56 protein-coding genes and 1 tRNA gene (2 of these 57 cut by a window edge) are annotated in these 57,671 nt (G+C 53.3%); 13 read left to right on the top strand and 44 right to left on the bottom strand.

The features are described 5' to 3' along the window. The 12 genes from J1784_RS14500 to J1784_RS14445 all read right to left on the bottom strand — a co-directional run. On the bottom strand, positions 1-680 hold the 5' portion of the coding sequence (locus J1784_RS14500; protein WP_217149818.1) for a lysine/arginine/ornithine ABC transporter substrate-binding protein. 103 nt of this gene lie to the left of the window's left edge; the window shows 680 of its 783 coding nt (coding positions 1-680); its start codon is at positions 678-680; its stop codon lies beyond the left edge, outside the window. A 322-nt stretch (positions 681-1,002) separates the two neighbouring features. Then, the gene (locus tag J1784_RS14495; RefSeq protein ID WP_217149817.1) at positions 1,003-1,575 is read right to left on the bottom strand and encodes a UbiX family flavin prenyltransferase; all 573 of its coding nucleotides are present in this window, start codon (positions 1,573-1,575) and stop codon (positions 1,003-1,005) included. 127 nt (positions 1,576-1,702) lie between these two features. Beyond that, positions 1,703-3,220 (bottom strand): amidophosphoribosyltransferase, encoded by a 1,518-nt coding sequence (purF, locus tag J1784_RS14490; protein WP_217149816.1) that lies wholly within the window; start codon positions 3,218-3,220, stop codon positions 1,703-1,705. Positions 3,221-3,250: 30 nt separating this feature from the next. Then, positions 3,251-3,742 (bottom strand): colicin V production protein, encoded by a 492-nt coding sequence (cvpA, locus tag J1784_RS14485; RefSeq protein WP_112288114.1) that lies wholly within the window; start codon positions 3,740-3,742, stop codon positions 3,251-3,253. Between the two features lie 263 nt (positions 3,743-4,005). Next, positions 4,006-4,797 (bottom strand): cell division protein DedD, encoded by a 792-nt coding sequence (gene dedD / locus J1784_RS14480; RefSeq protein WP_217149815.1) that lies wholly within the window; start codon positions 4,795-4,797, stop codon positions 4,006-4,008. Beyond that, positions 4,787-6,073 (bottom strand): bifunctional tetrahydrofolate synthase/dihydrofolate synthase, encoded by a 1,287-nt coding sequence (gene folC, locus J1784_RS14475; RefSeq protein WP_217149814.1) that lies wholly within the window; start codon positions 6,071-6,073, stop codon positions 4,787-4,789. Before folC ends, dedD begins: the two co-directional genes overlap by 11 nt. A 183-nt stretch (positions 6,074-6,256) precedes the next feature. After that, entirely contained in the window at positions 6,257-7,171 is a 915-nt protein-coding gene (gene accD / locus J1784_RS14470; RefSeq protein WP_112287107.1) for an acetyl-CoA carboxylase, carboxyltransferase subunit beta, read from the bottom strand. A 263-nt stretch (positions 7,172-7,434) separates the two neighbouring features. After that, positions 7,435-8,103 (bottom strand): DedA family protein, encoded by a 669-nt coding sequence (locus J1784_RS14465; protein WP_217149861.1) that lies wholly within the window; start codon positions 8,101-8,103, stop codon positions 7,435-7,437. Between the two features lie 60 nt (positions 8,104-8,163). Beyond that, on the bottom strand, positions 8,164-8,994 hold the full coding sequence (gene truA / locus J1784_RS14460; protein WP_217149813.1) for a tRNA pseudouridine(38-40) synthase TruA: 831 nt from the start codon (positions 8,992-8,994) through the stop codon (positions 8,164-8,166). A gap of 2 nt (positions 8,995-8,996) precedes the next feature. Further along, positions 8,997-10,007 (bottom strand): aspartate-semialdehyde dehydrogenase, encoded by a 1,011-nt coding sequence (locus J1784_RS14455; RefSeq protein ID WP_217149812.1) that lies wholly within the window; start codon positions 10,005-10,007, stop codon positions 8,997-8,999. Positions 10,008-10,121: 114 nt separating this feature from the next. Further along, positions 10,122-11,249: a 4-phosphoerythronate dehydrogenase PdxB gene (gene pdxB / locus J1784_RS14450; protein WP_217149811.1), complete on the bottom strand. Its 1,128-nt coding sequence runs from the start codon at positions 11,247-11,249 to the stop codon at positions 10,122-10,124. 100 nt (positions 11,250-11,349) lie between these two features. Beyond that, positions 11,350-12,087: an AraC family transcriptional regulator gene (locus tag J1784_RS14445; RefSeq protein ID WP_238485525.1), complete on the bottom strand. Its 738-nt coding sequence runs from the start codon at positions 12,085-12,087 to the stop codon at positions 11,350-11,352. Between the two features lie 182 nt (positions 12,088-12,269). Here J1784_RS14445 and J1784_RS14440 point away from each other — a divergent pair, with 182 nt between their 5' ends. Further along, positions 12,270-13,175: a DMT family transporter gene (locus J1784_RS14440; protein WP_217149809.1), complete on the top strand. Its 906-nt coding sequence runs from the start codon at positions 12,270-12,272 to the stop codon at positions 13,173-13,175. Positions 13,176-13,433: 258 nt separating this feature from the next. Further along, the gene (gene flk, locus J1784_RS14435) at positions 13,434-14,483 is read left to right on the top strand and encodes a flagella biosynthesis regulator Flk (protein WP_217149808.1); all 1,050 of its coding nucleotides are present in this window, start codon (positions 13,434-13,436) and stop codon (positions 14,481-14,483) included. 16 nt (positions 14,484-14,499) lie between these two features. Here the strand turns inward: flk and J1784_RS14430 are convergent, their stop codons facing one another. Next, positions 14,500-14,955 (bottom strand): rhodanese-like domain-containing protein, encoded by a 456-nt coding sequence (locus J1784_RS14430; protein WP_217149807.1) that lies wholly within the window; start codon positions 14,953-14,955, stop codon positions 14,500-14,502. Positions 14,956-15,055: 100 nt separating this feature from the next. On the opposite strand from J1784_RS14430, the gene pdxR reads away from it, so the two are divergent. Continuing rightward, entirely contained in the window at positions 15,056-16,534 is a 1,479-nt protein-coding gene (gene pdxR / locus J1784_RS14425) for a MocR-like pyridoxine biosynthesis transcription factor PdxR (protein ID WP_238485524.1), read from the top strand. Here pdxR and J1784_RS14420 read toward each other — a convergent pair. The 4 genes from J1784_RS14420 to fabB all read right to left on the bottom strand — a co-directional run bounded on the left by J1784_RS14420 (position 16,527) and on the right by fabB (position 21,224). Beyond that, a complete protein-coding gene (locus J1784_RS14420; RefSeq protein ID WP_217149805.1) occupies positions 16,527-17,654 on the bottom strand; it encodes an SLC13 family permease in 1,128 nt (375 codons plus the stop codon). The two genes, pdxR and J1784_RS14420, sit on opposite strands and share 8 nt — an antisense overlap. Positions 17,655-17,828: 174 nt before the next feature. Then, positions 17,829-19,304 carry a PepSY-associated TM helix domain-containing protein gene (locus J1784_RS14415; RefSeq protein ID WP_217149804.1) on the bottom strand — a complete coding sequence of 492 codons (1,476 nt, stop codon included), beginning with the start codon at positions 19,302-19,304 and terminating at the stop codon, positions 17,829-17,831. 85 nt (positions 19,305-19,389) lie between these two features. Then, positions 19,390-19,869 carry a DUF2946 domain-containing protein gene (locus J1784_RS14410; protein WP_217149803.1) on the bottom strand — a complete coding sequence of 160 codons (480 nt, stop codon included), beginning with the start codon at positions 19,867-19,869 and terminating at the stop codon, positions 19,390-19,392. A gap of 134 nt (positions 19,870-20,003) precedes the next feature. Further along, complete coding sequence (gene fabB, locus J1784_RS14405; protein ID WP_217149802.1) at positions 20,004-21,224, bottom strand: beta-ketoacyl-ACP synthase I; 1,221 nt, start codon at positions 21,222-21,224, stop codon at positions 20,004-20,006. 169 nt (positions 21,225-21,393) lie between these two features. On the opposite strand from fabB, the gene mnmC reads away from it, so the two are divergent. Beyond that, on the top strand, positions 21,394-23,436 hold the full coding sequence (mnmC, locus tag J1784_RS14400; RefSeq protein ID WP_217149801.1) for a bifunctional tRNA (5-methylaminomethyl-2-thiouridine)(34)-methyltransferase MnmC2/FAD-dependent 5-carboxymethylaminomethyl-2-thiouridine(34) oxidoreductase MnmC1: 2,043 nt from the start codon (positions 21,394-21,396) through the stop codon (positions 23,434-23,436). 74 nt (positions 23,437-23,510) lie between these two features. Here mnmC and J1784_RS14395 read toward each other — a convergent pair whose 3' ends face one another. The 6 genes from J1784_RS14395 to prmB all read right to left on the bottom strand — a co-directional run bounded on the left by J1784_RS14395 (position 23,511) and on the right by prmB (position 28,289). Continuing rightward, positions 23,511-23,789 (bottom strand): YfcL family protein, encoded by a 279-nt coding sequence (locus J1784_RS14395; RefSeq protein WP_120507167.1) that lies wholly within the window; start codon positions 23,787-23,789, stop codon positions 23,511-23,513. 24 nt (positions 23,790-23,813) lie between these two features. Then, positions 23,814-24,371 (bottom strand): elongation factor P hydroxylase, encoded by a 558-nt coding sequence (locus J1784_RS14390; RefSeq protein WP_217149800.1) that lies wholly within the window; start codon positions 24,369-24,371, stop codon positions 23,814-23,816. Between the two features lie 99 nt (positions 24,372-24,470). Continuing rightward, the gene (locus tag J1784_RS14385) at positions 24,471-25,271 is read right to left on the bottom strand and encodes a sulfite exporter TauE/SafE family protein (RefSeq protein ID WP_217149799.1); all 801 of its coding nucleotides are present in this window, start codon (positions 25,269-25,271) and stop codon (positions 24,471-24,473) included. A 46-nt stretch (positions 25,272-25,317) separates the two neighbouring features. Further along, on the bottom strand, positions 25,318-26,091 hold the full coding sequence (gene mepA / locus J1784_RS14380; protein ID WP_420803975.1) for a penicillin-insensitive murein endopeptidase: 774 nt from the start codon (positions 26,089-26,091) through the stop codon (positions 25,318-25,320). 85 nt (positions 26,092-26,176) lie between these two features. After that, the gene (gene aroC, locus J1784_RS14375) at positions 26,177-27,262 is read right to left on the bottom strand and encodes a chorismate synthase (protein WP_217149797.1); all 1,086 of its coding nucleotides are present in this window, start codon (positions 27,260-27,262) and stop codon (positions 26,177-26,179) included. A 94-nt stretch (positions 27,263-27,356) separates the two neighbouring features. Next, positions 27,357-28,289 (bottom strand): 50S ribosomal protein L3 N(5)-glutamine methyltransferase, encoded by a 933-nt coding sequence (gene prmB, locus J1784_RS14370; RefSeq protein ID WP_217149796.1) that lies wholly within the window; start codon positions 28,287-28,289, stop codon positions 27,357-27,359. 203 nt (positions 28,290-28,492) lie between these two features. On the opposite strand from prmB, the gene smrB reads away from it, so the two are divergent. Continuing rightward, entirely contained in the window at positions 28,493-29,032 is a 540-nt protein-coding gene (gene smrB, locus J1784_RS14365; protein ID WP_217149860.1) for an endonuclease SmrB, read from the top strand. Between the two features lie 211 nt (positions 29,033-29,243). On the opposite strand, the gene sixA is transcribed toward smrB, so the two are convergent. From sixA to J1784_RS14345, 4 genes are all read right to left on the bottom strand, one after another. Beyond that, the gene (sixA, locus tag J1784_RS14360; RefSeq protein ID WP_217149795.1) at positions 29,244-29,732 is read right to left on the bottom strand and encodes a phosphohistidine phosphatase SixA; all 489 of its coding nucleotides are present in this window, start codon (positions 29,730-29,732) and stop codon (positions 29,244-29,246) included. A 416-nt stretch (positions 29,733-30,148) separates the two neighbouring features. Continuing rightward, positions 30,149-32,350: a fatty acid oxidation complex subunit alpha FadJ gene (gene fadJ, locus J1784_RS14355; RefSeq protein ID WP_217149794.1), complete on the bottom strand. Its 2,202-nt coding sequence runs from the start codon at positions 32,348-32,350 to the stop codon at positions 30,149-30,151. Further along, positions 32,347-33,660, bottom strand: a complete 1,314-nt coding sequence (gene fadI / locus J1784_RS14350; RefSeq protein WP_217149793.1) for an acetyl-CoA C-acyltransferase FadI — start codon at positions 33,658-33,660, stop codon at positions 32,347-32,349. The genes fadJ and fadI overlap by 4 nt, the downstream gene beginning before the upstream one ends. Positions 33,661-33,868: 208 nt before the next feature. Beyond that, a complete protein-coding gene (locus tag J1784_RS14345; RefSeq protein WP_217149792.1) occupies positions 33,869-34,201 on the bottom strand; it encodes a YfcZ/YiiS family protein in 333 nt (110 codons plus the stop codon). Positions 34,202-34,618: 417 nt separating this feature from the next. Between J1784_RS14345 and fadL the strand changes: the two genes are divergently transcribed. Further along, positions 34,619-35,896, top strand: a complete 1,278-nt coding sequence (gene fadL, locus J1784_RS14340; RefSeq protein ID WP_120507175.1) for a long-chain fatty acid transporter FadL — start codon at positions 34,619-34,621, stop codon at positions 35,894-35,896. Positions 35,897-36,005: 109 nt separating this feature from the next. Here the strand turns inward: fadL and mlaA are convergent, their stop codons facing one another. From mlaA to ccmA, 10 genes are all read right to left on the bottom strand, one after another. Continuing rightward, positions 36,006-36,773, bottom strand: a complete 768-nt coding sequence (gene mlaA, locus J1784_RS14335; RefSeq protein ID WP_217149791.1) for a phospholipid-binding lipoprotein MlaA — start codon at positions 36,771-36,773, stop codon at positions 36,006-36,008. 34 nt (positions 36,774-36,807) lie between these two features. Beyond that, entirely contained in the window at positions 36,808-38,022 is a 1,215-nt protein-coding gene (ccmI, locus tag J1784_RS14330) for a c-type cytochrome biogenesis protein CcmI (RefSeq protein ID WP_217149790.1), read from the bottom strand. Further along, positions 38,019-38,504 carry a cytochrome c-type biogenesis protein gene (locus J1784_RS14325; protein WP_217149789.1) on the bottom strand — a complete coding sequence of 162 codons (486 nt, stop codon included), beginning with the start codon at positions 38,502-38,504 and terminating at the stop codon, positions 38,019-38,021. The genes ccmI and J1784_RS14325 overlap by 4 nt, the downstream gene beginning before the upstream one ends. After that, positions 38,501-39,052 (bottom strand): DsbE family thiol:disulfide interchange protein, encoded by a 552-nt coding sequence (locus J1784_RS14320; RefSeq protein ID WP_217149788.1) that lies wholly within the window; start codon positions 39,050-39,052, stop codon positions 38,501-38,503. Before J1784_RS14320 ends, J1784_RS14325 begins: the two co-directional genes overlap by 4 nt. Further along, on the bottom strand, positions 39,049-41,022 hold the full coding sequence (locus J1784_RS14315) for a heme lyase CcmF/NrfE family subunit (protein ID WP_217149787.1): 1,974 nt from the start codon (positions 41,020-41,022) through the stop codon (positions 39,049-39,051). The genes J1784_RS14320 and J1784_RS14315 overlap by 4 nt, the downstream gene beginning before the upstream one ends. Then, positions 41,019-41,513 carry a cytochrome c maturation protein CcmE gene (gene ccmE, locus J1784_RS14310; protein ID WP_112287137.1) on the bottom strand — a complete coding sequence of 165 codons (495 nt, stop codon included), beginning with the start codon at positions 41,511-41,513 and terminating at the stop codon, positions 41,019-41,021. Before ccmE ends, J1784_RS14315 begins: the two co-directional genes overlap by 4 nt. Next, the gene (ccmD, locus tag J1784_RS14305) at positions 41,510-41,770 is read right to left on the bottom strand and encodes a heme exporter protein CcmD (protein WP_112287138.1); all 261 of its coding nucleotides are present in this window, start codon (positions 41,768-41,770) and stop codon (positions 41,510-41,512) included. Before ccmD ends, ccmE begins: the two co-directional genes overlap by 4 nt. Beyond that, on the bottom strand, positions 41,767-42,504 hold the full coding sequence (locus tag J1784_RS14300) for a heme ABC transporter permease (RefSeq protein WP_113877006.1): 738 nt from the start codon (positions 42,502-42,504) through the stop codon (positions 41,767-41,769). The genes ccmD and J1784_RS14300 overlap by 4 nt, the downstream gene beginning before the upstream one ends. A gap of 213 nt (positions 42,505-42,717) precedes the next feature. Next, the gene (gene ccmB / locus J1784_RS14295; protein WP_217149786.1) at positions 42,718-43,377 is read right to left on the bottom strand and encodes a heme exporter protein CcmB; all 660 of its coding nucleotides are present in this window, start codon (positions 43,375-43,377) and stop codon (positions 42,718-42,720) included. Positions 43,378-43,398: 21 nt separating this feature from the next. Then, on the bottom strand, positions 43,399-44,040 hold the full coding sequence (gene ccmA / locus J1784_RS14290) for a cytochrome c biogenesis heme-transporting ATPase CcmA (RefSeq protein WP_217149785.1): 642 nt from the start codon (positions 44,038-44,040) through the stop codon (positions 43,399-43,401). A gap of 248 nt (positions 44,041-44,288) precedes the next feature. Here ccmA and J1784_RS14285 point away from each other — a divergent pair, with 248 nt between their 5' ends. Both J1784_RS14285 and J1784_RS14280 read left to right on the top strand, forming a co-directional pair. Further along, entirely contained in the window at positions 44,289-45,206 is a 918-nt protein-coding gene (locus tag J1784_RS14285; RefSeq protein WP_217149784.1) for a formate/nitrite transporter family protein, read from the top strand. Positions 45,207-45,296: 90 nt separating this feature from the next. After that, positions 45,297-45,371: transfer RNA gene (locus tag J1784_RS14280), tRNA-Arg, on the top strand. A gap of 32 nt (positions 45,372-45,403) precedes the next feature. On the opposite strand, the gene nlpA is transcribed toward J1784_RS14280, so the two are convergent. Beyond that, positions 45,404-46,222, bottom strand: a complete 819-nt coding sequence (gene nlpA / locus J1784_RS14275) for a lipoprotein NlpA (RefSeq protein WP_217149783.1) — start codon at positions 46,220-46,222, stop codon at positions 45,404-45,406. A gap of 231 nt (positions 46,223-46,453) precedes the next feature. Between nlpA and J1784_RS14270 the strand changes: the two genes are divergently transcribed. Next, the gene (locus J1784_RS14270) at positions 46,454-46,972 is read left to right on the top strand and encodes a GNAT family N-acetyltransferase (protein WP_217149782.1); all 519 of its coding nucleotides are present in this window, start codon (positions 46,454-46,456) and stop codon (positions 46,970-46,972) included. Between the two features lie 35 nt (positions 46,973-47,007). On the opposite strand, the gene J1784_RS14265 is transcribed toward J1784_RS14270, so the two are convergent. The 4 genes from J1784_RS14265 to J1784_RS14250 are packed head-to-tail and all read right to left on the bottom strand — an operon-like array spanning position 47,008 to position 51,889. Next, positions 47,008-48,567, bottom strand: a complete 1,560-nt coding sequence (locus J1784_RS14265) for an MFS transporter (protein ID WP_217149781.1) — start codon at positions 48,565-48,567, stop codon at positions 47,008-47,010. Between the two features lie 40 nt (positions 48,568-48,607). Then, a complete protein-coding gene (locus J1784_RS14260) occupies positions 48,608-49,630 on the bottom strand; it encodes a Gfo/Idh/MocA family protein (protein WP_217149780.1) in 1,023 nt (340 codons plus the stop codon). A gap of 13 nt (positions 49,631-49,643) precedes the next feature. Further along, positions 49,644-50,711 (bottom strand): Gfo/Idh/MocA family protein, encoded by a 1,068-nt coding sequence (locus J1784_RS14255; RefSeq protein WP_217149779.1) that lies wholly within the window; start codon positions 50,709-50,711, stop codon positions 49,644-49,646. Positions 50,712-50,713: 2 nt separating this feature from the next. Further along, positions 50,714-51,889: a Gfo/Idh/MocA family protein gene (locus J1784_RS14250; RefSeq protein ID WP_217149778.1), complete on the bottom strand. Its 1,176-nt coding sequence runs from the start codon at positions 51,887-51,889 to the stop codon at positions 50,714-50,716. 284 nt (positions 51,890-52,173) lie between these two features. Here J1784_RS14250 and J1784_RS14245 point away from each other — a divergent pair, with 284 nt between their 5' ends. Beyond that, entirely contained in the window at positions 52,174-53,241 is a 1,068-nt protein-coding gene (locus tag J1784_RS14245; RefSeq protein WP_217149777.1) for a LacI family DNA-binding transcriptional regulator, read from the top strand. A 14-nt stretch (positions 53,242-53,255) separates the two neighbouring features. Here the strand turns inward: J1784_RS14245 and J1784_RS14240 are convergent, their stop codons facing one another. Beyond that, the gene (locus J1784_RS14240; protein ID WP_217149859.1) at positions 53,256-54,029 is read right to left on the bottom strand and encodes an SDR family NAD(P)-dependent oxidoreductase; all 774 of its coding nucleotides are present in this window, start codon (positions 54,027-54,029) and stop codon (positions 53,256-53,258) included. 190 nt (positions 54,030-54,219) lie between these two features. On the opposite strand from J1784_RS14240, the gene J1784_RS14235 reads away from it, so the two are divergent. Together J1784_RS14235 and yghU are read left to right on the top strand one after the other, a co-directional pair. After that, on the top strand, positions 54,220-55,122 hold the full coding sequence (locus tag J1784_RS14235) for a LysR substrate-binding domain-containing protein (protein ID WP_217149776.1): 903 nt from the start codon (positions 54,220-54,222) through the stop codon (positions 55,120-55,122). Positions 55,123-55,211: 89 nt separating this feature from the next. After that, positions 55,212-56,057: a glutathione-dependent disulfide-bond oxidoreductase gene (gene yghU / locus J1784_RS14230; protein ID WP_217149775.1), complete on the top strand. Its 846-nt coding sequence runs from the start codon at positions 55,212-55,214 to the stop codon at positions 56,055-56,057. 66 nt (positions 56,058-56,123) lie between these two features. Here the strand turns inward: yghU and yghX are convergent, their stop codons facing one another. Next, a complete protein-coding gene (gene yghX / locus J1784_RS14225; RefSeq protein ID WP_217149774.1) occupies positions 56,124-57,041 on the bottom strand; it encodes a YghX family hydrolase in 918 nt (305 codons plus the stop codon). A 151-nt stretch (positions 57,042-57,192) separates the two neighbouring features. Between yghX and J1784_RS14220 the strand changes: the two genes are divergently transcribed. Further along, positions 57,193-57,671, top strand: partial view of a WaaS/CpsH family glycosyltransferase gene (locus tag J1784_RS14220; RefSeq protein ID WP_217149773.1) — the 5' end (the start) only. It continues 502 nt past the right edge of the window; 479 of the gene's 981 nt are visible here — the first part of the coding sequence; it begins with the start codon at positions 57,193-57,195; its stop codon lies beyond the right edge, outside the window.

Here is a 57,671-nt window from a genome sequence, read left to right as displayed (position 1 = left end):
TCAGTTTCATTCTTACGCAGACCCATGCCGGTGCCTACGCCGAAGAATTTATCATCCTTCACAGACGGGCCCGCGAACGCATACTCTTTGCCCGCAGCCTGTTTCAGGAAGCCTTCGCTGCCTGCCACTTCATCCTGGAATGCGGCGTCCAGACGACCGGAAGCCAGATCCGCATAAATCAGATCCTGGTTCTGGTAAGCCACCACGTTGATGCCTTTTGGCTGCCACTGTGCGTTGGCATAGGCTTCCTGAGTGGAACCCTGCAACACGCCGACGTTTTTGCCTTTCAGTGCATCCAGAGTTGGCAGAATTTTAGAGCCTTTCGGTGCAATCAGACGGGCGTTAGCGGCATAGAGTTTTTCAGTAAAATCGATTTCCAGCTGACGTTTTTCAGTGATGGATAATGAGGAAATAATCGCATCAATTTTCTTGGCTTTCAGGGATGGGATCAGTGCATCGAAATCACTTTCAACATAAGTACATTTGATGGCTGCACGTTTACACATCTCGTTAGCCAGGTCGATATCAAAGCCAACCAGCTTACCGCTGGAGTCTTTTGATTCAAATGGGGCGTAAGTCGGATCAGTACCGATATTAATTGCTTTAGGCGCGGCAGCAAATGCACTACCTGCACTGGCTAAGACCAGAACCAGCGGAAGAACCTTGAACAACTTTTTCATACATTAGCCTCAGTGATTATTCATCTGTTGTGGTTGTGTGTGCGTGAATGAACGTCTTTTTATAGTTTGCTGAACAATGCAAATGGCTTTTTGCCAGATTTTCTCATGCACTTTTCGTGCCGTTTCTCTGCACAGCGATTTTCTGCTGTGCGAGACCGAAAACCGGTCAAAAAAGCATCGGGATAATGAAAGTTTTCAAAGGTCTGAAGGAAGAATAGCTGAAGGGGCGGCGAACACTGCACCTTAATGAATCAAATTGTGATCATTGTTGGTGCAATGTAACTGAACTGCGCGAAATGAGTGCGGATTGGGAGAAGAAAGATCAGCGACTGCCCTGCCATCGAACAAATAAGTCCTCAGGGAGCTCAATATCAAACTGATCAATCACCCGGTTTACGGTCTGATCGATAATATCTTCCACGGTCTGCGGGCGATGATAAAACGCCGGAACCGGCGGCATAATGATGGCTCCAAGCTCGGCGGCCTGCGTCATGAGGCGCAGATGCCCAAGATGCAGCGGCGTTTCACGCACGCACAGGACCAGACGACGGCGTTCTTTCAGCACCACGTCAGCAGCGCGGGTCAGCAGACCGTCGGTATAACTGTTCACGATGCCGGAAAGCGTTTTTATCGAACAGGGTAAAATCACCATCCCCGCCGTTTTAAAAGAGCCGGAAGAAATGCTGGCAGCAATATCGCGGGAATCATGTACCACATCTGCCAGTGCCTGAACGTCACGCAGCGTCAGATCCGTTTCCAGAGTCAGCGTCTGGCGGGCTGCATTGCTCATCACCAGATGGGTTTCGATGTCAGGCACGCTCTGCAAAACCTGCAAAAGTCTGACACCATAAATTGCGCCGCTGGCGCCTGAAATACCGACGATAAGCCGTTTCATGAACACTGCCTTAAAATGTTACCGGACCTGATGCTGCCAATACTGACATAAATCCGGACATAAAAAAACGCGCCCGCCCGGAGTTCACCGGAGGGGCGCGCTTTAGCGGATGTCAGCAACCGGCTAATCAGCCTTCGTTGTGCATCTCGAGGTTTTCCGCTTCCTGCTGGCCACGCAACGCCTGAGCGTCGTCGTTACGCAGGGCTTCGAGGTATTCCAGATAGTTCTGGTCAACGTCTTTGGTGACGTAAACACCGTCGAAAACTGAACATTCGAATTTCTCGATATCGGTATTGTCTTCTTTCACTGCGGCGATAAGGTCGCTCAGATCCTGGAAGATTAACGCATCAGCACCAATCATCTGATTGATTTCGCTGACTTCACGGCCATGTGCAATCAGTTCATTGGCACTTGGCATATCGATACCGTACACGTTAGGGAAACGAATTTCCGGCGCAGCAGACGCCAGGTAAACACGTCTCGCACCCGCTTCACGCGCCATCTCAACAATCTGCTGAGAGGTGGTACCGCGCACGATGGAGTCATCCACCAGCAGCACGTTTTTATCGCGGAATTCAGCACGGTTGGCATTCAGTTTACGGCGTACCGATTTACGACGTTCCTGCTGGCCCGGCATGATAAAGGTACGGCCCACGTAACGGTTTTTCACAAAACCCTGACGGTACGGTTTATTCAGAATACGGGCGATTTCCAGCGCGATATCGCAGGAGGTTTCCGGGATAGGGATCACCACGTCGATATCCAGATCTTCCCATTCACGGGCAATTTTCGCGCCCAGCTTTTCACCCATACGAACACGGGCGCTGTAGACGGAAATTTTGTCGATGAAGGAGTCAGGACGCGCGAAATACACGTACTCGAACAGGCACGGATTGTACTGAGGATTCTCAGCACACATGCGGGTATAGAGCTGGCCTTTTTCGGTGATATACACCGCTTCGCCCGGCGCGACGTCACGCAGGAACTCAAAACCTAAGGTATCGAGTGCCACACTTTCAGACGCCACCATGTACTCATTGCGGCCATCTTCCAGCGTGCGCTTACCAATAACCAGCGGACGGATACCGTGCGGGTCACGGAACGCCAGCATGCCGTGGCCGATAATCATCGCCACACACGCATATGCGCCACGGATTTTCAGGTTCACCGCGGCAACCGCAGCGAAAATGTTATCGGCTTCCAGCGGATAATGCTGAAAACGATCCAGTTCACTCGCCAGGATATTCAGCAGGATCTCAGAATCGGAAGTGGTATTCACATGGCGACGCTGGCCTTCGAACAGGTTGCTTCGTAATTCGTGAGCATTCGTCAGGTTACCGTTATGGGCAAGGGTGATGCCGAACGGAGAGTTGACGTAAAAAGGTTGAGCTTCTGAAGCGCTGGAACTGCCAGCCGTTGGGTAGCGCACATGGCCAATACCCATGTTGCCCTGTAAGCGTTGCATATGGCGGGCTTCGAAAACATCCTTCACCAGGCCATTCGCTTTCCGTAAACGGAAGTTATTATTGGCATCAATGGTGACGATGCCTGCGGCATCCTGCCCACGGTGTTGTAACACCGTTAACGCGTCATAAATCGACTGGTTTACCGGCATGAAACCGGCGATACCGACAATACCGCACATGTTGTCTTTTCCTCTTCAGCGCTGCCAGAACTAAATATGTTTTGGCAAGAAACTCGACGTGCTCTGCAGGTAGTCAAAGAACCACCTGATGATATAACTGAATTGTGGGATCAACTGGGATTGTTTCCAGTCTTCACTTTGTGAAAAACTGGTGAAGGTATCCAGGAAGAACAGCATCGCAGAGACAATTAGCACCCCGCGCAGTGCGCCGAAGCACACACCTAACACCCTGTCAGTGCCGGACAACCCGGTTTTTTCCACCAGCGAACTGATCACATAGTTGACAATTGCACCTACGATCAACGTCGCGATGAACAAGATGGCAATTGCGATCCCGTTTCGAACTAACTCATCTTCGAAACGCGTGAAGTAGATGGCGAGATAAGGGTAATAATGGCTGGCAACAAAGAAGGCACAAGCCCAGGTTACCAGCGATAAAGCCTCGCGAACAAAACCACGGATCAAACTGACTAAAGCAGAAAATCCGATAACCGCAATGATGACGTAATCAATCCAGACCATTAACTATTCCAGTGTCTAATCTAGTCGCGTCTACCCCGGCATCCAGTTCGCGGCGAATTCTAACAGAAAAAGAAAACGTTTGCGTAGGGGAAATCTGCCGGTCAGACAAATTAATAATAGCGATTAAAAAAACCTCAATCGCAGCATAAACCTATAAAAACCCAACCCGTGGATCTTATAGAAAAAGGGCACAAATCGCTTGTGCCCTCCTTGGTATTTTTATGTTTTATCAGCGCCCTCCCCTGCGAAAGGGAGGAATAAAATCAGTGAGCAGAATACGCCCGAACCTGACCGCCCAATCCGCTCAGCTGTTGCAACTGCGGGAGCGACGCTTCGAGTTTCTGCTTCGACGCATCAGGTCCGACGTACAGACGCGTAATCTGCCCCTGAACCGGCGTTGCTGGCACGGTATAGGCGCGGAAACCAGACAAACGCAGATTGGCCACAATCTCATTGGCTTTCGCCGCGTTTTTCAGCGCACCCAGTTGCACGACATACGACTGCCCTGCCGGTGCTTTTTCTTCCGCTGCCGGTTTAGGTTGCTCAACCGGTTTAGGCTGTTCAGCGACAGCTTTAGGTTGTTCAACGGGCTTCGGCTGCTCGACCGGTTTAGGTTTCACCGTCGGTTTGGCTTCCACCATCGGCTTAGGTTCAATCGTTTTAGGCTTCTGCTGCACAGGTTTGGCCGGAGCGGTCTGCACCGGTTTCTTCTGCTCAGGCATCGTCGTGACCGGTGGCGGTGATTCCACCGTGGTATTGCCCGGTGCCACGTTGCCATGTGTCGCGGCGTTGGTGTTGTTGGCAGAACTGTCAGTATTCTGGCCGCCGGTCATGGACTGATCTGCACCTTCCGGTGGCTGAGCAGGCAGCGATTGCGTGACCGGAGGCACCGAATCCTGTTCCTCTACATCACCCGGTTTTGGCACCAATGGGATCGACGCAAATTCGTCTTCGTAATGCTTTTTCTTGCCGTCGAGCAAACCGGGCAAAATGATGACGCCCAGCGCCACCAGAATGATGGTCCCGACCAGACGATTTTGAAACTTACTTGCCACTGGTTTTCCCCGTGTCTAGAGCATCCATTACGTGAGCTACGGTATGGAACGAACCGCAGACAATCACAATATCCTGAGGAGCCGCCTCCTGCATAGCCTGTTTCCAGGCAGACTCCACATCATCAAATGGGCGTGCCTGCGGTAAATGTACCGTCAGTTCGGCAACGCTGGCACCGCGCGGACCTTCCAGCGGCGCGCAATACCATTCATCGACCTGAGGCGACAGACAAGCCAGCGTACCGGCAATATCTTTGTCTTTCAACATTCCGACAACGGCGCGCACTTTGCCGCCATTACGCGGCTGTTCAGCCAGACGTCCGGCCAGATAAGCGGCGGCATGCGGGTTGTGCGCTACATCAAGTATAAGACGTGGCGATTCACACACCGTCTGGAAACGCCCCGGCAAAGCTGCGCGCTGTAACCCGCTACGCAGCGCGGCTTCAGGCACATTCAGACCGGAATAATGCAGGGCTGCCAGCGCGGTGGCTGCATTGGCCAGCGGCACATTAGGCAATGGCAATGCTTCAAGAACATTCACCTCTTTGCCCGCATCGAGCGCTGCCCAGCGCCAGTATCCTGCATCAGCAGAAAAATGCCAGTTCGCATCGCGGCGGTACAAATCAGACTGTTTTTCCTGTGCGACGTCGGCAATGGATTGCGGCATATCCGGCTCACCAACCACCGCAGGTTTGCCCGCACGGAAAATACCGGCCTTTTCACGGCCAATGCTTTCGCGGTCAGAACCCAGCCAGTCAGTGTGATCGAGGGCAATACTGGTGACAACAGACACGCTGGCATCAACAATATTAGTCGCATCCAGACGCCCGCCCAGCCCGACTTCGAGGATAACGACATCCAGCTTAGCGTGTTTAAACAGGTGCAGAGCCGACAACGTGCCGTATTCGAAATAGGTCAGCGAAATATCGCCCCGCCCGGCTTCGAGTACCGCAAAAGATTCGCAATGGGCAGATTCGGGCAACTCTTCGCCCTGAATACGCACGCGCTCGGTATAACGCACCAGATGCGGGGAACTGTAAACACCCACACGGTATCCGGCGGCCATCAGGACAGATTCCAGCGTCGCGCAGGTCGTACCTTTACCGTTGGTTCCGGCTACGGTGAAAATACGTGGCGCAGGGGTCAGTAAGTCGAGTTTTTCACCCACCGCTCTGACCCGGTCAAGGCCAAGCTCTATGGCCTGAGAATGGAGATGTTCGAGATAATAAAGCCACGTGGCCAAAGGCGACGTGGCTTGGGGAATAAGTTGATTTTGCATGAGTCCCGTTCAACCTTATCAGGTTCACTTCGACACTACATCACCAGACTGTGACAGCAGGCAATGCCCTCTTTGTCAGAATTCACCGACAGAGTAAAAGCACGGGCTGCCTGTTTTGCAGAAAACAGCGGGCGGCACAACATCAGAGGCCGCCCGACTAACTGACCGGCTTTTACCCTTCGATCAGGCGTCCTGGTTGTCAGCGGCAGAACCGTTGACAGGAACATGGACGTCAACCACGTTCGGCTCCGGTTGCCCGGTCAGTTTCGCCAGAACGCTGCCCAGTTTGGCGCGCATATCCGGACGACGTACGATCATATCAATCGCACCTTTTTCGATCAGGAACTCACTGCGCTGGAAGCCCGGCGGCAGTTTTTCACGTACGGTTTGCTCGATAACACGTGGACCGGCGAAACCGATCAGCGCTTTCGGCTCAGCGACGTTGATGTCGCCCAACATTGCCAGACTGGCAGAAACACCGCCCATAGTCGGGTCAGTCAGTACAGAAATGTACGGCAAGCCGCGTTCCTGTAATTTCGCCAATGCTGCACTGGTTTTCGCCATCTGCATCAGCGACATCAGCGCTTCCTGCATACGTGCGCCGCCACTGGCAGAGAAACAGACCAGCGGGCAGTTATCTTCCAGCGCCTGTTCGACGGCACGTACGAAACGCGCGCCCACAACAGAAGCCATTGAACCGCCCATGAAAGCAAATTCAAAAGACGCCACCACAATCGGCATACCGTAGAGGGTGCCTTTCATGACGATCAGTGCATCTTTTTCGTTGGTTTCTTTCTGAGCAGCCACCAGACGGTCTTTGTATTTCTTGGAATCTTTAAACTTCAGAACATCTTTAGGCTCAAGCTCGCTGCCTAATTCAACCTCACTACCCTCGTCCATGAAAGTGGACAGACGCATACGCGCGGTAAGACGCATATGGTGGTCGCACTTAGGGCACACCATGAGGTTGCGCTCAAGCTCGGCGCGGTAAAGAACCTGCCCGCAGCTGTCACATTTAGTCCAGACGCCCTCAGGAATGCTTGCCTTACGGGTTTGCGAGTCAGTGCTCTTACTAAGAATTCGTTCAATCCAGCTCATCGATAACCTTTCTGTTTGAACCCGGCCAAAGCCAGTCCGCTGTTCATGCTGTAACAAGTCCCCTGAAACCTACCCAAAATCGCCTGTGCGCAGGGTGATTAAAAACCTCACACATCGCGCCACAGAAGGGTTGTTCGCAGGAACAGACCATAAATTGTCGCTCATTAAACCATAACGGCCAGACACTGTGGATAAAAAACTGGTCTTACCCTCTGGTTTAATGTCTTAAATTTTAAAGCGCACGTACAAAAAAACGTCGGGAATTAATCCTGCTGACGCCTTTCTTTCGCCGCTGCGCGTTTGTGCCGCCAGATTTCAACCACACCAGGCAGGACTGAAACTACGATGATCGCGACGATCAGTAATTTCAGATTTTCCTGAACAATCGGCAGATCGCCGAAAATGTAGCCAGCATAGGTAAATAACAGAACCCAAACCAGCGCACCAATCACGTTATACGCAGCAAAATGGCGGTAGGACATATGCCCCATACCGGCCACGAATGGCGCAAACGTGCGGACGATCGGCACGAAGCGCGCAAGAATAATCGTTTTGCCGCCATGTTTCTCGTAAAACTTGTGCGTCTTATCTAAATAACTGCGACGGAAAATCTTAGAGTCCGGATTACTGAACAGACGTTCACCAAATACCCGTCCGATAGTGTAATTCACGGCGTCACCCACAATTGCCGCAACGGCCATCAGTGCGACCATCACGTGAACATTGAGATCATTGCTGGGTAATGCCGCCAGCGCCCCCGCCACAAACAACAGCGAATCCCCTGGCAGGAACGGCGTGACCACCAGACCCGTTTCGCAGAATAAAATCAGGAATAAAATCCCGTATACCCAGATGCCGTACTGCGCAACCAGTTCCGCTAAATGCACATCGATATGCAGAATGAAATCAATGACAAAGTGAATAAAGCCCATTAGATCCTCCACCTCTTCCTGGTCAAAAACGCTGTGTTAAGCAATCGTTAAAAATGTTCCCTAATCTTCCAGGAACAGTGGCCCCATATTCACCTGAGGTAATGCAAATTTCTCAGGATAATCAACAGACACCAGATACAAACCTTCAGGCTTGCCGGTCGCTGCGGCGAGATTACGGTCTTTCGCCGCCAGCAACTCTGCCATCCAGCCTACTGGCTGATTGCCTGCACCGATCTCAACCAGGCTGCCGACAATATTGCGCACCATATGATGGACAAAGGCGTTAGCTTTGATGTCCACCACCACATAATGACCATGACGGCTCACGTTGAGATGCATGACGTAACGCCACGGGGTCCGCGACTGACACTGCGATGCGCGAAAAGATGTGAAATCGTTTTCGCCCAGCAACGCCTGTCCGGCCAGCTGCATTTTTTCCACGTCCAGCGGCATATGCACATGGGTCACGCCGGTGTGCAAAATCGCTGAACGGTAGCGGTTATTGTAAATAACGTAACGATACCGGCGGGCCGTCGCGCTGAAACGTGCGTGAAAATCTTCACCCACGTTCGCACACCAGCGCACCGCAATATCTTTAGGCAGATGGGTATTTACGCCCATTGTCCACGCCGCATCTTTACGCAGAACCGGTGTATCAAAATGCACCACCTGTCCGGTGGCACTGACACCGGCGTCAGTCCGCCCGGCACACAGCACCACAATTGGCGAATTAGCTACGCGGCTCAGCGCTTTTTCCAGACATTCCTGCACACTGGCGGTGTCATTCTGACGCTGCCAGCCAGAATACGCGCTGCCATTATATTCAACGCCTAACGCCACACGTCCGGCGAGCGGAGCCGCACTGACGTCAGCGAACACTTCTTCGGACATAATCAGTACCAGTACTCGTTAATCAGCTTCTCTGCGGTTTCTACTGCCATCAGCGCGCCGCCGAAACGAACGTTGTCAGCCACTGACCAGAATTGCAGCAACTCAGGAATTCCGTAATCATTACGGATACAACCAATGCTCAGATTCGCGTTACCGGAAGCGTCGCTGACCTGAGTCGGGAAATCATCTTCATCGCTGAGACTGATGTCATCAATGCGCTCAAGTTCAGCGCGTGCTTCTTCCGCAGAAAGCGGGCGTAAACCTTCGAGGTGCACCACCTGTGCGTGACCGTAGAATACCGGCGACTGCACACAGCTGACGGAAATCGGCAGACCCTCGTCCTGCAGCACTTTGCGAACCTGATCAACCAGACGGCGTTCCTGTCGCACACTGCCCTCTTCATCACTGACCAGCGGTAAAAGGTTAAAGGCAAGCTGTTTGCTGAAGATGCCTTCTTCTGCCGGAATACCGTTCAGCAGACGGGCACTCTGACCGGCAAGATCGTCAACCGCGGCTTTGCCAAGCGCAGAAACTGACAGTAAAGAGGTGACGTGCAGACGGGACAAACCGGCTTGTTCGGTCAGCGGTTTGATGGCAGTCAGCAGCTGGCTGGTCAGGCTGTCAGCCACGGCCACGATGTTACGGTTGCGATAATGCGACAGCGCGTCCGGGTTAACGCCCGGCACCACCAGAGGAATATCGTGTTCAAGCGAGAACAGACCGCTGCTGTCGATCACCAGACAGCCCTGATTTGCCGCTTCTTCAGCGTAAAGCGCAGAGGCTTCAGAACCGGCGACAAAAAATGCCAGCTGAACCTGTGACCAGTCGAATTCAGACGCCTGCTGCACGCGCAGGCTTTTGCCGTTAAAACGCACAGTCTGACCGGCGCTGCGCTCACTGGCCAGCGGGAAGAGCTCACCAACCGGGAACTGACGATCAGCCAATAATTCCAGTAACGCATCACCGACTGCGCCCGTTGCGCCAAGCAGCGCAATATTCCAGCCATCAGACATGTTGGTATTCTCCAGAAATAAAAGTACAAAATACAAAGGGCGATGAACATCACCGCCCGGCTTTCAAATAGTTATCGCACCACTGTAGGCGAAAAAGCTTAAGTCAGGCTTAACTCAATCTAACTGGCTGTTGAAACCCAGCTTTTTCAGCACATCAGCGGTTGCTGCATCGTCACAGATCACCCGTAAAGATGACCACTCACGACGTTCCTCATAGAACTTACGCAGCTTGTCGAATTCGCCCGGTTTCCCGGCAACACGGCGCAAAGGCCGGTCATCGCGGCGCACATCATACACTAAGTGAATAAGACGCAGCAGTTTGGCTTCACTCAGCGCGCCACTCAGCGTCACTTCGGCAAATTCAGGCGCAGGAAGTAAAGATTCCAGCGGCACCGTTTGTGGCTGACCGATAAACTGGCTGAAGGCTTCAAACACCTGCGTCGTACCGCGCGCTTTGCCTTCCAGACTGTAACCGGCGATATGCGCGGTGCCGATGGCGACTTTATCCAGAAGCGCCAGCGACAAATCAGGTTCCGGTTCCCAGACATCAAGTACGGCAGTCAGTTTTTTACTGCCGTTCAGCGCATCCAGCAGCGCGGCGTTATCCACCACTTCACCGCGACAGGCGTTGATCAGAATACGATCGGCGGGCAGACGTGCCAGCAAATCCGCATCCACCAGATGATGCGTCGCGTAAGGGCCGGACATATTCAGCGGGGTATGAAACGTGAGAATATCGGCTTCTGCGACCAGCTTTTCCAGCGGAAAGAATTCGCCGGCATCGCCACGGTCAGCTCGCGGCGGATCACACAATAACGTGCGCACACCCAGCGCTTCGAGGCGGGCGTTCAGGCGCGAGCCCACATTCCCGACGCCGATAATCCCGACCGTTTTGTCGCGCAGCTGGAAACCATCGCGCTGGGCAAGGATCAGCAAGGATGAGAAAACATATTCCACGACGGCAATCGCATTACAGCCAGGCGCCGCAGAGAAACCGATCCCCGTGCTGGTCAGCCATGCATCATCAACGTGATCAGTGCCCGCGGTCGCGGTTCCCACAAATTTCACCGGTTTTCCCGCCAGTAAACTTTCGTTCACTTTAGTCACAGAACGCACCATCAGCGCATCGGCATCATTCAGGGCGTCTTGCGGGATTGGACGGCCAGGCACGGCCTGCACGTTCCCCAGCCGGCTAAAAAGCTCGACGGCATACGGCATATTTTCATCAACCAGGATTTTCACGTTTGTCTCCGGCAGCATGGCCTAAAGAAAGAATAGAAAATAAAGAGGGCATTGATTTTGCCACGATACCGGGTCAGATCCCAACTTTCAGGGCACAGCTTTACCTGTCGTTACGAAAACGCTGCGGCGTCGTGCCGGAAATTTGCTGGAACATGGCGATAAATGCCGAAGACGAGCTGTAGCCCAGATCGAGCGCGACATCATGCACCGTTTTCCCCTGCTCGAGCAGGGAAATGGAGTGCAGAAAACGCAACCGCTGTCGCCACTGCGCAAAACTCATCCCCAGCTCCTGCTGACAGCGCCGCGAGAGGGTCCGCTCGGTGGTATAAACTTGCTTTGCCCAATGTGCCAGCGACGTATTATCCGCCGGATTTTTTTCCAGCGCATTCAGAACCGGCGCCAGCAGTTTATTCTCAGACGTTGGCAGATAAGTATTCTGTCTCGGTGCAAGGCTTATCTGATCCAGCAAAACACGGCACATGCGCAGATCTGCTTCGTTCTGCGGTTCTGTCATGTTTCGCGAGAAACAGTCATCGGCTATGGCATTAAAAATGGCCGTCGGCGTCAGCAGGCATGGCTCGGCGGGCAAATCGGTATCAAGCTCAGGCGCGATATCGATGGCGCAAAAACGCGTTGTCTTGCGGTTATAGCTTGAATGCTCAACCCCGGCGGGCACCCAGATAGCGAATTCACGCGGAGCCAGATAACGCTGGCCGTTCAACAGCATGGCGAGAACGCCTGATTTCACGCAGATAATCTGACTCCACGGATGTGAATGACGCACATACTCGGAATTGCCTTCCACAATCTCGCCGCGAAAAAGCAGCGTAACCGGCATCTTCTCTGGGACGGGTGGATAATAACGGGGAGGCGCTGAGCGAGGAGGAAGCATAAAAACCTTTTGTCTGTGAGCTACGCGAGGGTTGTCTGAATTGCGCGATGTATTGTCTGATTATCGTTATATATAAGAAATAAGACAACCGTACACTACCGTAACGATTTACTCAGGGATAATAATCAATGAATGCGCTGTTTCCTCTCTTTGCTGTACTCATCTGGTCGCTGAATGCGGTGGTGAGTAAAGCCTCGGCTTCCGCTATCGATCCGGCGGCCATTTCGTTCTACCGCTGGCTGCTGGCTTTATTAACGCTGACCCCTTTTGTGCTGCCAGGCCTGCTGCGTAACCTGAAAGCGGTAAAACAATACTGGTGGAAACTGCTGATCCTCGGTCTGCTGGGTATGGTGCTGTACCAGAGCCTGGCGTATTACGCCGCCCACAGCGTCAGCGCGCTGTTTATGGGGATCCTCAATTCTCTGATCCCCTTGCTCACTGTTCTGATTGGTCTGGTGGTGCTGCGCATCGTCCCTACCGTAGGCGTCGCGCTGGGCAGTATTATTTCACTCGGCGGCTTAGTATGGCTGGTGAGTGCGGGCAATCCGGCGCAGCTGTTGCAGCACGGCATCGGCAAGGGAGAACTGATGATGTTTGCCGCGTCCGCGTCCTATGCGTTATACGGCGTGTTAACCAAACGTTGGGCGATACCGCTGCCAAACTGGCAGTCTCTGTATGTGCAGATCATTTTCGGCGTGCTGTTACTGCTGCCAAACTTCCTGCTGGCGAACGATGTCAGCCTGAACGCGCATAATATTCCGCTGGTGCTGTTCGCCGGGATCCCGGCGTCGATTAATGCGCCCTTCATGTGGATCCAGGGCGTTATTCGCCTCGGGGCCAATAAAGCGTCTATTTTCATGAACCTGTCGCCGATTTTCACTGCGGTGATCGCCGTCCTGTTCCTGCATGAACAGCTACACAGCTATCATCTGATCGGCGGCGGTATCACGCTTGCCGGTGTAATCCTCGCACAGCGTTTACGCAAACCGTTGTATTCCTGCAAGTCGCCTGCGGCACAAAAAGAAATCAGCTAAACCCCTGCGCCATCCGGAAAAAGGATGGCGCTTCTTCCTGCTTTTCGCTTTCGCGCCCCGCATTCCATTTTCACCCGCCGTTTTAAGCAACAATATCTTCAGGAATCTCCGCCAGCCTGCTTTTCACGGTGTCGGTCAAAACACTTTGCAGGTATGATGAGGCGCTTCCGCGCTCTGCGCCGTACTGGTTACTTTTAACCTGAGTTTATTAACCTTAGGTTTAAGTGACGTTTTTAATTTCCAGCGAAGGACGGTGATATGCAACCTTTGAGCGGCCCGGGTATGCCGGTTGGCGATAACAGAACACAACCACAGGGCCAAACCGTTCCTGCAAAAACAGGCGCTGAGCTGCCATTAACGCCGGTACAGCGCACCACGCTGGAAAAACTGATCGTCAAACTGATGGCGCTGACACCGGTCAAATCTGCTGAAATCTGGGCCAGCCTGCGCCACGAGCTTTCGCTGCCGCATGGCGCGGAAATCACCTCGCAGCAGTTCCCGCAGGCGGAAACCCTGTTACAGGGAAAACTGACTCAGGCACAGGACAGCCACGCGTCGCGCCAGCTGATGGTGCAACTGACCGAACTGTTGCCGCAGGGCAATAACCGTCAGGCGGTCAGTGATTTTATCCGCCAGAATTTCGGGCACACCGTACTCAGCCAGCTGACGCATCCGCAGCTGCAACAGGTGCTGGATCTTATCCAGACCCGTCAGATGAATATCCCGCTACCGCAGCAAACGCCGGTTACCGATCGCCCTTTACTGCCTGCCGAACACAACAGTTTGCAGCAACTGGTAACACGTCTGAGTGCCGCGACCGGCGAAGCACCGGTTAAAGTCTGGCAGACGCTGTTTACACTGGTGGGCGTCAAAGCCGGTGAACCAATCCCGGCAAAACATTTCCAGTTGCTCAGCCAGTTCTTGCAGGTGAAAGCCTCGCTCAGCCAGCAGACCACGGCACCAACGCTGACTACCCTGCTCAGCGTGCTCAAGCAACCGGCCAGTACGCATGAAATTCATCAGCTGACCGAATATGCCGATAACCGCTTCAGTGCGACGTTATCCACACCGCTGAATCAGGCACAGGTCAGTGACCTGATCGGCGTACTGTTCAACCAGCGGGTAGATCGCTCACCGCGTGCGGATGAAACCGATGATACATTCACGACCGTATCGCGCACCGATCCTCAACCAATCATGAATCCGCTGATTGCCATACTGCCGCCTTCCATGCAGGCCATTGGCGGCAAACCTCTGCTGGTTATTGCGTTCGTGGTCGTCGTAATTCTGCTGTGGATGTTGTTTTAAACACCGCAACAAAACATCAGGCACAGCCACAATCATCAGGGGCCAGAGCCTTTGAATAGTTTCCGCGTTCTTCACCCGCAGCCAGCGGGTGCTGATCGCGGATCCAAAAATCCAGCCCGCCAATCATCTCTTTCACCCTGAACCCCAGCTTCGCCAGTTTGTATGCGCCCTGCGTCGAACCGTTGCATCCGATCCCGTCGCAGTAAGTTACATAAATCCTCTCTTTGCTGAGTTCGCGGGTGCTGTCTGCTGTCATCAGTTTGTGCGGAAAACTGACTGCGCCCGGCACATGACCGCGTGCATAATGTTCAGCAGAACGGGTATCAACAACCACAATCCCGCTGACGCCATTTTGCAAATCCGCCGCGACATCCGCCGCATCAGTATAAAAGCTCAGTTTCGACAACAGGTAAGCTGCGCTGATTTCCGGTGATGGTGGAGCAAATCCCAAAACATATGACTCTTGTTGCATACACGCTTCCTCATTAAGTGATGTGGCTGAAAACAGTTCCATCATCGCTGTTTTTGGTCTTATGATTAATGCCAATTTTCCGCCAACTATAAGACCCATCATGTCAGCGCAACTTCGGCCATCAGCACTGATTACGCTTTTCGAAAACACCGCAACTACTGCGGGAGGATCCTCCACAGGCTTACGCGACAGGCTGTGTGCGGCGTTGCGACAGGCAATGATTACCGGTGCCCTTGCGGGCGGTGAAAGGCTACCCTCCTCCCGGATTCTGGCAGCCGATCTCAGACTGTCACGTGTCACCGTGGAAGCCGCATATGCGCAGGTTGAAGCCGAGGGATATTTACAGCGGCAGACCGGCCGGGGCACATTTGTCAACGCATCGCTGCCGCACAGCACCGTATCGCGCAACAATAAAACCGCCTCCGTGGGGCTTTCAAGACTGTCCGCGCGGGGACACAAAATGGTCGCCACCGGCGGATGCCGCGACCCTCTGTTACCCGTTCCTTTTGCCGCCGGCTCTCCAGACCTTAGCGCCTTCCCGCTGAAAATCTGGAAGCAAATCACCGCCAGACAGCTGCGGACTCAGGGCGAAAAATTGCTGGGATACGGCGACCCGCAGGGCTACCAGCCTTTGCGAGAGGCGGTCGCCAGCTATTTGCAGCAATCCCGAGGCGTGCTGTGCAACCCGGAACAAATCCTGATCACCACCAGTTCGCAGCAGGCGCTTCAGCTGCTGGCAATGTTGCTTATCGACCCTGCCGATACCGTCTGGCTGGAGCAACCGGGATACTCAGGCGCACGAAACGCTTTTGCCAGTGCGGGAGCCGACATTTGCCCTGTTCCGGTGGATGGGGAAGGAATGGCACCGGAGCCCGATTTACCCGTGCCACGTCTGATATATCTGACGCCTTCGCATCATTATCCGACCGGTGCCAGCCTGAGTTTGCCGCGCCGCCTGCATCTGCTCGATTATGCAAAGCGCCACGGAAGCTGGATAGTCGAAGACGATTATGACAGCGAACTGCATTATGACGGACGACCGCTTCCGGCCATGCAGGGGCTGGATAAACATCAGCAGGTCATTTATCTCGGCACTTTTTCGAAAGTGTTATTCCCATCTTTACGGCTGGCCTACGTGGTATTACCGCCCGCCCTCGTCGCGCCGATGGTGACACTGCGCACTGTCAGTGATGGCCATTCCTCACAACTGATGCAGGCAGTCACCGCCGAATTTATGCAGGCCGGACATTTTGCCTCACACCTGCGTTTCTCCCGTCAGCTTTACCACAGCCGCCGTGATCATCTGCTGGAGCAAATCAGGAAGAAAATTGAGTGGCTCACTCCGCAGGTAGCAGCGGGTGGGTTACAGCTTGCTGCTCACCTTCCTGCCGGACAGGAGCAATATCTCAGCCTGCTCGCCGCGCAGGCCGGGGTTGAGACCCCGCGCCTTTCACCACTATTTCTCGGCGACTCCGGCCAGCACCAGGACGGCTGGCTGCTGGGGTTCTCGGCATTAACACCTGCTGAAATCACCGGTGCCATAAACCGTCTGGCGTCGCTGAAGGTGTCGGCTAGTTAGCGAACAGCGCCAGCAGCAGCCAGCCCGCCACGCCACTGAAGAGCAGAAACGGGAAGGAGTAAAAGTGAAATCTGAGCCAGATTTTTTTATCATTCGCCATGCGTAGGGCGATCAGATTAGCCAGCGATCCAATCGCCAGCCCGAAACCACCGGCATTCACAGCATAAGCCAGCAATGGGCCGGAAGGCAGATAGTTGATCATCAGGATCGTCGCCGGTACGTTGCTGATCACCTGAGAAAGTCCGATGCTGAGCAGATAATGCCCGTAATCCGGCAAGCGGTGGATCTGCGCAAACGCGTGGTGTAAAACCTGTAAGCCCACAATCAGGCGCACATCGATAAACATCACGATGAAAACCAGGATCAGCGGCCAGTCAATACGCAGTAAAACATTCCGCGCCAGCATCAGGAAACACAAAATTACGACCAGTAAGCCATACAGCGCCAGCCCCAGATCCACACAGGCAATAAACACCGCATACAGCGTCACGCAGCAAATCAGTAAACGTTTCTGAAACGGATACCCCTGATTGCTTTCCAGTTTTTTCAGGCTGTGCGAAGGAAAACAACACCAGGTAACGACCAGCAGCGCGACCAGCGTGATTAACGCCAGCGGTGCCATCTGCCCGGTGAAATGTAAAAACGACAAACCAGACTTATTCCACAGCAAAATGTTCTGCGGATTGCCTATCGGCGTAAGCAGCGAACCGGCATTCACCGCCAGCGCTTCAAATATGATCAGGCGCGTTACCGGCAGCGATGTCAGTTTTTTCAGGGTGATCGTCAGCGGAATAACGATAAACAGCGCCACGTCGTTCGTCATAAACGTGGAAAGCACCGCCGCCGCCATCACCAGAAACAGCGCCAGTCTGCGTTCATTATCAATGGCGTTAATCATCTTGCGGCCAACAAAATCAAAATAGCCGCTGACTTCAACACCTTTGGTCAGCATCAATAATCCCAGCAGCGTAACGATGGTGTCCCAGTCAACAAACTGCGGAAATTGCGCTATTTTTGCAGGCTGAAACAGCGCCAGAATGACGCCCAGCAGCACTAAAAGATGCAAAAACCTGTCACGTAAAAACGGCTTAAAAACGGTGCCAAACGCTGCTATCAACATAGTTTTTCTTCATTGAAAACGATGCGCTGACGTTACCCGAAGAATCAAACCTCTGCCACTGCAAAAGTGTTTTCCCCGGGGCATCACGCAATAAAAACGGGACTCATACAGAGTCCCGTCATACCGTTGCGGGACGTCCCGCAAATTGTCATTTGATGTCACTTCCGGCCAGCGTTAACCGGCCGCAGAAAGCACTTTCGCTGTACGTCTGTTTTTCTGCCAGCGGAAAACATCAATCAGCAGGAAAATCACCAGGCTCGCGCCCATCACCGGCAATGAAATCGCCAGACCGAGGGTGATGAGAAATATCGGGCATTGCAGGCTGAACGGCACTGTTTTCCAGGTTTGCAGCAGCGTGACAGCCGGATTACTGCCGTCATTGCTGACCGTTCTGCGCAACCACCACAGACGATATCCCCAGGCAATCAACACGCAAAGCCCGACGCCAAAAATCACCAGAATGGCCTGATTCCATACACCGAAAAGGATCCCCATATGCGCATCCACCCCCCAGCGGGTCAGTTTGGCGAGCAAAGGGAAATCAGCAAACCGCACGTGATCAACAATCTGCAAAGAGCCGGGATCGACAGAAACCGCATCTACCTGCGTTGGCCAGCTGCGGTCGACTTCCGTTACCGTCCAGGCTTTACCAGCCGTATAAGCCGGACGAATTTCGATTTTATTCGCCTCAATCTCAGATGCACGCGCGGCCTGAACCACCGCATCAAAAGTCACAGCAGAAACCGTGACAGCCTGCGGCGCAGCTGGCATTGCATGTCCGGACATGTCCATTCCCGGCATATCTGGCATGTCGGCCATAGGCGCATGATGTTCCGCATGTTCATCTGCCGGTGCCGCCTCTGCCAGCGGGTCTAAACTGGTTTTCACCGCGGGAGTCATCCAGCCCATATAAGCGCGTAATACGCCTATATTGTCGCCCGCCCATTGTGACCAGGTGAGGCCGGTGGCAGAAAAGAACAGCAATCCGGCCAGTAATATCAGGCCGAGCGAGCTGTGCCAGCGACAGCTGTGCTGCTGTTTCACTATTTTCTCACTCCACTTGCGCGGCGAGCGGGATTTGCGGCTGGCCAGCCAGAGGATAACCCCGCCAAGCGCGGCGACCCAAAGCCATGACGCAGCGAGCTCGCTGTAAACACGCCCCGCATCGCCCAGCAACAGGCCGCGATGCAAATCATCCAGCCAGGTGCGGAACGGCAAAATACCGCTGGTACCGTATACCGTCATGTCCCCTTTCACCGCCAGTGTCACCGGGTCGATGAATATCGCACGGCTTTTGGATGCCCCGAGGTTCGGGTCAGAAAACATCACCCGTGTAGTTTCCCCCGCAGAAGGTGCCGGTCTGACCGCGTAAATCTGTTTATCCTGACCGGCAACATTTAGCGCGGCATCAATCTGCCGGGAAAGCGGCTGTGCCTCTCCTTTTGACGAGGTAAAGAGTGCATCCGCATAGAGATAATTTTCGAACTGAGGGGTCAGCACATATAGCGTACCGGTGAGTGCCGCGACAAAAATAAACGGCCCGACGAACAGGCCGATGTAGAAATGCACACGGCGCAGCAACGCCAGAAAGGCCGCCTGCGCAGGCATTTTTTTACCCGCGCTGGCTGGCAGGTTTGCAGGTTGATTCATAAAGCTGATTTCCTGAATTTCAAATAGCACGCCGTCAACAGCGATAATTATCGCGGTCAACTTGAAAATAATGATTCAGAGGCAGTTACAGAAAAACAGGCGGTGCGCGGGGCTGGGAATCCGTGAAGAACAGTGAAGGGATCTGACGTTGTATCGCAGCGCGCGGAGGGGCACGGCTGGAGAAATCCAGCGACCACTGCATCGGCATGGCCTGTAAATCTAGCATCGGTAAATGCACCAGCAGCACGCAATAACCGCAAGCGGCATCGCTCATGTCACCTGAAAGCATGGCTTTCACGGCATCCTGCGGCGCTGATTTACAGGTTTGCTTCTGGCAATGTTCCTTCGATGATGCGTGATGGTCTGACATATTCATGCCAGCCATATCGGCTTCCGGCATGTCCATTTCGGACATCATCATGCCGGGCATCATCATATGCTGCGCACCCTCTGCTACCAGTTCTTTAGAAATCATCGGCGCAATAAACAACATCAGGATCGCCACAATTCCGAGCCAGGCCGGAATATGCAGATGTCGATGATGGATGTGTCTGAGTGAGAGCATTATGTCAACAAGGTGAAAATAAGAAGCGGCGAAATTGTACCTGAATTGTTGAAATAGAACAGAAGGGATAAAACGACAGACGCAAAAAAGCCCGTATTAAACGGGCTTTTAGGGTAAAGATTTAACGACAGGAATTATTTGTCGTTTTTCAGCTTACGCATTACCAGCGTGGCGTTAGTGCCACCGAAGCCGAAGCTGTTGGACATCACAGTTGTCAGCTCGCGCTGAGTCGGTTTAGTGATGATGTCCATGCCTTCTGCCTGCTCATCGAGGTTTTCGATGTTAATGCTTGGCGCGATGAAGCCATGCTCAGCCATCAGCAAAGTGTAGATGGCTTCCTGAACCCCTGCGGCACCCAGAGAGTGACCTGTCATGGCTTTGGTAGAAGACAGCGCCGGAGTTTTATCGCCGAACACTTCACGGATAGCGCCCAGTTCTTTCACGTCGCCGACCGGAGTAGAAGTCCCGTGCACGTTAACGTAATCGATTGGGGTATCAACGCCATTCATTGCGATTTTCATGCAACGTACTGCGCCTTCGCCAGATGGAGCTACCATGTCTGCGCCGTCAGACGTTGCGCCGTAGCCAACGATTTCTGCGTAGATGTGTGCGCCACGTGCCAGAGCGTGTTCCAGCTCTTCGACAACAACCATACCGCCGCCGCCTGCAATAACGAAACCGTCGCGCGCTTTGTCGTAGGTACGGGAAGCTTTGTCTGGCGTTTCATTGTAGCTGGTGGACAGTGCGCCCATTGCGTCGAATTCACACGCCATTTCCCAGCACAGTTCTTCACCGCCGCCTGCAAACACAACGTCCTGTTTGCCCAGCTGGATCATTTCTACCGCATTACCGATGCAGTGTGCAGAGGTGGCGCAGGCAGAGCTGATGGAATAGTTAACACCGCGAATTTTGAACGGAGTTGCGAGGCAGGCAGAAACGCCGGATGCCATCGCTTTCGTCACCATGTATGGACCAACGCCGCGCAGGCCTTTGGCACGCATACCGTCGGAACCCGCAACCTGGTTGCGTGGTGAACCGCCGCCGGAACCTGCAATCAGGCCGGTACGTTCGTTGGAAACCATTTCAGGGGTCAGACCGGAGTCTTCAATCGCCTGTTGCATGGAAAGGTAAGCGTAGATCGAGGCATCACTCATGAAACGCACAATCTTACGATCGATAAGGCCTGCGGTGTCTAATTTGACATCACCCCAGACGTGACTACGCATCCCGGCATCTTTCAGCTCTTGCGAGAAGGTGATCCCAGAGCGACCTTCCTGCAGAGATGCAAGAACTTCCTGCTTGTTGTTACCGATGCTCGAGATGATACCCAGGCCAGTAATCACTGCACGTTTCATTTAATACCTCTTGTACTATTCACCATTTGGGATTTCGTCACGCACTCTAGCGTACAGTTGTACGCCGAACAAGTCCGATCAGCAATTCCTTATGTAAATCGTAGTAAATTTGCGCAGGGTCAGACGCAGCGTTAAACTCCGGCATCGCCTTGAACTGAGAGAGTTTCACGTGAGCCATAACCCGATCACGCCCGCTGAATTAAGCTGGAACGAACAGGGTACACCTGTTTCCCGACATTTTGATGACGTCTATTTTTCCAATCAGAGCGGCCTGCTGGAAACGCGGCATGTTTTTCTCAACGGCAATCATTTCCCGGCACGTTTTGCCAGTCACCCTCGCCCGCTGTGTATCATTGCCGAGACCGGTTTTGGTACCGGCCTGAATTTTCTGTCGCTGTGGCAGGCCTTCGATGCTTTTTGCGAGGAACATCCCGACGCCGTGCTACAACGCCTGCATTTCATCAGCTATGAGAAGTTCCCGCTGTCCGCCCGCGACCTCGCGACCGCCCACACGCAATGGCCTGAACTTGCCGCCTATTCCGCGCAACTTTGCGAACAATGGCCGATGGCTTTTTCCGGTTGTCACCGCCTGTTGCTGGCGGGCGGGCGCATCACGCTCGACCTGTGGTTCGGCGATGTGACTACCCTGCTGCCCGCATGTGACACCAGTATGAATCAGCAGGTCGACGCCTGGTTTCTTGATGGCTTCGCGCCTTCCAAAAACCCTGACATGTGGACCGAAGATTTATTCCGTTCGATGGCAAAAATGACCCGTACGGAAGGCACCTTCGCGACATTTACCGTGGCCGGTTTCGTGCGCCGCGGGTTGCAGGACGCGGGTTTTGACATCGCTAAAGTGCCGGGTTTCGGCGAAAAGCGACACATGTTAGCCGGCTTTATACCAGCAGAAAGGCCGGCAGGAATTGATGTACCGCATCCCGCGCCGTGGTATGTGCGCCCGGCGGCGAAAAATGCGAAAGAATTTGCGGTGTCGGGAGGTGGCGTCGCCAGCGCCGTATTGTCGCTGGCGTTACTGCGTCGTGGTTATTCGGTCACGCTGTACTGTGCGGATGAAAAACCGGCGCTCGGCGCTTCCGGTAACCGTCAGGGTGCGGTCTATCCGCTGCTGAATGGCCGTGGCGACACGCTGGAAAACTTCTTTGCGCACGCCTTCACCTTCGCCCGCCGTCAGTATGCGCAGCTGGAAAAGCTGGATGTGCCTTTCGATCACGGCTGGAGTGGCGTGACGCAGCTCGGTTATGACGAAAAAAGTCAGGGCAAAATTGACGGCATACTCAAAGGTGGATGGCCGGAAGAACTGGCAAAAGGACTGAGCGAAGAAGATGTGGAAGCGATGTGCGGATTACCGTGCGGCAGTGGCGGCATCACGTATCCGCTCGGCGCGTGGCTGTGCCCGGCAGAGCTGACCGCATCGCTTATAGCGCTGGCCGAAACACAGGGATTAACCGTGCATTATTGCCAGCGCGTGACCGCACTAGAATCTGACGCAGACTCACAATGGACGCTGACCTTTGCCGACGGCCATACGGCCCGTCATCAGGCGGTAGTGCTGGCGAACGGTGCGGACATTACGGATTTCAGCCAGACTGAAAAACTGCCGGTTTACGCAGTCAGCGGTCAGGTTTCTCATATTCCAACCACACCGGCGCTGATCAAGCTGAAACAGGTGCTGTGCTACGACGGTTATATGACGCCGGTCAGTCCGCAAAATCAGCATCATTGCATTGGCGCAAGCTATCACCGCGCAGATAAATGTACGGATTACCGTGACGACGACCAGCTGGAAAACCGCCAGCGTCTGATCAACTGTCTGCCGGAACAGCAATGGCCGCATGACGTGGATGTGAGTGAAGGTGAAGCACGCAACGGTGTCCGCTGTGCCACAAGGGACCACCTGCCAATGATAGGCTCTGTGTCTGATTATGACGCGCTGCTGGAAAGTTACAAAAAGCTGGATCTGGACGTTCAGCGCCATCGACCGGTTGCGCCTGCACCGGTATACGAAAATCTGTTTCTGCTTGGGGCGCTCGGCTCACGCGGGCTGAGTTCCGCGCCGCTCGGTGCAGAAATTCTGGCCGCTCAGATTGCCGGTGAGCCAATACCTCTGGACAGTGAAACGCTGGCGGCACTCAATCCGAACCGCATGTGGGTCAGAAAATTGCTTAAAGGGCGTCCGGTCGAATCGCATTAATCTGCCCCACCTCAGGCAATAAAAAAACGCAGCCGGTTAACCCGTCGCTGCGCTTTTATTGCCGAAGTAAGAGCTTACTGTGGCAGGGACGCCTGATACAAATTCTCCCACATCCCCTGTACTAAGGCCTGATCGCGCGGTGAAAGCTCACCGGCCTGAATCGCTTTATTCAAACCATCCTGAACACGAATTTTCAGCGCTTCGGCGGTGTGCTCACCGTTTTCTTCCGCTTCTGCCACAGCGACTGTCAGGTGGCCTCGCAGATAGCCACTGGCAAATAACTCATCGTCGCTGGCGCTTTCGACCATGTCGTCGATCAGCGTTAAAATCCGCGTTTCAAATTCTGCGATCATTACTTTTCCTCTCGTGTTCAGTTCTTATTCGATCGGCTGCAATGCAGGGAAATCTGCAGGCGTCAAAGGGGCCGTATTGTAAAACGATTGTAACGCTTTAATAAAGCGTGCCGGTCTTTCCGGAATGCCCTGCTCCAGCATGCGCAGCACTTCTTCGCGCACTTTGTTCTGGAAACCCACGCGATCAGGCTCGCAATCGCCACTCAGATTGTCGCAGCTGACGTTGAAATTAAAACCTGCCGCCGCGCAGAACAACCATTCGTAAGATTGTGGTTTGATTTCCACTTTCTCAAATTCGCTTTGCGTTTGTGCGTCACGACCATCCGGGCAGTACCAGTATCCGAAATCCACCAGCTTATGGCGTTCGGCACCGGCCACGCACCAGTGGGAAATCTCATGCATGCCGCTGGCGTAATAACCGTGTGCGAACACAATGCGGTTAAACGGTTCTTGTTCATCAGCAGGCAGATAGATCGGTTCGTCGTCACCTTTCAAAAGGCGAACGTTAAATTCCTCAAAGAAACAGGAGTCAAAAATGTCGATCAATTGATGATAGTTATGTGTTGCAGTCGAATCAGACATAAAAGCTGTGAAACTCAGTAAGTGAGAAAGGGCGACAATATACCCTTGTTTAAACACCCGATTTCATGACCTCAGGCAAGCATTTTGCTGCTCATGACATTATAAATGCAGGCTTAACCACTGGTGGATTTCTGCGCCATGATTGTCATAAATCAGTTTGCAGCTCATCACCACCGAAACGACAACCACCATCGGGCGGATCATCTTCTGGCCTTTGGTGAGCACCATGCGTGCGCCAAGTCGTGCGCCGATAAATTGCCCGGCTGCCATGACAAATCCCAGCACCCAAATCACCTTCCCGCCCAGAATAAAGAAGATCAGGCCACCCAGGTTTGAGGTGAAATTCAGGACTTTCGCATGGGCCGTCGCTTTTGCCAGGTTAAACCCGCATAACGTCACGAAAGCCAGCGCATAGAAAGAACCGGCACCTGGACCAAAAAATCCGTCATAGAAACCGACACAACCGCCGCCCACCAGCGCATACGGCAACGCATTGAAGCGTCTTGCCCGGTCGCTTTCGCCAAGCCGTGGGGTCAGTAAAAAATATAAACCGATGCAGATGATCAGCAGCGGCAGGATCTGGCGCAGCATATCTGCGCGCAGATGCTGGATAAGGATCGCGCCGATCACCGAACCGACAAACGTACAGGCGATGTTGAGCTTCTGATCGTTGAGGTCCACCACGCCACGCCGCACAAAATACAGGCTGGCAGAAAAGGATCCGCCAATCGATGAAAGCTTATTGGTCGCAATCGCCTGAGCAGGCGGGACACCCGCCGCGAGCAGGGCTGGCAGGCTGATCAGCCCTCCGCCACCTGCGATGGAATCAATGAAACCGGCAAACAGTGCAACGAAAAATAAAACAACCAAAACCCACGGGGCAACAATCAACCAGTCCATTTTTTCTGTCAGCTCGCTATGCGTGGCGAAGAGTGAGTGAAACCTGTTAAAGAACGTGTTTATCCAGCAGCGCCTGACAAGATGGCGGTAACGGAGGTGGCTCTTTTTTCACAGATGTTCCGCTGCCTGGCTTCGGTGGCAGGAACCAGCTTTGCAGTTCAGCGCCACAACCATCACCCGGAGGCGGCGGTGCCTGATTCTCACACTCGAGATTACCGACCGGACAACGCAGACGAACATGCATATGCGCGCGATGACCAAACCACGGACGCACTTTATGCAGCCATTCGCGATCGGTTCCAGCATCCAGACAAAGCTGTTGCTTGATGGCCGGGTTGACGAAGATACGCACGACTTCTTTATCCTGCGCAGCCATTTTGATCAGCGTTTCAATCCGTGGCTGCCACTGGCTAGGCACAATAGATTTGCCATTAGCACTGACCAGATCGATAGGTTGCGGTTTAAGCAGCATCTGCTCGCTCCAGCGTTGGCGAGGCAGTTGCAGCCAGATATCCACATCCAGCCCTGACTGATGGCTGGCGTGACCACTGCTGAAACGCCCGCCCGCAGGCATCGCCATATCGCCGACCAGCATGGTGCCCAGGCCTTTTTGCTGCGCTTGCGTACCGAGACGGGTAATAAAGGCCAGTAAATCCGGCTGCCCGAAATAGCGGCGCTGATCGGTGCGCATCACCTGATAATCCGGTGAATTCAGCGGTAATGGCTGAGCGCCCACCTGACAGCCGTTGGCATAGCTGCCAATGGCTTCGGGCGTGCCCGCGACAGGATGCGTAATTTTCTGCCACGGCGTTGCTGCCATCACAGGTGCGCAAAGCGCCAGTGCCAGAAGACCGGCGCTGACGGCTTTTATCCCCACAATTGTGCATAAGGTTTTCATCAGTGGCTTACCAGCGTGGCACGGAAGAATTAACGTCGCCGTTCTGGGCGCGCTGACGTAATAAGTGATCCATCAGCACAATCGCCATCATCGCTTCGGCAATCGGCACAGCGCGGATCCCGACGCAGGGATCATGACGGCCTTTGGTGATCATCTCAACCTGCTCGCCTTCACGGTTAATAGTGCGTCCCGGAACGGTGATGCTGGAAGTCGGTTTCAGCGCAAGATGGGCAACAACCGGCTGACCGCTGCTGATCCCGCCGAGAATACCGCCTGCGTGATTGCTTTCGAAACCATTCGGAGTGATTTCGTCACGATTTTCGCTGCCGCGTTTATTCACCACCGCAAAGCCGTCACCGATTTCTACGCCTTTGACTGCGTTAATGCTCATCAGCGCGTGCGCCAGATCGGCATCCAGACGGTCAAAAACCGGCTCACCAAGTCCAACCGGCACGTGATCTGCCACGACGGTGATTTTGGCACCAATCGAATCGCCTTCTTTTTTCAGGGCCCGCATCAGTTCGTCCAGCGCTTTCAGCTTGCTTTCATCCGGGCAGAAGAACGGGTTGGTTTCGACCAGATCCCAGTCTTTCAGTTCGCAGGTGATATCGCCCATCTGGGACATATAACCGCGCACTTTAACGCCGAATTTTTCCAGCAGATATTTTTTGGCAACCGCACCGGCAGCCACGCGCATGGCAGTTTCACGGGCAGAAGAACGACCACCGCCACGGTAATCGCGCACACCGTACTTTTGCTCGTAGGTGTAATCGGCATGTCCTGGTCGGAACACGTCTTTGATCGCGCTGTAATCCTGCGAACGCTGATCGGTATTCTGGATAATCAGACCGATGCTGGTGCCGGTGGTTACGCCTTCAAACACCCCGGAGAGAATTTTCACTTCGTCGGCTTCGCGGCGCTGCGTGGTATAGCGCGAGGTGCCCGGACGACGACGGTCGAGGTCATGTTGCAGGTCTGCTTCAGTCAGCGCAATGCCCGGCGGCACGCCGTCAATAATACAGCCCAGTGCCACACCGTGGGATTCGCCAAAAGTAGTGACGCGGAAAAACTGCCCAATACTGTTCCCTGCCATCACGGCTCCTTAACCATTATGTAGAGTATTTTTTTGAATGACCGGCAAGGATCCGGTCATTGTGTTTTATGTCGTTCAGTCGAGCTTTTGTCGATCAGTCGCGGTATGCGCGAAATTGTTCAGCGCAATCGACCAGCTGCTGTTTAGTCAGCATGAAGACGCCGTCGCCGCCGTTTTCAAACTCGAGCCAGGTGAATGGGATCTCAGGGTACTGGTCCATCAGATGCACCATGCTGTTACCCACTTCGCAAACCAGCACACCGTCATCCGTCAGGTAATCCGGCGCGCAGGCCAGAATGCGACGGGTCAGTTTCAGGCCATCGCTGCCGGAAGCCAGGCCGAGAACCGGTTCGTGGCGATATTCCTGCGGCAAATCGGACATATCTTCTTCATCGACATATGGCGGATTGGTCACAATCAGGTCGTACTGCAATGCAGGCAATTCGCGGAACAGGTCGGAACGGATTGGCGTTACCCAGTTTTCGATGCCGTGCGTGTCGATGTTACGTTCTGCCACTGCCAACGCGTCGGCAGAAATGTCGACCGCGTCCACTTCGGTTTCGGGGAATGCGTAAGCACAGGCGATAGCGATACAACCGCTGCCAGTACACATATCGAGAATGTGCTGCGGTTTATCCTGCAAAATCCCGGCGAAGCGGTTGTTAATAAGCTCACCAATCGGCGAACGTGGCACCAGCACGCGTTCATCGACATAAAATTCCATGTCGCAGAACCAGGCTTTGTTGGTCAGATAAGCGACCGGAACACGTTCGTTAACGCGGCGGATCACGCGTTCAACAATGCGGTGGCGCTCGCTGGAAGTCAGACGGGCGGTGTGCATATCTTCAGGGATGTCCAGCGGCAAAAACACGCTTGGCAATACCAGCTGCACTGCTTCGTCCCACGGGTTATCGGTGCCGTGACCGTAATAGACATTGGCCGCGTTCAGGCGGCTGACGGTCCAGCGCAGCATATCCTGAATGGTATGCAGTTCACTGACAGCTTCGTCGACGAAAATTTTGTCCAATTTGATTCTCCAGGCAGTGCACGGGTTTTTAACAGACGTTTAACCCATTATTTGCCGCATAGTTTGCCACGAAGCCCGCCACAAATCAGCAGCTAGTCAACGCACTTGCGCGATGTCTCGAAGAATTTAACCCTGAGTTTTCTTTAAACCGCAGGGCAGCGGAAGGTACACTGTAAGTATTGAGCGAAAATGACGAAGAAATGATGAAGAAAAAGCACCTGCTCAGCCCGGAAGAAACCGCGTTATTCCGCGAGGCTGTACCGGGCGTCAAGCGCCTGAAAAACGATACAATTACGCACCGGCCGCTGCGAAAAAAAGTCGCGGAACTGTCACCTAAAAAGCTGATTCAGGAGCAGGTAGACGCGAGTTATTATTTTTCTGATGAATTCCAGCCAATGTTGCAGGAAGAAGGTCCGGTTCGCCATATCCGGCCAGACGTCAGTCATTTTGAATTGAAAAAATTACGCCGCGGGGATTATTCGCCCGAGCTGTTTCTCGATTTACACGGTTTAACGCAGAAAGAAGCCAAACAGGAACTGGGCGCGCTGATCGCCGCCTGCCGCCGTGAACACGTCCATTGCGCCTGCGTGATGCACGGTCACGGCAAGCATATTCTCAAGCAACAAACGCCTTTATGGCTGGCGCAGCATCCTGACGTTGAAGCCTTCCATCAGGCACCCAAAGAACTTGGTGGCACCGCCTCCCTGCTGGTACTGGTCGAACTGGACGATAAAATCAGCTGACCCCACCCCAACCCTCAGAAACGAGAAAGGCACAGCCGAAGCTGTGCCTTTCTTTTGTCAGTCACTGAACTGTCTGTCTCAGAACAGATCCCCTAAATAATTCGGATTGCAGGAAGGCGGCAAGTGAACGCATCCCCGGGAGCATAGATAACTATGTGACCGGGGTAAGTGAGCGCAGCCAACGCATCTGCAATGCGAAGTATGACGGGGATTATACTTTGGCCATGACCTGGCATGGACTGAACTGCCAGTCAAAAGTCCCCTGCCCGGTTTCACCGTTCAGCTCGACACTGGCCATCGCGGAAGTGGCGAACATCGGCGGGCAAACACCCGGACACAGTTCTGCGATCAGATAACCGACCAGCGGCAGGTGGGAAACCACCAGTACAGCACTCACGCCGGTCAGCGCCAGATGTTGCAGTTCACTGGCGACCAGAGCAGGATCACCGCCGGGGGTCAGTTCCTTGAGAACATCAATTTCTACGTTTTCAGGCAGAGACAGGCACTGGCGAACTTTTTCGAGCGTCTGCTGTGCACGCAGGTACGGACTGACCAGAACGCGATCAATTTTGACGCCACGACCATTCAGCCAGGCCGCCATATGTACTGATTCGTCACATCCGCATTCGCTTAACGGGCGAACTGAGTCGCTTGCAGCTTCGAGAACTGCATCACCGTGACGCATAATTACAACTTGCATATTGCACCGCTTTTGTTAACAAAAATAGCGCTATACAGAAACGCCGTGCGTGCTGTATTACCCATTGCCCAGCTGTTTTTCATCATGTTTAAAATGACCTTTCTCATTACAAGATAGCTGTAAGGCAGTACATCCACTTAACCGGCTGTGCCCACATGCTTTGCATGGTAAGTATCAGCGGTCGGGCATTTTGCCTGAAAGTTCACGTAAAGAAAACGCTGTTTTTTACACCAACACTTACTGCTTGTAAACTGCTCAGGCGAATATTTAACCACTCGGGTTGTAGATCAACCGGTTGGGATCGTTTCTGTACAAAGTCAGTCTCACCATAAAAAAGATCCCGCAGGCCTTCGGCTGGCCACAAGCAGGATCTATTCCAGATTCCCGCGAAACTCAGAAATAAGCAGTGACCGCAGTCACACTTTGCTGACCTTTTCACTTGCCCTTTCGTCCGAACAGAATCGCCCGCCCTGCTCCGCCCCGCGCACCAGCCCTTCACATGGCTGGAAATGCTCGCCATAGCGTTGTGCCAGCTGTTGCAGCGTTTTCACGACGTTCGCTGCACCGAGAGTATCGATGTAACGGAACGGACCACCACGGAAAGGCGGGAAGCCAATCCCGAACACGGCACCCAGGTCGCCATCCCGCGCACTGCGGATAACCTGCTCATCCAGACAACGTACCGCTTCGTTAAGCATCAGCATCACGCAGCGCTGTGCGATATCTGCTTCTGACTGCTGCGCTTTCGGCGTCACGTTAAGTAAGCGGTAGATCGCAGGATCGACCTGTTTCTTCTTCACAGACCGCCCTGTCTGGCCATAAAGATAGAAACCTTTGCCGTTCTTGCGCCCTTTACGGTCGTCTTTCAGCACCGCATCAAAACCTGATGGGGCGGCGAAACGTTCACCAAAGGCCTCCACCAGAATCGGACCTATTTTTGTGCCGACATCAATACCCACTTCATCCAATAACTGTATCGGGCCGACCGGGAAACCAAAATTCACCAGCGCTTTGTCGATGTGATCGACAGGTTCACCGGCCAGCAGACAGCGTGCCGCTTCATTGATATAAGGTGCAAGAATGCGGTTTACATAGAATCCGGCACTATCGCCCACCACAATCGCTGTTTTCCCCTGTTTCTTGGCCAGTGAGACGGTAGTCGAAATGGTCTGTGCACTGGTGCCCGCATGGGGAATGACTTCCACCAGCGGCATTTTATCCACCGGACTGAAATAGTGCAGGCCGATCACCTGTTCAGGGCGGCTGGCCTGCTCTGCAATCTTATGGATGGGCAGAGAGGAGGTGTTTGAAGCAAATATAGTGCGCGGTGCGGCATTTTTCTCGATTTCCGCCACCATCGACTGCTTAAGCGCTAAATCCTCAAAGACCGCTTCCACCACGATATCAATCTGCGCAAAGCCGCTGTAATCGGTGGTGCCGGAAATCAGCATCATCTGCTTTTGCTGCTCGTTGCGGGTCAGTCTACGGCGGCGCACCTTTTTCTCCAGCAGATCCCAGCTGTATTTCAGCGCATGGCGGATGCCTTCCTGATTAATATCTTTGATGCGCACCGGGAGTCCGGCTTTGGTGGCTGTCACGCTGGCGATACCGCCCCCCATCAGGCCGCCGCCCAGAATACCGACACGGTGCACTGGTAACGGTTCTGCATCGCCGCCCTTTTCTTTTTTCAGCGCGGTGGAGGCGAAGAACAGGCTGCGTAATGCCGCGGATTCGGGCGTCATGACCAGTTCGCCAAAGGCTTTCGCCTCAGCCTGATAGCCATTGCCGCTGCCCTGATCGAGGCCGGTTTTCACCACATCAATAATTTTTTCTGTCGCCGGATAATTGCCGTGCGTTTTGGCACGCGTCTGTTTACGTACAAAATGGAACAGCACGCTTTTACCCAGCGGACCACCGGCCAGCCGCGCCTGCCAGGGCAGTGGCGGACGTGATTTACGCCCTTTCGACACGCGCTCAAGTGCGGTTTGCAGCAAAATAGAATAAGGAACGGCGTCATCCACCAGCCCCATTCTCAGCGCCTGTTTCGCGCGAATGCTGCGACCGGTGAGCATCATATCCAGCGCTTTCGGTGCGCCGATTAAGCGCGGCAGGCGTTGCGTACCGCCCGAGCCCGGCAGCAGGCCAAGCTGCACTTCCGGCAGGCCGAGCTGGGTTTTATCATCAAGCGAGCAAACGCGTGAATGACACGCCAGCGCCAGTTCAAGTCCGCCGCCCAGACAAGCGCCGTGGATTGCAGCGACGACCGGTACTGAAAACGAGGCAATCTGTGACATCACCGTCTGACCTTTTTGCGCCAGATTGCTGGCTTCAGCCGCCGTTTTGCAGCCCGATATCATGGTGATATCCGCACCCGCAATAAAAGAGTCGGGTTTGCCGGAAACCAGCACCAGCCCTTTCAGATTGGGATATTGCTGGGCTTTTTGCAAAATGGCACAGATTTGCTGAGCAAATTCAGCCTTTAAGGTATTCACTTTTTCACCGGCAACGTCGATGGTGATAATCCCAACGTGCTCGGCGGTAAACATCAGTGAAAATGCAGAAACGGGTTCCGCAGGAGTGATTTCAGGAATGTTTGGGTTTTCCATATTGTCCTTCATTGCGCGGCCTCCAGGATCATCGCTGCGCCCAGACCACCGGCAGCACAGGCCGTCGTCAGCCCGTATTTTCCGCCGCGACGGCGTAATTCATGCAATGTCTGCGTAATCATTCTTGCGCCGGTGGCGGCAAAAGGATGCCCGTAAGCCAGCGAACCACCCAGAACGTTAAATTTATCCCAATCTATTTCGCCAACCGCCTGACTGCGACCGAGTTTTTCACGGGCAAATTCATCACTGGCTAACATTTTGATATTCGCCAGTGTCTGCGCGGCAAACGCCTCATGCATATCGATCAGATCAAGATCTCCGAGCGTCAATCCGGCACGATCCAGTGCCAGCGGCGTGGCGTAAGCCGGACCGAGCAGCATGTCTTCCCACACGTCAATGGCGGCAAACGCAAAACTTTTCAGATAGCCCAGAGGCTCCAGACCGAGCTCACGCGCCCGCGATTCACTCATCATCAGCACCGCTGCTGCGCCGTCAGTCAGCGGCGTGCTGGTCGCGGCGGTCACAGTGCCGTGTTTGCGATCAAATGCCGGACGCAGTTTGGCGTATTGTCCGATTTCGGAATTCAGGCGGATGTTGTTGTCTTTTTGCAGCACTTCCCGGTAAGGCGGAACCTGCGCGACCATCACCTGAGAATTCAGATAGCCCTGCTCCCACGCCTGAGCCGCCAGCGTGTGCGAACGGTGAGCCAGTTCATCCTGCTGTTGGCGGGAAATATTATGACTTTTCGCCATCTGTTCAGCGGTGTCGCCCATACGCAGGCCGGTGGAATATTCAACCACCGCAGGCGGTACAGGCATCAGGTCGCGCAGTTTTAATTTGCTGAAAATGGATAGCCGCTGCGACAAGGTGCGCGCTTTATTGACATCCACCAGCGCGCGGGCGAGACGTTTGCTGACGCCAATCGGCAGTACCGAAGAGGAATCGGCTCCGCCAGCAATACCGACGCTGATGGTGCCGCACATAATACTTTCCGCGACGTTGGCGACTGCCTGAAAACTGGTGGCGCAGGCACGCGATACGCTATAGGCGTCAGTCGAGACATTCATACCAGTACCGAGCACGATTTCGCGCGCAATGTTTGGCGCTTCCGGCATCTGCACTACCTGACCGAATACCAGCTGATCGATGACCTTCGGGTCGATCCCACTTTTCGCCAGTAATTCACTGACCACTATTTTGCCGAGGTCTACGGCAGGAATGCCGTGATAGGCGGTGGCCTGTTTGGCAAAGGGTGTACGCAAACCGTCGACAATCGCAATGCGATCACCTTCACGTGTCACCAGTGGAATGACTTTATTCATACAAGCTCCTGAGAAAAAATAGGGTCTTAAGAGGTCAGACCTGATAACTCAGTTTTAACTATGTATTTACATTTGGCAAAGTGAAAGGAAGTGAAGTGCGAGCAACAGCAAATTTTTCTGAAATAAGGATGAGAAGAAAGGTGGCAGGAAACAATAGCGGACAAAAAAATACCGCTCATGTAAGCGGTATTTAAAAAATCAGACGAAATTATCTTAAACCTAACTGGAAGATCATCGTTTCAGCCTGACAGCTGAAAGTGAAATCGATGTTCAGCTCAACGCCGTCATCTACTTTTTCCATACGGCTTTTGATTTCGCAGGGTTCGGATTCAACGCCGCGTGCGCGTTCGGTCAGGGCTTCCAGCGTTTCTTTTGCCTGTGCTTCGTTTTCAAAGACGCGGCTGTAAGAAGCGGTGCAATCGGTATTGTCCATGATGGTACCGACATCAACACAGCAGCAGGCTGCGGTTTCTTCTGCGCCGCATTTGTTGATGGAGTGCAGAGGTTGAGTGGATTTAGAGGACATGGTTACGTCAGACATAATTTTCTCCCCGGCATCAACGGCAACGTCCACCGTCTGGCCTGTTTGCGAATAAAGTTTTATTTCCAGCCTGCATTTTACGCCACCGTTCTGACAACACACTACCACTTACTTAATATGTGCCTTTGGAGTGATCCAGATCACGTATATGTAAGTAATCGATTAAAACTAAGTCATCGTTCTCACTTTAACGTTTCTTAATTGAACTTTTATTGTTGGTTTTTTGTTAAGTGGATCCAATTTCTTGCATCATTTTATAAATATCAATGAAACATCATTGCAACTACACCACAGGTCAGACCTATACTTCGCTCACTGGTCTGATTTGTCAGACTGCTAACGAACCCTACAATCCCGCGCTCATTGTTACTTGATGTAACATTGTTTGATAAAAAACATAAAATTGAGGTTTTGGTCATGAACCAGAAAAACCTGTTTAAAAGATCAGCTCTGGCAGCTGCAGTGGCAATTGTTTCCTCCAACGTATATGCAGCAGGTTTTCAGTTAAATGAATATACTGCTGCGGGTTTAGGCCGTTCTTTCTCTGGCGAAGGTGCTATTGCTGACACCGCCGCATCTGGTAGCCGTAACCCGGCAACCATGACCATGTTCAGCCGCCCGGCGTTTTCTATGGGCGCGATTTATGTCGATCCTGATGTCGATATTACCGGCAAATCTCCGGTTACTGGTTCGAGCACTAACGCCAGTAACATCGCTCCGAATCAGTGGGTCCCGAATATCCACTTTATTATGCCTCTTGATGACCAGTGGGCAGTCGGTGCATCTGCGACGTCAAACTACGGTCTGGCGACAGAATTTAATGATAATTACCCGGCTGGCCCGATTGGCGGGGAAACGGATCTGACGACCGTCAACACTAACTTAAGTGTTGCTTACCGTTTGAACCAGAATTTCAGCTTCGGTGTGGGCTTTGATGCTGTCTATGCGAAAGCGAAAATCCGCCGTACTGCGGGCGAACTGGTACCGATTAAAACCGGTGGCCTGCTGCCGGAAGATACTGAAGCTGCCAAGCTGAAAGGCAACGAATGGGGCTACGGCTGGAACGCCGGTATTTTGTATGAAGTCGATGACAATAACCGTTACGGCTTTACGTATCGCTCAGAAGTGAAAATCGACTTTGACGGTGAATACCGCAACGGCATTCCTCAGGCGTTAGGCGGCACGGGCGGACACACCGTTCCGGGTTCTCTGACCCTGAACTTGCCGGAAATGTGGGAATTGTCCGGCTATAACAAAGTGGCACCGAAATGGGCAATTCACTACAGCCTGGCTTACACCAGCTGGAGCCAGTTCCAGGAACTGAAAGCGACCGGCTCTAACGGCCAGACCCTGTTCCAGAAAGACGAAGGCTACCATGACGCTTACCGCATCGCGTTGGGTACCACGTATTACTACGATGATAACTGGACATTCCGCACCGGTATCGCCTTCGATGACAGCCCGGTTCCGGCAGACAACCGCACCATTTCTATTCCGGATCAGGACCGCTTCTGGATTTCAGCCGGTACCACTTATGCCTTCAATAAAGATGCATCGGTCGATGTCGGTGTGTCTTACATGCACGGCCAGACTGTAAATATCAGCGAGAAAGTGGCTGACGGCGTGCCGAACTATGAATTCCAGGCTAAAGGGACCGCGATGCTGTACGGCGCGAACTTTAACTATAATTTCTGATGATGTGACAACCACTTCTGATGAATTTCATTCTCAGAAGTCAGACATAAAAAAAGCGCCGCGAGGCGCTTTTTTATTGCATCCGATTCTGCAATCGACTGACTCAATATCAATCTGAATCGATATCTTTGAGATCGCCCTGAATCAATGCCGCATTCGGGTTTTCCTGTGGCGTCAGCTGACCGCCTTTTGCCAGGAAATCGTGATGCTGGAAATAAGCCTCACGGATAAACAGATACGGATCAGAAGAGTTACGGATCAGGCCGTCAGAATCGAGCAGTTCTGCACGGGTTTCCACGCCTTCCAGCACCCATTTACCGGCTGACATCCAGAACGTCAGATAGCTGAGCATCGGATACAAATCATCCACCAGGTCGCCACCTTCATCACGCACCGTCGCACTGCCGTAACCCGGCAGAACCACATACGGACCGTAACCAACGCCGTAATGACCGAGCGTACTGCCGAAGCCCTGCGCCTCTTCACGCGCCAGTTTCGGGTTCGCCATCCCGGCCACGTCAATCAGACCGCCCATCCCTAAAATAGTGTTCAGGAAGAAACGGTTAAAGTGGATTGCCGCACGGTACGGGTCACCTTTGAGCAAGGAGTTAACCATGCTGGCCGGTTCATCAAGGTTGCTGAGGAAATTACTGGTTCCGTTACGCGCCGGTTGTGGCACGTAATCACGCCATACAACGGCAACTGGCCGCACAAGATACGGATCCATATAGTTATAGTTGAAGTCGAACATTGCACGGTTGAAACCTTCCAGCGGATCAGAACGTCCCTGCGGTTCGCTGTCCGATGATCCGGACGTGCCGGCACAACCGACCAGCAAAACTGTCGCAAACGCCAGCCCAGTCAGGCGTAAGTTCATGGATATCTCCCTGTTTTTGATCGTCGGTTCCTGATTAAGGAACCTGCTGATTAATCTCAATGCTGACCTGACCGTTACCGGCAAAAGTAGTCAGCGGACTGTCGCCGTACCAGTCACCTGTGGCCGGTGTTGCCAGACCATTTTGTGAAATACGAACGCGTACTTTTAATTGATGTAGCGAAGAAAGCAAGCGTTCCGGCATCATCGCATTGCTGTCATCCACGGTAATCGCCAGCGGGAAGCGGCTCATCGGCAGCTTTTTCACCGCAACCGGCACGGGACTTGTCCCGTCAGTCACCGAAATAAAGACTGTGCCATCCTGTGGAAGTTTCTGCTGAGCAGCAGAAGAAAGCGTAACGTTTACGGCCAGTTTCACCTGATCAAGTCCGGCTTTCTGTTTTGCCTGCGCTATGCTTGCACCTACCATCTCAAGACGCTTATCCCCTGCCGGCAGGATCTTCTGCATAACTTCCCACGCGCCAATGGCTTGCGGGTAGTGACCCTGTTCATACTCATTATAGGCCAGCAGGCTTAACACACGCAGATCGCCCTGAGATTTTTCCAGCATACTGCGTAAAAGATTGCCGCCGGTAAGGTTATCTTGCGGATCAGACGATCGCGTCAGCACTTCGGCATAACCGAGTTTTACCGACATATCATTCGGTGCAAGCTGATACGCATGAGCGTAGGCCTGCGTCGCGGTTGCGGCATTGTTCAATGCCATACCGATGCGGCCAAGCATCACCCAGTCCTGCACATTATCCGGATTTGCCTGTAAATCGGTACGCAATCCGAGCCCTAAATCCTGCACATCTGTGGCGGTCAGCGGCGCGCCGTGATCATCGGCAATACGATGGCGTAAATCAGGCATGTGCTGCATCACCTGATTCCACGCGCTCACCTGCCCCAGACCACCGGCGTAGAGATACAAACCCAGCGTGATAATAACCAATAAAATAGCGCCAGGCACCAGCGTCCATCGGCCAATCGGCTGCGTGGCAGCAGGTGCCTGCCCCGCCGGAATATCGGTCAGCAAGTTTTCCTGCAATTCCTGAATATGCGCCGGACGCTCATCTACCACGCCCTGCGCCTCGTCTTCTTCCAGCTCACTCAAACGGTGATGATAAAACGCTTTATTGAGCGCATCGCGGGAAGTGTGCTCCGCGCGGTCGCCACGAATAACCGGCACAATAAACAGCGCCAGTGCGATAACCAGCATCACTACAATGCACAGCCAAAAAATACTCATGATCCTTTCCTGTCGCTGTCTTTAAGTAACTGCGCCAGGCGCTGTCTCTCTTGGTCTGACATTTCTTCGGTCGTATTCTGCAAACGCACGTCGCCGCGTCGGGAGCGCATAAAAATCATGCCTGCGCCGATAATCACCACCAGCACCGGTCCGAGCCACAAAATAAAGGTCGATGCCGTGACAGGCGGCTCATACGTCACAAAGTTGCCGTAACGCGCGACCATGTAAGCCACGATTTGCTGTTTGTTCTGCCCCTGCTGAAGAAGCTGAAAAACTTTGGTGCGCATATCGGCAGCGATAATCGAATCCGACGCCGCAATATTGGTGTTCTGGCATTTCGGACAACGCAGCTGGGCCGTAATATCGCGGTATTCCTGCTCCTGAGCCGGAGAGGAAAACTGATAAGTATCAATGGCCGCAAAGACACTGAAGCTCAGCATCATGCCCAGCAGCAGCGCAGGCAATGTAGAAATCAGTTTCATGCGTTGCCTCCGTATTTTTTGTACAGCGGCAACACTTCGTTCTGCCAGACTTTTTCATTTAAATCACCGGCATGGCGATAACGGATAATGCCCTGACCGTCGATCAGGAAGGTTTCCGGTGCACCGTACACACCGAGATCTAATCCCAGCATACCGTCGCCGTCGTACAGACTCAGCATGTACGGATTGCCCAGTGTATTCAGCCAGTTCACCGCTTTCCGTCGGTCATCTTTATAGTTCAGCCCCACTACGCGCACGCCTTTCGCCGCCAGCGTATTGAGATAATCATGCTCAGCGCGACAGGTCGGACACCAGGTCGCCCAGACGTTGAGCAGCATCGGTTTGCCGTCGCGCAGCACCGACTGATCGTAGGTTTTACCGGCCTGCGCCAGTGATTCCAGTTTGAATACCGGCACCGGTTTACCGATCAGCGCAGATTCCAGCAACGTCGGATCATCGCCGTTGGCATTGCGGGTCAGCTGCACTAAAAATGCCGCCGCCAGCGCCAGAAATAAGATCAGCGGAATAAAGAGGAGTTTACGGTTCATGCTTCTTCAGCCTCCGCCAGACCTTGTTTCTTGAGTTTTTTACTCATGCGGTAACGCGGATCGAGAATACACAGCACACCGCCTGCCGCCATAAAGATGCCGCCCAGCCAGATCCAGCGAACAAATGGTTTGTAATACAAACGCACCGCCCACGAGCCGTCGTCCATCTCTTCACCGAGCGCCGCATACAGGTCGCGCGCCAGATTGCCGTCGATGGCCGCTTCGGTCATCATGCTGCGCGCCACGCTGTAAAAGCGTTTTTCAGCATGCAGCGTGGTGACTTTTTTGCCGTTCTGCGTGACATCAATATTCGCTTCGCCGCCGGTGTAGTTCGGGCCGGTGATGTCGCGCACATCGCGGAAGATAAAGTGATAATCATGAATATCCACTGTATCGCCAGACTTCATGCGCACATCGCGCTCAACGCTGTAATTCTGGCTAAAGGCGATACCGATAACCGTCACCGCCACGCCAAGGTGACCCAGCACCATGCCCCAGTGGCTGCGGGAAAGTTTGGTCAGGCCGCGCCAGAAAGTATGACGGTGAGTGGCGCGTTCGTGCAGTTCCATCAGCGTCAGCACAATCACCCACACCGACATCAGCAGGCCGACAACGGTCATGCCGACAATTTTGTCCTGCAACAACCACGGAAGAAGAATCGACAGGAGCAGCGTCACTACCAGAGCAAAGCCCAGGCGACGCCACAGTTTGCTCGGTTCATCACGACGCCAGCGCACCAGCGGCCCGATACCCAGCAGCAGCGCCAGAGGTGCCATCAGCCAGGTAAACATCGTATTAAAGAAAGGTTCGCCGATAGAGATACTTCCCAGCCCGAGCTGTTTATGGATAAGCGGTAACAATGTACCGAGCAGCACCACCAGCATCGCCGCCACCAGCAGCACGTTATTACCGAGCAGATAGCTTTCGCGGGAATGTAATTCGTGACGGCTTGGCGCGCGCACCGAGTTACCTTTGAAGGCGTACAGCAGCAACGAGCCGCCGATCACAATCACCAGATACGCGAGGATAAACATGCCGCGCGCCGGATCTGAGGCAAACGAGTGAACCGAAACCAGCACGCCGGAACGCACCAGGAAGGTACCGAGCAGACACAGCGAGAAGGCGGTGATCGCCAGCAAAACGGTCCAGGCTTTAAACGTGCCGCGTTTTTCGGTAACCGCCAGCGAGTGGATCAGCGCCGTACCGGCCAGCCACGGCATAAAGGACGCGTTTTCTACCGGATCCCAGAACCACCAGCCACCCCAGCCTAATTCGTAATACGCCCATGCGGAGCCGAGCACGATACCAATCGTCAGGAAGACCCACGCGGCTTGTGTCCACGGACGCGACCAGCGCGCCCAGGCGGTATCGAGACGTCCGGCCATCAGGGAGGCAATGGCAAATGCAAACGCGACGGAGAAACCGACGTAACCCATATACAGCAATGGCGGATGGAAAATCAGCCCGATATCCTGCAACACCGGATTCAGGTCACTGCCGTCAACCGGGAAATTCGGCAGCGAGCGGATAAACGGGTTGGAAGTCAGCAGGATAAACAGCAGGAAGCCGCCGGTGATCATCCCCATAACGGCCAGCACACGCGCCACCGCATCCTGCGGCATACGACGGCTGAACAACGCAACGGCGAGCGTCCAGCAACTGAGCAATAGCACCCACAGCAACAGCGAACCTTCGTGCGCGCCCCAGGTAGCCGCGACGCGGTAATACACCGGTAAATGGGTATTGGAGTTATTGGCGACATACGCGACGGTAAAATCATTCACCACAAACGCATGAACCAGAATGGCAAACGCCAGCACGATGCAGGCAAACATCCCGTAAGACAGCGGACGTGCCATCGCCATCATCCGGTTATCCTGTCGCGCCGCGCCCCACTGCGGATAAATACTCAGTAAAACCGCCAGACCTAACGCCAGACAGAGTGCAAATGTTCCGAGTTCCGGCATCATGAGCGGTCATTTCCTTTATCGTTACCCACATAAGCCGAAGCCGGCCCTTTGTGGTTTTCTTTCATGGCGTCGGCAACTTCCGGCGGCACATATTTTTCGTCGTGTTTCGCCAGAACCTGAATGGCATTCACTACATTTCCCGGCTCCATCACGCCCTGCGCTACCACGCCCTGCCCTTCACGGAACAAGTCCGGCAGGATGCCGTTATAGGTGACGGCAATCGCCCCGCGCGCATCATAAATTTTGAAACTCACCTGCAGGCTTTTCGGATCACGTTTCACCGAACCGGGCATCACCATCCCGCCGATACGCAGGCGCTGGCCGACCGTCGGCATTTCGTGGTTTTCGCCTTTGCCTTGCAGAATTTCACTGGGTGTATAAAACAAATCAATATTTGAGCGCAGCGCGTACATCACCAGTGAAATGCTCAGACCAAGGCCAATCAGCACCACCAGCGCCAGCGACAAACGCTTTTTACGACGTGGATTCACAATAACTTCTCCGGGGAAGTGTCCGGTTCCAGCGGTGACGTCTGTGCGCCTTGCTGTTTTTTAGACTGAGACTGACTAATACGTTTTTCGCGTGCCTGACGGCGGCGAACTTCATCGAGGATCTGACGACGTTGAATAAAGGTATGCGCCACCAGCGCAATCAGGGAAATCAGCGTCGCCGCAACCGACAGCCAGACATAAAATGCATAGCCGCCCATCGCAAAGAAATCATGCCAGCTGGAGAATGCAGGGCTCATCCGCGGCGCTCCTTATTCACAAGACCGGCCACCCACGGGCGCAGGCGTTCCTGAACCAGAATCAGGTTGCGTAAACGCATCAGCGTCAGGGTAATAAAGAAGAAGAGATAACCGAAAATCGCCCAGCGCAGCGGATAACGCATGCTCGGGTCGATGGTTTGCTGCATGTTGGTCGAGCCCTGATGCAGCGTGTTCCACCACTGTACGGAGTAATGGATGATAGGAATGTTCACCACGCCAACCAGCACCAGAATACCGGCTGCACGGCCAGCCAGACGGCGGTCGTCAAAGGCGTTATACAAGGCAATCACACCAAGATAGAGGAACAGTAACACCAGTTCGGAGGTCAGACGCGCGTCCCACACCCACCAGGTGCCCCACATCGGTTTGCCCCATGCGGAACCCGTGACCAGCGCAATAAAGGTGAAAACAGCCCCAACCGGCGCCATCGCGGACACCACCATGTCGGACATTTTCATCTGCCACACCAGCCCGATAAAGGCCGCAATCGCCATCGAACTGTAAATGCCCATCGACCAGATCGCTGCCGGAACGTGGATATACATAATCCGGTAACTGTTACCTTGCTGGTAATCCGGCGGTGCATAACCAAAGCCCCACACCCAGCCGATCAGCAGGCAGGCAATACCTAAAATTCCGAGCCAGGGAATGAACCGGCCACAGACGTGGTAAAGCCGTTCAGGCCTGGCGAGTTGATGTAACCATTTCCACATTGTTATCGTTGCTCACTATAAAATGTCACTGTGTGATGCCGTGGAGCCTCACCGGGCTCTTATGCGGTCGGTTAAAATCATCCGCAATTATTATCGGCGTCTCTATTGTTCACTATAGAGAAGTGTGATGTTAGTCAAAGGTTGCGCTTTTTCTTCTCTATTGTAACGACACGTAAAATAATTCTGTGTTAAGGACTTCGCGTATCTGGCGGGTCAGTGGACACTCACCCGCAGCGCAGCGGCTGTGGCAAAAGGCGTTAACGTCGCACTTCCCGCCAGCATCGCACCGAGAATGGCCAGATAGCCGCCGATCGGCATCGACATCGATGCCGCATCAATCGCGCCGGTGGCAAAAATCAGTACAGGAATATAGAGCGGCAACACCAGCAGACTCAGCAGGACGCCGCCCTTGCGCAGCCCGACAGTCAGCGCCACACCAATCGCGCCGATAAAACTCAGCGTTGGCGTACCCAGCAATATCGTCAGCGCGACGGCTTTCCAGGTTTCAAAATCCAGCGAAAGCAGCAAAGCAATCAGCGGGGAGAGGATAAGCAATGGCAAACCGGTCACCACCCAGTGAGCACATACTTTCCCCAGAACCGTGAGTGCCAGCGGCGAAGGCAATAACAACAGCTGCTCAAGCGTGCCATCGAGATAGTCATCGCGAAAAAGCCTTTCCAGCGCCAGCAATGCAGAAAGCAGCGCCGCGACCCAGACGATACCGGGTGCAATTCGCGCCAGCAGCTTCGGCTCAGGGCCAATCCCCAGCGGGAACAGCGTAATCACAATCAGGAAGAACCACAGCGGGTTGATGATTTCGGCACTTTTGCGAAAGGCAATTTTCAACTCGCGGCGCAGAACCTTAGTAAACATTCCGATTATTTTCCTTTCGCGTCACGCCAGCTCAGCGCCGGTCAGACGAATTTTGCGCACATCGCGGTTAACGCCCTGTAAATCCTGATGCGTGGTCAGCAAGACCATCCCGCCCTGCTGCACATGTTGTTCAAACAATTCAATCAGCGTGGTCACGCCCTGCTTATCAATGGCGGTGAGCGGCTCATCGAGGATCCAAAGCGGTGCATCACTCAGCCATAAACGCGCCAGCGCCACACGACGCTGTTGCCCGGCGGACATTTGCGCCACCGTGACATCTTCATAACCCAGCAGTCCGACATTTTCTAACGCCTGATAAATAGCGTCAGCACGGGCAGTTCCGTTAACTGACTGCCCGCTGACAGACTGATAGAACGCAAGGTTTTCATACGCAGTAAGCACTGACTTTACGCCAGGCTGATGACCGAGATACAGAAGCTGCTGATGGAAAACGTCGCGCTGGCGGCGGGTGTTCACGCCCTTCCAGCGGACTTCACCGGCCTCCGGAGAGGACAATCCGGCAAGAATTCTCAGTAAACTGGTTTTACCGGCGCCGTTGCGGCCTTCGATTTGCACCATTTCACCCGGTTCGATCGTGAAACTTAAGCCGCTAAACAAGGTTCGCTCATCGCGTACACAGCTCAGGTTAAGGGCTTCAAACATGGTGATGTCTCTTATTTTTCACAAGCGCGCATCATATCACAGGCGTCAGGCGCGACGCAGCTCAGGGGCCCACAGTTTACAGGGTTGAAAACCCTGAAATCCAGCAAACAATCCGCAAAATGTCCCATAAGGTTCATGGGTTAATGGTTTGTAACTTTTTTGTATATCTCCTCATAATCTCCCTGCCTCGCCTATGCTTATCTCAGACCACCTTTACAACTACTTTGACGTACTTTTGGGGAATCACCATGACCGGCGAAAAACAGCATCCTGACAGTAAAGATGTCGACAGCGACGAACATTCTCAGGGCAAAGAGATTGAAACCGGAGAAGATAATTTACCTTCGAAAGCGGCAGCAGTGCATGAAGTCATCCGCATGGAAGGTGAGAAAGAACTTGAGCGAGACGGGCAGGCTTTGCTGTGGTCCGCGATTGCCGCCGGACTTTCGATCAGCGCCTCGCTGATGGCCAAAGGCATTCTGCACGCCCGCCTGCCCGACAGCCCCGAACGCTTCTTCATCGAAAACATCGGTTATACCGTCGGGTTCATAATCGTCATCATGGCGCGCCAGCAACTGTTTACTGAAAACACCGTCACCGCTGTATTGCCTGTCATGCAAAAACTGACCGGTAAAAATGTTCTGCTGCTTTTACGTTTGTGGGGCATCGTGCTGGCCGGTAACGTCATCGGCGGCGGCCTTGCCGCGCTGGTATTTCATCTGGTGCCGTTCTTTGATTCCGCCACCGACGAGGCTTTTCGTACCATCAGTCTGGAGATCATGGAAAAAGATCCCGAAGGCATGTTCGTCGGCGGCATGGTGTCCGGCTGGCTGATTGCCACAATGGTCTGGATGATCCCCTCTGCCGGTGCCGCCAAACTGTGGGTGATTATGCTGATGACGTACATGGTAGCGATTGGCGACCTGACACATATCGTGGTCGGATCGGTCGAAGTGCTGTATCTGGTGTTCTCCGGCGCCATCCCCTGGTACGAATTTATCTGGCCATTCGCCCTGCCGACGCTTGCCGGAAACATCTTCGGCGGCACCTTTATCTTCGCGCTGATAAGCCATGCACAAATCCGTAACGACATGAGTAATCAGAAGAAAGCCAAAGCGAAGAAAGAGGAAATGGAAGCGGCAAAGAAAGAGGCTGCAAAACCCTGACTGGCGACGAAACGACCAAACAGAACTCTAACGCCTTATTATTGAGAGAAAAACGAGTATACTACGCGGGCGCTTTCCACAGGCGCCCGTGTCTCCTTAGTTAAACGGATATAACAAGCCCCTCCTAAGGGCTAGTTACAGGTTCGATTCCTGTAGGGGACACCATTTCAATTCCTCTCGATGTCCCCCAAAACCCATCACCAGCCTGGAACCGCCCCGCCATTAAAGATTTTCTCTGCCGCTTTTGCCACTTCCGGTGACTGATACGATTTCAGAAACTCCTGCACGTTTTGGGCATCTTTATTGTCTGGTCGGGAAACCAGAATGTTCACATATGGCGAGTTTTTATCTTCGATAAATATGCTGTCGTGAACCGGCGATAATCCGGTTTGCTGGATATAAGTGGTGCTGATGATGGCCACATCGACTTTCGCATCGTCGAGCACGCGCGGCAGCTGTGCGCCTTCGAGTTCCATAATGTTCAGATGACGTGGGTTTTCGGCGATATCCAGCGCAGTTGGCAGCAGACCTTTACCGTCTTTCAGAGTGATCAGTTTCTCTTTTTGCAGCAGCAACAGCGCGCGGCCTAAGTTGGTTGGATCGTTGGGGATCGCCACGGTCGCTCCATCTTTCAGCTGATCGACGGTTTTAATCTTTTTCGAGTAACCGGCCATCGGGAAGACGAACGTATTGCCGACCACCACCAGATGATAACCGTGGGCCTTATTATCCTGCTCAAGGAACGGACGGTGCTGGAACACGTTGGCATCCAGTTCGCCATGTTCGGTGGCATCGTTTGGCAATAATGAGCCGCTGAACCCCACCAGTTCAACGTCCAGACCGTATTTATCTTTCGCGACTTTTTTAGCAACCTCCGCGACATCCTGCTCTGCGCCGTTAATCACGCCGACTTTAATATGTTTTGCATCACCGCTTTTTTGGTCACAACCCGCCAGCAGTAATCCCGCCAGCAATACCACAGCGCCAGTCCGTAAACGAGGTAAGGTCAGTTTCACTTTTTTTCCTTAAAAAATAACCGCTAATGCGTAAGAAAACGACTATAGCAGGAGGACAGCGGCGATTTAAAAAACCAATAAAGCATCGCTAAGAAGAAAAAAGCATATAGAGGATCCCGCTGAATTCCTGGCATCCAGATCATTTCCTTATATCTGTGATAAACCGTTTGCTCTCCCTGCCTCTTTTCGGAAAGAGTAGGCTATAGCGAAATCACAAACGAGACCGGAAAGATGGAAATTATTGAAGCAGATGAACAACATATTCCTGCCATGCAGAAGATTTATGCCTGGCATGTTTTGCATGGTACGGCCTCGTTCGAAACTCAGCCGCCTGATGAATATGAGATAGCACTGCGCCTGAAAAAAATTCAGGAAGCCGGTTTGTTGTGGCTGGTCGTTCTGCATGAAGGCGAAGTGAAAGGGTTTTGTTATCTGGGCCGTTACCGCGAGCGTTTTGCTTACCGCTTCACGCTGGAAGATTCGATCTACATTGACCCCGGTTTTCAGAAACGCGGCGCGGGCAAGGCGTTACTTCGCCGCGCCATCGACTGGGCCGAGATGCACGGTTTTCGCCAGATAGTGGGCAATATCGGCGACAGCGAGAATGAGGCGTCGATCAATCTGCATCTCGCTGCCGGTTTTCAGGTGAAAGGCAGCATGCATTCCGTCGGTTTCAAGCATGGCCGCTGGCTGGATACGGTATTTATGCAGCGCGCGCTGGGTGACGGCAACCAGTCGGTACCTGAATAACCGCTGCGCCGCGCTGCCGTTTTTACAATCACTGCTTACAACCCCAGTGCGCCGCCAGAGCCTGCCGGCAGTTCACCGCGTACGGTTTTGCGCGTCGCACTGCCGCCCCAGACTTCTTTGTAGTCGTAGCCGGTCAGGTCTTTGATCACTTTCTGGCACTCCGGTGTGCAATCATCAAGGTCGCCACCCAGTTTCAGGCGTGCGACTTCTTTGATAAGCGTTTTGTGGGTATCGCGGGTCAGTTTGAATCTAAACGTCATGTAAAAACTGACCGCCAGCAGTGCGCCGGTGGCAAAAATCAGCAGGCCGATAATCGCGTGCAATGCGCTCTCCGGCTGGACTCCCTGCCCTTTCACAAATCCGCTTTCCTGCAAGACCGTACCAATCAGCATAATCGCCAGCGCCACGGTGCTTTTGCGGGTCAGCACCATCACACCGGCAAAGATCCCTTCACGGCGTTTTTTGGTGACGATTTCATCAACGTCGGGAATAAAGCTGTAGATATTCCACGGAATATAATAAAGACCGGCGCGGGCAAAGCCAAATACCGAAAATATTGCTGAGAACAGTAACCATGAAACTGCCGCATCTGAAATATAAAGATAAAACAGAAATACCAGTACGCCAAAAATAATACCGTAAGAAAGCCGTAACGCCGCAGATGGCGACATGTTGAGTTTTTCCAGCAACATCATAAATCCGAAAGTGGAAGGCACAGAGACTAACGCTGCCACACTTAAATAACCGGAAACCGATGCAGCATCCTGATGTAATCCATACACTACGTAATAGGTAAATACCGCACCAAATACATCCAACGCGGTAAATGAAAAGATATAGATAATAATATGCTGGCGGAACATGCGAATTTTAAAGGATGAAAAGAGATCTAACACCAGGCTTTTTAAATGATGCCACAGACTACCGCCCCCGGCTGTTAACGGCTCGGGTTCGAACTCTTCGCGGACGTCTTTAGCCTCCCAGGTACACATCCAGGTAGTGAATACCGCCACGCAGAAAATACAGGCAAAAATCAGGCCGGTGTAGGTGTACGTCAGCGAGTTGTCTTTGCCGGTGAACATCATTATCACGCCGGGAATAGACACCGCGAGCAGGCCGCCAAGCTGAGAACAAATCATGCGAACGCCCGAAAGACGGGTTCGTTCACTGAACCGGTTAGTCATCTCCGCCGAAAGTGTTTCCCACGGAACAAGTACCATCGCGGATAACAATTCGATAGAAAGATAGGTACCGAGATAATACCAGTAGCTCATGTCCGTGACCCAGACCAGCGCGTACAGGAACATCAGCGGAGCGCTTATCAGCAGGAAGAACCGGCGGCGACCGAATTTTTTACCGAGCCAGGTATTGCCGAAATTATCGGTGATATAGCCCATTATCGGGCTTAATATGGCATCGATAACGCGGGCGATAGCGAAAATAGAACCGGCCTCAAAAACCGACAATCCGCAATAAGTGGTATAGAAGAATAATAGCCAGGTGCCAATAACGGCAAATGCACCACCACCAAATAAATCGGTCACACCATACCCGATGGCCGTGCCGTAACCGACTCTGCGTTCAGTTGGTTTCATTTTTATTATCCTGTCAGTGTAGGGTTATTATTAAAATTATTTAATCGGTAAGCGTTATCCAGGTTCTTAATTGTGAGGAGCGATAAATTGCCCCGACGATATTGAGAGAAATCTCCGCCTCCGCCACAGCGGTATAATTATTTTCCTGTGGATGACGGATGCTTTGGTAGAAATTTAAAACCGCCTGCCGGTGGCTGTCGCCCCAGTAACTTTTCGCCGCTCCCGCCGGTTTTTCATCGCTGATAAGCTGAGTCCGGTTTTTGCCCTGAATCAGCCACAGTGCGTTGTGATGCAGCTGCAACAGGCCATTTTCGCAGTGAATTTCCAGCAGCAGCGGCGAATCAGTGCTGTGACAGTTGGTGGCATAAAACAGTCCGCGCGCGCCGTTGGCCAGTTGCAGGCTGGCCATCGCGCTGTCCTCATTTTCCGTTACATCGCCGAGAAACGTGCTATCCACCACGCCTTTTACCGCCAGAACGCCGCCGCCAAACCATTGCATCAGATCCAGCGTGTGAATGGCCTGATTGATCAGCAGACTCCCGCCTTCGGTGTCGAAACGCCCGCGCCACGGGCTCTCGGTGTAATATGCCCCGCCGCGTGACCAGGTCAGCACCGCTTTAATGCTCTGCATCCGCCCGAGCTGACCGCTCTCCAGCCACGTTTTGATTTTCTGGCTCGACGGGTTCAGGCGGTTCTGGTAACACACGCCCACCCTTCCCTGCGCATTTTCAGCTGCCTGCCGGAGGATCTTCACTTCCCCCGAATTCAGCGCCAGTGGTTTCTCGGTGAACACGTGTTTTCCCGCCGCCAGCGCGGCGAGGATCGTTTCCAGATGCAAATGATGCGGCAGGCAGATATGTACCACGTCGATGAGCGGGTCTCGCAACATTTCATGATAATCCGCATAAAAATCACATCCATAACGCTGCGCCAGCTGCTGCCCTTTGGCGATATCGGTTTCCACGATGGCGCGCAAACGGCTGTCAGCGTCATGTTCAATCGCCACCACATGACAGTTATGAATGGATCCGCAGCCGATCACTGCCGCCTGAAGCGTTTTCATGGTGAGTCTCCTGTCAGTGCGTGCCGTTTGCCAGCATCTGCGCCCGCACACACAGTTCTGCGGCCTTAAACGCATGTTCCTGCGTCATGGCTTTTTCGGTGCGGTTAAGACAATCGCGGATCAGCTGACCGAAGAACGGGAAGCCGACGTTGCCGGAAACCGGATAACGGAATTCCCCTTCCCCGTTGACCAGATACACCACATCCTGTTCGCCGCGTGTGAGATCAACATATTTGCGGATTTCGATATAACCTTCGGTGCCGAGCAGCGTCAGACGCCCGTCTCCCCAGGTACTCAGCCCCTGCGGCGTGAACCAGTCACAGCGGAAATACCCGCGCGCACCGTTTTCACCTTCCAGCATGGTGTCGCCAAAATCCTCAAACTTCGGATATTGCGGATGATTGAAATTCAGCGCCTGAGCCGCTACCACGCGGGCATTGCTGTTGCCGGTATAAAACAGGAACTGTTCAATCTGATGGCTGCCGATATCACACAAAATGCCGCCGAAACGTTCCCGTTCGTAAAACCAGTCAGGACGCCCTTCCCCTTCACGATGCGGTCCGGTGCCGAGCGTCTGAATCACCCGACCGATGGCCCCTTCCTGCACCAGTTGTCCCGCAAAGACCGCGCTTTCCACATGCAGCCTTTCGCTGTAATACACCGCGTATTTACGCCCCGTCGACGTCACTTTTTCTTTCGCCGCTGCCAGCTGCTCCAGCGTGGTGAGCGGCGCTTTATCGGTAAAATAATCTTTACCGGCGTCCATCACTTTCAGCCCCAGCGCGCAACGTTGTGACGGAACTCCCGCCCCTGCCACCAGCTGAACTTCTTTATCATCGAGGATAGTTTGCAGGGATCCGGCGACTTTCACCTGCGGATACTGCGCAACGAACTTCTGCACTTTTTCCGGATCCGGATCGTAAACCCATTTCAGGCTGGCACCCGCTTCGATCAGGCCATTGCACATGCCGTAAATATGCCCGTGATCCAGCGCTGCGGCAGCAATCACGAATTCTCCCGGTTTGACCACGGGCTGCGGTTTGCCCACGGGGGCATAGTTCATTCCGTCTCTGATGCTCATGTTCAGGCTCCTGTATCCATGTTTTTACCCAGCGGGATCGCATCTTCGTTGGCGAAGTTTTCCACCGAGGCGGATTTCTCGTAAAAATGCGGTGCCAGCGAAACCAGTCCGCCGGTCTGATAAAACGGATCCGTCGGCACCAGCGGCAACGTCACAATGCTGCGGGTAATGGCCGATTTATAAATGGCAGCAATCAGTTCCAGCGAACGTTTACCCTGCACGCCGTCAATCAGCGGCGCAGACTGCGTTTCCAGAGCGGTCAGGAAGTTGTCGATCTGGCCTGTGTGCAGCGTATAGGTGAGTTTGGGGATGGACTGATAGGCGTCTTCGAGGCGGTTTTCGCGTGCCGTATCACGCGCTTCAACCGGAAATCCGTTGGGCGCAGAAATGCTGGCGTACTTATCCCACGGCGCGGAAATCCGTGCTTTTTCCCCCTGAATGACAATCTTCTGATCTTCACCGTGATGCACTACCGACGCCGTCAGTTGCGTCAGAGCGCCGGAATCATATTTGAAAATCGCCGCAGAGAGGTCTTCCACTTCAGCGTTATCGTGTGCGGCGTTGGTGATCATCGACACCACTTCGGTCGGGAAACCAAGCATCCACTGAATAGCATCGATATGGTGAACCGCGTGATTGAGCGTGCAACCGCCCGCTTCTTTTTCCCAGGTTCCGCGCCACCACAGGTCGTAATACGAATGCCCGCGCCACCAGAAGGAATCGACCTGCGCGTGGCACACTTTGCCGGTCTCACCGGAATCGAGTACTTTTTTCAGACGCCAGAACGCATCGGTAAAACGGTTTTGCGCAATAATAGAAAGCGTTTTACCGCTGGCCTGCGCCGCGCCAATCATCGCATCACATTCCTGTAATGAGGCCGCCATCGGCTTTTCGCAGAGCACATGTTTTCCCGCATTCAGGGCATCAATAGAAATTTCGGCGTGCACATAAGGCGGCGTACAGACATCAAACACATCAATATCAGGATCGTTAAGCACGTCGTGATGGCTGGCGTACACTTTGGCGTCGTTCAAACCATAGTGACGTTTTTTCTCCTCCGCTTTTTCCGGATAAATATCGACCAAAGCCACAATCTGGCAGCGACCGGCAAACTCCAAATATCCCTGAATATGGTTATGCGAAATATTACCGGTACCGATGACAGCTATTTTAAGCATTATCTGACTCCTGATTTAAACGCTGACGGAGGCTGATTTAAAGCCACACAAAAGGCGTCACCTGACTGAATTCATTAAAAAATCCGGCCCGGCTAAATACCTTGTTTTGATTTATGAGGTTTATATTCAGGAGAGTAGTAATGGCTTTTTTTTCCAACAACCGCTATTTGTGACAGGAATTGCAGTGCAGCAGAATGGTTTTGCTATGATGGGGAATAGCTGAATAATTACAAACAGTTAACCGTGGTAATAAGTCCATACTCTAATGAGGCGTTGATCACAAAATGACGGGAAAATTAAAAATCAGGCAAATTGCGGAGTTAACCGGGCTTTCTCCGAGCACTGTTTCCCGTGTGCTGGCGGGTAAATCAAATGTGAGTCCGCAGGCAAAAGAAAAGGTATTTAACCATGCGAGAACTATGGGTATTTTACGCGACATTCCCTCCAGCCGTCTGTTAATGAACTCTCTGTTAATCTGTGCGCCGCCTGAGGCTTTCTCGCCGTATGAAGATCTGTATTATTACGAAGCCATTCAGCAGATCACCGCAGAAGTCGCCCGTTTTGATATTCACATCCGCAAATGTGCCCTGAATGTCAATGATCCGGATATCGCCTCCTTTATGCAGGCGCTGCACCAGACCGACATCGATGGCATTATAATTATCGGAATTGATGACGGCATGCTTTACCGGCTGGCGGCAGAGGCAAATAAACCGGTAGTGATGGTCAATGCCAAAGACCGCGAGATGCGGCTCGATTGCGTATCTGCGGACCATTATTCCATCGGTTACAGCGCGGCTAATTTTCTATTTCAGAAAGGACATCGTCCGGTTTTACTGTTCACCGATTTACGGCGTGAAACCATGATGCAAAGGCTGGACGGCTTCAAACGCGCCTGTCTGGAACATCACATTGTGTTCGACGAAGCGACGCATCTGCTGATTAATCACGGTAACGGGAAAGAACAGGCGCGGGAAAGTTTTGAAAAATATTTACGGGAACGCAAACCGGAATGCCTGCCTTCGGCCATTATCTGCGGGAGCACGCCTATTGCACACGCCACGCTGGAAGCCCTGAGCGCCCTCGGTATTCAGGTACCGCAGGATATTTCAGTGATCAGCATGGATTTTGAACATGAGCTGAAAACTCTTTCGCCGATGGATTTTACCTCGGTGATGTTGCCCTGCCGGGAACTTGGCAGTGAAGCGGTTTATATTCTGCAAAGCCGTCTTACACGGCCAGCGGGCGCAAAATTCAACCTGTTGCTGCAAGGCAAAATTCACACCGGCCAGTCGGTGGCCGATGTGAAATGGAAGCGCAAAGGGTTGTATACGCAACCTTCCGGTTTATAAACAGACGATGATGATCAGTTGCGACCGGCCATCACACCGCCGTCAATATCCCAGATTGCGCCGGTGACCCAACCCGCTTTTTCGCTCAGCAGGAACGCGACGGTTTCAGCGATATCACGCGGCGTACCGACGCGGCCAATCGGGTGAAAACTGTTGAAGCTGTTCATCACACCTTCCACTTCATCTTTCGCGATAAAACCTTCATAAATTGGCGTCTGCACCACCGCCGGAGACACGGCGTTGACACGGATGCCGTGACCGCCCAGCTCAATCGCCATGTTTTTGGTCAGCGCATGCAGCCCGGCTTTGGCCATTGAATAGGCGGAAGAAGGCGTGGCACCGATGGCCTGCTGCGCCCACATCGACCCGATATTCACCACCGAACCGCGCGTTCCGGCTGCCAGCATATTTTTCACTACATCACGGGTGATGAAAAACGTCGCGCGGTTAATGTTCATATACATGTCGTAATCGGCTTCTTCATGCTCCGCGAAAGGTTTCGGGAAGAACACACCCGCGGCATTCACCAGCAGACTAATATCCTGATGCTCCGCGTTAATCGCGTGACGGATGTGATTCATGCCCTGCTCCGTCATCAGATCACCCACCAGCACGGAAACCGGACCGAGTGCGGAAAGCTCACGCTGCGCGGCGTCGGCTTTTTCCTGACGGTTACCGACCAGCACCACACTGCCGCCCTGCTCCAGCACCAGAAGCGCGGTTTCCAGCCCCATGCCGCTTGTACCACCAACAACCAATAATTTTTTACCGCTGAATGTGTTGCTCATCATTTTTATCTCCGCAATATTTTCTTTGTCTGTGTAACCGGAGCCGTTCGTCGTTCCGGCTGATGAGGTCATCATGCCAGCCATGCGCACCGCCAGCGACGCATAAGAAATAAGTCATCGACAAAGAAAAACTATCTCGCTACTGTGCGTTGGTACTTTGCAAAAAAATCGCCCCGACGATGAGAACATCATGCGAATCCTCAAGAGACTGAAATGGTTGCAGGCTTTTGAAGCCACCGCGCGACACGGCAGTTTTACCGGCGCGGCGAATGAGCTGGGCGTAACACCTGCTGCGGTCGGCCAGCTGGTGCGGGCACTGGAAGAATGGGTCGGACATCCGCTGCTTACGCGCAGCCGCTCCGGCAGTGAACGCCTCACGCTGCTCAGCGATGTGCATGATGCGCTCGATGACATCTCGCTCGGACTGGATAAACTGGAAAGCGGCCTGACAAAACTTCGCGGGCGCAGTGCGCGCTCAGTGGTGGTGGTCACCGCCTCGCAGGTGCTGGTGATGAACTGGCTGATGCCGCGGCTTAACCGTTTTTCAGAACGCCACCAGAACATTGATATCCGTCTGGACGTCGCAGACCGGCTCACCGATCTTGCACATGGTGAAGCCGATATCGGTATCCGCTGCGGACCAGGAAACTGGCCGGGGTTACACGCCACCTGGCTGATGGATGAAGAAGTGGTGATGGTGTGCAGCCCGTCCTTGCTGCCCGCAGATAAAAAGATCAGCAATGCCTGGCTGTATGAACAAAAGCTAATCCACGACGACACGCCGCACCCTGGCGCGAATTTCCCGCTGTGGGAAAGCGTACTGAAAAAATGCGGGCTGGACGGCGTACGCCAGTCACATCAGCATATTAATTCCACCGCCGCGGTGATCCAGGCCGTGCTCAGCGGTCAGGGCATCACGCTGGTACGCAAAGCGCTGGTGCAGCAGGATTTAGATATTCACCGGCTGGTGCAGTTATTCCCGCAAATGTCGCTGCCAATCACCTGGTCTTATTATCTCGTCAGCTCTGCAAAATCATTACAACGCCCGGAAGTGCAGGCATTTCACGACTGGATGGTGGAAGAAATTCACTGACCGGCACAGGGCACATTCTCAGCGTCATCGTTGATTATCTCCTGCTAAACTTTTGAGTCTTATCCTCAAAAAAAGATGCGGAGAATGTCATGTCAGAACAGTATCAGCCACCGAAAGTCTGGACCTGGAATAAAGACGAAGTCAGCAAGTTCTCGAACATCAACCGCCCGATAGCGGGCCCGACGCATGAGAAAACGCTGCCGGTCGGTAAACACCCGCTTCAGCTGTATTCTCTTGGCACACCGAACGGCCAGAAAGTGACGATCCTGCTGGAAGAATTGCTGGAACAAGGCGTCAGCGGTGCGGAATATGATGCGTTTATTATCCGCATCAACGAAGGCGATCAGTTCTCCAGCGGATTTGTGGACGTTAACCCGAACTCAAAAATTCCGGCACTGCTGGATAACTCGACCACGCCGCCGATCCGCGTGTTTGAATCCGGCAATATCCTGCTGTACCTGGCCGAAAAATTCGGTAAGTTCCTGCCGAAAGATCTCGCCGGTCGTACCGAAACCCTGAACTGGTTGTTCTGGCTGCAAGGCTCCGCGCCTTATCTGGGCGGCGGCTTCGGGCATTTTTATCATTACGCACCGGTCAAAATCGAATACGCCATTAACCGCTTTACGATGGAAGCGAAACGTCAGCTGGATGTGCTGGATCGTCAGCTTGCGGAGCACCGTTTCATCGCCGGTGAAGAATACACCATTGCCGATATCGCCATTTTCACCTGGTACGGCAGTCTGGCGCAGGGCGGCTTGTACGAGTCCGCCGAGTTCCTCGACATCAAATCCTATAAGCATTTCCAGCGCTGGGCTGCGGATATTGCCAGCCGTCCGGCGGTGAAACGTGGCCGTATTGTTAACCGCACCTGGGGTGACGAACAGCTGGAAGAACGCCACGATGCCTCTGATTTCGATGGCGTGCTGAAGTCGTAACAGCCTGACAGCAGATAAACAAAGGGCGGGATTTTGCGATCCCGCCCTTTTTGCGTTTATGCGTTTTCAGGCATTTTCGGTTTGCGGGTCGAGATACTTTTTGAACCAGGCGACGGTCCTTTCCCACGCTAAATCTGCTGCTGCTTTGTCGTAGCGTGGTGTGGAATCATTGTGGAAACCGTGATTCACGCCGGGGTAAATATGCGCCTCATAGACTTTATTATTGGCTTTCAACGCCGCTTCATACGCAGGCCAGCCTTCGGTAATCGGTTTATCCAGCTCGGCGTAATGCAGCAATAACGGTGCTTTTATTTTCGGCACATCTTCGGCTTTCGGCTGACGACCATAGAAAGGCACCGCCGCGGCCAGTTCCGGATACGCCACCGCCGCCGCGTTAGCCACGCCGCCGCCGTAACAAAAACCGGTGATCCCGACTTTGCCGGTCGCCGTTTCGTGATGCATCAGAAACTCAACGGCCGCAAAAAAGCCATTCATCAGTTTGGTCGGATCGACCTTTTGTTGCAGCTCGCGCCCTTTTTCATCGTTACCCGGATAACCGCCGACTGAACTCAGGCCGTCCGGCGCCAGCGCGGTGAATCCGGCTTTCGCCACACGTCGTGCCACGTCTTCAATGTAGGGATTCAGCCCGCGATTTTCATGCACCACCACTACGCCGGGCGCTTTACCGGGCACTTTACCGGCAAACCTGGCCGGACGCACCAGATACGCCCGCACGCTGCCGTGTCCCTGCGGCGAGGGATAGTGAATGTATTCCGCCACAATATCCGGATCGGTGAATTCCACCTGTTCGGCATAGGCATAATTGGGTGTCATCAGCGTGGTCAGTGCGGCAAGGGACAATCCGCCCGCGACAAATTTTGCCGATAAATCAAGAAACTCACGTTTGGTCATTTTGCCGTGTACGTAGAAATCAAAATATTCGAGGAGTTCAGGTGGGAAATCTTTAGCTGTCATTCGCGTCATTTTCAGGCTCCGTTCCATGCAAAAGAAGCATAAATAATGGCCTGATTTTGACGATTTTGTAAACCGGTTGTGAAATTGACCGCCAATCCTCCCCCGCTCAGAACCTTTTAACGGCGGAGAATGCTAAACTACAGCGCAAAATGGAGAAGCAATGAAAATACATTTCATCGAGTGGAACTCAGAATACGAACGGATGATGACGTCTGCTCTGAAAAAAGAATTTAATGTGCAGACGATTTATAACGTCAAAAAACACTATAAATCTGTTCATGCATTATTGCCCGGGAAGGGCCTGAAACGCTGGCACCAGCGGCTGCACTCCTCTATCAAATTCCGCCACATCGGGAAAGACGATATCGTTATTTGTAACGGTTACAGCGCTTTTTTGATGCTGGATTTTCTTGCTCTGCTGAATTGCAAAAAAATACTGGTGCTGCGCGATTCAGTTGCCGCCCTGACGGCGAAAAGACGCAGGCTAAAATTACTGGCAGAAGACGAAAATTATCTCGACAGAGCGATGCCCGTTTTTGATGTTATTTACAGTTTTGATCCCGATGATTGCAGGAAATACGGCTTGTCCTTTGTCAGTCAGTTTTTACCCTTCACCCGCAATGACATTGCTGTGCAAGT

Origin of the sequence: Rahnella ecdela (genome assembly GCF_019049625.1) — a bacterium.
Classification (GTDB): Bacteria; Pseudomonadota; Gammaproteobacteria; order Enterobacterales; family Enterobacteriaceae; genus Rahnella; species Rahnella ecdela.
Note: the sequence above shows the minus strand (reverse complement) of the source record. Positions and strands in the feature narration are given on the sequence as shown.

Excerpts from the sequence above, each read along its gene's own strand:
- J1784_RS14495 (WP_217149817.1), bottom strand. The coding sequence starts at position 1,575 with ATGAAACGGCTTATCGTCGGTATTTCAGGCGCCAGCGGCGCAATTTAT.
- purF (WP_217149816.1), bottom strand. The coding sequence starts at position 3,220 with ATGTGCGGTATTGTCGGTATCGCCGGTTTCATGCCGGTAAACCAGTCG.
- cvpA (WP_112288114.1), bottom strand. The coding sequence starts at position 3,742 with ATGGTCTGGATTGATTACGTCATCATTGCGGTTATCGGATTTTCTGCT.
- folC (WP_217149814.1), bottom strand. The coding sequence starts at position 6,073 with ATGCAAAATCAACTTATTCCCCAAGCCACGTCGCCTTTGGCCACGTGG.
- accD (WP_112287107.1), bottom strand. The coding sequence starts at position 7,171 with ATGAGCTGGATTGAACGAATTCTTAGTAAGAGCACTGACTCGCAAACC.
- J1784_RS14465 (WP_217149861.1), bottom strand. The coding sequence starts at position 8,103 with ATGGGCTTTATTCACTTTGTCATTGATTTCATTCTGCATATCGATGTG.
- truA (WP_217149813.1), bottom strand. The coding sequence starts at position 8,994 with ATGTCCGAAGAAGTGTTCGCTGACGTCAGTGCGGCTCCGCTCGCCGGA.
- J1784_RS14455 (WP_217149812.1), bottom strand. The coding sequence starts at position 10,007 with ATGTCTGATGGCTGGAATATTGCGCTGCTTGGCGCAACGGGCGCAGTC.
- J1784_RS14445 (WP_238485525.1), bottom strand. The coding sequence starts at position 12,087 with ATGCCGGTTACGCTGCTTTTTCGCGGCGAGATTGTGGAAGGCAATTCC.
- J1784_RS14440 (WP_217149809.1), top strand. The coding sequence starts at position 12,270 with ATGAATGCGCTGTTTCCTCTCTTTGCTGTACTCATCTGGTCGCTGAAT.
- flk (WP_217149808.1), top strand. The coding sequence starts at position 13,434 with ATGCAACCTTTGAGCGGCCCGGGTATGCCGGTTGGCGATAACAGAACA.
- J1784_RS14430 (WP_217149807.1), bottom strand. The coding sequence starts at position 14,955 with ATGCAACAAGAGTCATATGTTTTGGGATTTGCTCCACCATCACCGGAA.
- pdxR (WP_238485524.1), top strand. The coding sequence starts at position 15,056 with ATGTCAGCGCAACTTCGGCCATCAGCACTGATTACGCTTTTCGAAAAC.
- J1784_RS14420 (WP_217149805.1), bottom strand. The coding sequence starts at position 17,654 with ATGTTGATAGCAGCGTTTGGCACCGTTTTTAAGCCGTTTTTACGTGAC.
- J1784_RS14415 (WP_217149804.1), bottom strand. The coding sequence starts at position 19,304 with ATGAATCAACCTGCAAACCTGCCAGCCAGCGCGGGTAAAAAAATGCCT.
- J1784_RS14410 (WP_217149803.1), bottom strand. The coding sequence starts at position 19,869 with ATGCTCTCACTCAGACACATCCATCATCGACATCTGCATATTCCGGCC.
- fabB (WP_217149802.1), bottom strand. The coding sequence starts at position 21,224 with ATGAAACGTGCAGTGATTACTGGCCTGGGTATCATCTCGAGCATCGGT.
- J1784_RS14395 (WP_120507167.1), bottom strand. The coding sequence starts at position 23,789 with ATGATCGCAGAATTTGAAACGCGGATTTTAACGCTGATCGACGACATG.
- J1784_RS14390 (WP_217149800.1), bottom strand. The coding sequence starts at position 24,371 with ATGTCTGATTCGACTGCAACACATAACTATCATCAATTGATCGACATT.
- J1784_RS14385 (WP_217149799.1), bottom strand. The coding sequence starts at position 25,271 with ATGGACTGGTTGATTGTTGCCCCGTGGGTTTTGGTTGTTTTATTTTTC.
- mepA (WP_420803975.1), bottom strand. The coding sequence starts at position 26,091 with ATGGCAGCAACGCCGTGGCAGAAAATTACGCATCCTGTCGCGGGCACG.
- aroC (WP_217149797.1), bottom strand. The coding sequence starts at position 27,262 with ATGGCAGGGAACAGTATTGGGCAGTTTTTCCGCGTCACTACTTTTGGC.
- smrB (WP_217149860.1), top strand. The coding sequence starts at position 28,493 with ATGAAGAAAAAGCACCTGCTCAGCCCGGAAGAAACCGCGTTATTCCGC.
- sixA (WP_217149795.1), bottom strand. The coding sequence starts at position 29,732 with ATGCAAGTTGTAATTATGCGTCACGGTGATGCAGTTCTCGAAGCTGCA.
- fadJ (WP_217149794.1), bottom strand. The coding sequence starts at position 32,350 with ATGAAGGACAATATGGAAAACCCAAACATTCCTGAAATCACTCCTGCG.
- fadI (WP_217149793.1), bottom strand. The coding sequence starts at position 33,660 with ATGAATAAAGTCATTCCACTGGTGACACGTGAAGGTGATCGCATTGCG.
- J1784_RS14345 (WP_217149792.1), bottom strand. The coding sequence starts at position 34,201 with ATGTCTGACGTAACCATGTCCTCTAAATCCACTCAACCTCTGCACTCC.
- fadL (WP_120507175.1), top strand. The coding sequence starts at position 34,619 with ATGAACCAGAAAAACCTGTTTAAAAGATCAGCTCTGGCAGCTGCAGTG.
- mlaA (WP_217149791.1), bottom strand. The coding sequence starts at position 36,773 with ATGAACTTACGCCTGACTGGGCTGGCGTTTGCGACAGTTTTGCTGGTC.
- ccmI (WP_217149790.1), bottom strand. The coding sequence starts at position 38,022 with ATGAGTATTTTTTGGCTGTGCATTGTAGTGATGCTGGTTATCGCACTG.
- J1784_RS14325 (WP_217149789.1), bottom strand. The coding sequence starts at position 38,504 with ATGAAACTGATTTCTACATTGCCTGCGCTGCTGCTGGGCATGATGCTG.
- J1784_RS14320 (WP_217149788.1), bottom strand. The coding sequence starts at position 39,052 with ATGAACCGTAAACTCCTCTTTATTCCGCTGATCTTATTTCTGGCGCTG.
- J1784_RS14315 (WP_217149787.1), bottom strand. The coding sequence starts at position 41,022 with ATGATGCCGGAACTCGGAACATTTGCACTCTGTCTGGCGTTAGGTCTG.
- ccmD (WP_112287138.1), bottom strand. The coding sequence starts at position 41,770 with ATGAGCCCTGCATTCTCCAGCTGGCATGATTTCTTTGCGATGGGCGGC.
- J1784_RS14300 (WP_113877006.1), bottom strand. The coding sequence starts at position 42,504 with ATGTGGAAATGGTTACATCAACTCGCCAGGCCTGAACGGCTTTACCAC.
- ccmB (WP_217149786.1), bottom strand. The coding sequence starts at position 43,377 with ATGTTTACTAAGGTTCTGCGCCGCGAGTTGAAAATTGCCTTTCGCAAA.
- ccmA (WP_217149785.1), bottom strand. The coding sequence starts at position 44,040 with ATGTTTGAAGCCCTTAACCTGAGCTGTGTACGCGATGAGCGAACCTTG.
- J1784_RS14285 (WP_217149784.1), top strand. The coding sequence starts at position 44,289 with ATGACCGGCGAAAAACAGCATCCTGACAGTAAAGATGTCGACAGCGAC.
- J1784_RS14270 (WP_217149782.1), top strand. The coding sequence starts at position 46,454 with ATGGAAATTATTGAAGCAGATGAACAACATATTCCTGCCATGCAGAAG.
- J1784_RS14265 (WP_217149781.1), bottom strand. The coding sequence starts at position 48,567 with ATGAAACCAACTGAACGCAGAGTCGGTTACGGCACGGCCATCGGGTAT.
- J1784_RS14260 (WP_217149780.1), bottom strand. The coding sequence starts at position 49,630 with ATGAAAACGCTTCAGGCGGCAGTGATCGGCTGCGGATCCATTCATAAC.
- J1784_RS14255 (WP_217149779.1), bottom strand. The coding sequence starts at position 50,711 with ATGAGCATCAGAGACGGAATGAACTATGCCCCCGTGGGCAAACCGCAG.
- J1784_RS14250 (WP_217149778.1), bottom strand. The coding sequence starts at position 51,889 with ATGCTTAAAATAGCTGTCATCGGTACCGGTAATATTTCGCATAACCAT.
- J1784_RS14245 (WP_217149777.1), top strand. The coding sequence starts at position 52,174 with ATGACGGGAAAATTAAAAATCAGGCAAATTGCGGAGTTAACCGGGCTT.
- J1784_RS14240 (WP_217149859.1), bottom strand. The coding sequence starts at position 54,029 with ATGAGCAACACATTCAGCGGTAAAAAATTATTGGTTGTTGGTGGTACA.
- J1784_RS14235 (WP_217149776.1), top strand. The coding sequence starts at position 54,220 with ATGCGAATCCTCAAGAGACTGAAATGGTTGCAGGCTTTTGAAGCCACC.
- yghU (WP_217149775.1), top strand. The coding sequence starts at position 55,212 with ATGTCAGAACAGTATCAGCCACCGAAAGTCTGGACCTGGAATAAAGAC.
- yghX (WP_217149774.1), bottom strand. The coding sequence starts at position 57,041 with ATGACGCGAATGACAGCTAAAGATTTCCCACCTGAACTCCTCGAATAT.